The organism is Streptomyces sp. 4N124, from assembly GCF_052245395.1.
Taxonomy (GTDB): domain Bacteria; phylum Actinomycetota; class Actinomycetes; order Streptomycetales; family Streptomycetaceae; genus Streptomyces.
In genome coordinates this window covers 113,483-170,640 of the sequence record NZ_JBQQBS010000006.1, presented here as the reverse complement: position 1 = coordinate 170,640, position 57,158 = coordinate 113,483, and the positions used below count along the sequence as shown (strand labels likewise).

The following is a 57,158-nucleotide window of genomic DNA, read 5'->3' as shown; positions in this document are numbered from 1 at the left end:
ACTGCCGTCGTGCAGCAGGAGCAGATCGAGGTCGCTGCGCGGGGACAGCTCGCCGCGGCCATAGCCGCCGACCGCGATCAGGGAGGCGCCCTTGAGCCCGTCGGCGCCCGCGCCGAACAGCCCCGACAGCCAGTCGTCGGTCAGTTCGGCGAGGGCCGTACGGCGCGGCGGCCCGGACCGCGCCCCCTCCTGGAGGAGGCGCAGCCGGGCCGCCGCGTAGCCGCTGGGTCCCGAGTCCTCTGCATCTTCCCGTACGTCCGTACTCGTCACCCAGCGACTCCTGTTCCTTTTCTTTTAAAGCGCGTCCGGCCCGCGCTCGCCGGTCCGGACCCGTACGGCCGTCTCGACCGGGAGGGACCAGACCTTTCCGTCACCGATCTTGCCGGTACGGGCCGCCTTGACGATGACGTCGATCAGCTGCTCGGCGTCGTCGTCCTCGGCGAGGACCTCGATGCGGATCTTGGGGACGAGGTCGACCGTGTACTCGGCGCCCCGGTAGACCTCGGTGTGGCCCCGCTGACGACCGTAGCCGCTCGCCTCGGTGACCGTCAGTCCGTGGACCCCGAAGGCCTGGAGGGCTTCCTTGATCTCGTCGAGCCGGTGGGGCTTGACGACGGCGGTGATGAGCTTCATGCGTCCACCTTCTTGCTCGTGGCTGCGGGGGCCGGGGGTACCACGGTGGACTTGGCGGCACCGCCACCGGCGCCACTGAAGTCGTATGCGGTCTCGGCGTGCTCGGCCTGGTCGATGCCGGCCACCTCTTCGTCCTCGGAGACCCGCATGCCGATGGTCTTGTCGAGGACGAAGGCGATGAGCGCGGAGACGATCAGGGAGTAGGCGAGAACCGCACCGACACCGGCGAGCTGCTTCCACATCTGCGTCATGCCGCCGCCGTAGAAGAGGCCCTCGACCTCGGACTGGCCCTTGCCGCTGGCCAGGAGGCCGATGAGCAGCGAGCCGACGACACCGCCGACGAGGTGGACGCCGACGACGTCGAGCGAGTCGTCGTAACCGAGCTTGTACTTCAGGCCGACGGCCATGGCGCACAGCAGACCGGCGACGACACCGACGACGATCGCGCCGATCGGGGAGACCGCGCCACCGGACGGGGTGATCGCGACCAGACCGGCGACCGCACCGGAGGCGGCACCGAGCGTGGTGAACGCGCCGTGGCGGATCTTCTCGTAGATCAGCCAGGACAGCATGGCGGCGGCGGTGGCGACCTGCGTGTTGACGAACATCAGGGAGCCGACGCCGTCGTCGTTGCCGAGCCACGAGCCGGCGTTGAAGCCGAACCAGCCGAACCACAGCAGACCGGCGCCGAGCATGACCAGCGGGAGGCTGTGCGGGCGCATCGGGTCCTTCTTGAAGCCGACGCGCTTGCCGATGACCAGGATCACGCCGAGCGCGGCTGCACCGGCGTTGATGTGGACCGCCGTACCACCGGCGAAGTCGATGACGCCCAGGTCGAACGCCCAGCCGCCGGTGCCCCAGACCCAGTGGGCGACCGGGAAGTACACGATCGTGGCCCACAGGGCGACGAACAGCGCCCAGGCGGTGAACTTCACGCGGTCCGCGAGAGCACCGCTTATCAGGGCGGGCGTGATGATCGCGAACATCAGCTGGAAGACCATGAAGGCGAGGACCGGGATGGTGTAGCCGGACCACAGGTCACCGGTCTCGATGCCGCTGAGTCCGACGTAGTCCGACGTCCAGCCGATGATGCTGCCCTTGTCCGTGCCGAAGGCGAGGGAGAATCCGTACAGCACCCACAGGATGGTCACGATGCCGATGCTGATGAAACTCATCATCAGCATGTTCAGGGTGCTCTTGACCCGGACCATGCCTCCGTAGAAGAAGGCGAGACCGGGGGTCATGAGCAACACCAGCGCCGAACAGATCAGCATGAACCCGGTGTTTGCGGCAGACAGCGTGGGAGCGTCTGCGGCTAGCGTGATGGCGGCTGATGCCATCGGCGTCTCCTCGTCGTTGGTACGGCCCCGTGCGGGCGAAGCCTTGAGCGGATTTGAGGGGTGGGCCGGTTTATGCGCCATGAGATTGGCGCAGCGCCGTTTCGATGGAAGCCCCTCGTTGTTTCGCCGCCGTGACGAAGACGCCCTGTGTGTTACGCGTCGATGAACTGCCGGATTGTGGCCGGGTCGATCGTTATCGTGGCGCAACCTTCAGGGTCCGGCCGCGGGCGGCCTTCCGAATGACCTGGCATGGGGGAGCCGAGTCGGGCAGTCGGGAGGGCCGGCCGCGGCCGGGGTTCTGGGGTGTCAGACCGCTTCGGCGGTCTCGGGCAGCTCGATGGCGAGCCGGTCGGTGAGGTCCACGACCTCGGCGAGATCACCGAAGTCGCGTACGGCCGTGTCGACCGTCTTTCGGATACGAGTGTTCACGCGCTCGGAGCGGACCTTCTTGGCGATCTGCATGGCCTCGGCGGCGAGGACAGAGGCCTGCTCGGGCTCCCGTCGCAGCAGATGCACGGTGGCCATTCCGATCGCGTTCAGCGCATACGACCGCTGGTGCTCGGTGTCCTTGGCGAAGAGGTCGACGGCCCGCTGCATCAGGGGCTCGGCGAGGGACGCGTAGGCGGGGCTGCGGCCCGCCACATAGGCGAGGTCGCGGAAGGAGTGGGAGTTCTCGCCGTACAGCTCGGCCTCGGAGAAGAAGCGGATCCAGTCGGGGTCCGGCTCGTCCCACTCGCCGGCCTCGCCGAAGGTGTCCTCGGCCATCCGCACCGCCCGCTTGCACTTGCCGGGCTGGCCCATATTGGCGTAGGCCCGGGCCTCCATCGCATACAGCATCGACTGGGTGCGGGGGCTCGCGCAGTCCCGGCTGCCGTACTGCGCGAGGTGGATCAGCTCCAGCGCATCATCGGGCCGCCCGAGGTGGATCATCTGGCGGCTCATGCTGGACAGGATGTACGAGCCGAGCGGCTTGTCGCCCGCTTCCTTCGCGGCGTGCAGGGCGAGGACGAAGTACTTCTGCGCGGTGGGCTGGAGTCCGATGTCGTACGACATCCAGCCGGCCAGCTCGGCCAGCTCGGCGGCGACCTTGAACAGCTTGCGGGTGGTGGACTCGGGCTGCGGCTCCTGAAGGAGGTCGGTCACCTCGTGCAGCTGGCCGACGACGGCTTTGCGGCGCAGGCCGCCGCCGCACTGGGCGTCCCACTGGCGGAACATCACGGTGGTGGACTCGAGGAGGTCCAGCTCGGGCTTGGACAGCCGGCCACGCGCGCGTGAGGACGGGACGGCACCGGCCTCCTGCTGCGGGGCCTGCGGCGCCGGCACCAGCCAGCGCTGCATCGGCTCGATGAGGGACGGGCCCGCGGAGAGGGCCAGCGAGGTCCCGAGGAAGCCGCGCCGCGCCAGCATCAGGTCGCTGCGCGAGAACTCGCTGAGCAGGGCCACGGTCTGCGGGCCCGTCCAGGGCAGGTCGACTCCGGACACGGACGGTGACTGGCGGGCGGCGCGCAGCCCCAGGTCCTCGACGGAGACGACACATCCGAACCGCTCGGAGAACAGCTCGGACAGGATCCGGGGGATCGGCTCGCGCGGATTCTCGCCGTCCAGCCAGCGACGTACCCGCGAGGTGTCGGTGGAGATGTGGTTGGCCCCCAACTGGCGAGCCCTGCGGTTCACTTGCCGCGCGAGCTCGCCCTTGGACCAGCCGCTGCGCACGAACCACGAGCCGAGCAGCTCATTGGGGCGCTTGTCAGCGTTCGTACCGCTTCCGCCGTTGCCGCCCACTGGAACGCCCCCATCCCTGAGACCACTTGTCGCCGAGTGCGCCAAGCCCTATCAGAATGCCGGTAAATACGGCCGTCCGTCCGGCAGTTGTCACCCATCGAACGGAAAACCGAGTTGCCTCCGGCATACCCACAAGTGCATGTGCCCCCAGGACTCGTGCACTCAAAGTAATCCTACGATCACGCCTCCAGCCATGGCGATCCCGGAAACGCCACCATTCGCCACCCCTTCGAATGAACTCACGGTCGGTCGTACGCGATTCACTTGACATAGGACGGCCAGGAGTGGGCGGAACGGTGCACTCAGGGGCGCACACAGCCGGGCGCACCACCCGAGCCGCTCGAAGGCGCCGCTTGGCATCGAGGCGAGGACACGGTCAGTCACATTCCGGGTGGTCTCGTAACCACCGGTGCGTCGGACCCGTTGGAGGGGGCATGGGCTTCACGATCGGCAGCAGTCGGGGCATCCGCGACATCCGGTCCGGCTCGCGCCGCCGCGGCCGCACGTCGGAGTGCACCGCCGTGGCCGAGTTCACCGGGCTCTGGGGCTGGGACGTGGTGCCGGGCGCGCGGGCCGCGGCGGGCGCCTGTTCCTGCGGCCACGCCGACTGTCGCACGCCGGGCGCACATCCGCTGGACTTCGCGCCGGAAGTACCCGCCGGCGCCACCCTCGACCAAGTGACCGAGTCCTGGGGCGAGTTCCCCGGCGCCTCGGCGATGCTGCCGGTCGGCCGGACGTTCGACGTCATCGAGGTCGCCGAACCCGCCGGACGCCATGCGCTGGCCCGGCTGGAGCGCATGGGCCTGCCCGTCGGCCCGGTCACGGCGACCCCCGAGGGCCGCGCGCACTTCTTCGTCGCCCCGGGCGCCGCCACCGACCTCCCCGAGCTGCTCTACCGCATGGGCTGGGACGACCCGACCTCCCTCGACCTGCACGGCCTCGGCCCGGGTACGTACATCACCGCCCCGCCGTCCGACCGGGCCGGCCTGGGTCCGGTGCGCTGGCTGCGCTCCCCCGAGCTGGACTCGGCGACCCGGCCGCCGGAGGCACGGCTGCTGCTGGGCACGCTGGCGTACGTGGCACATCGATCACGGGCGTAGGCGTACACAGCGAAGCGCCCGCCTCCAGCTGTGGGGGCGGGCGCTCTCGTACGGCCGACGCAGGACTCACTCTCCGATAAGGGCGTCGACGAACGCCTCCGGCTCGAACGGCGCCAGGTCGTCGGCACCCTCGCCGAGGCCGACCAGCTTGACCGGCACGCCCAGCTCGCGCTGCACGGCGATCACGATGCCGCCCTTCGCCGTACCGTCCAGCTTGGTCAGGACGATGCCGGTGATGTCGACGACCTCGGCGAAGACGCGGGCCTGCACCAGACCGTTCTGGCCGGTGGTGGCGTCCAGCACGAGCAGCACCTCGTCCAGCGGAGCGTGCTTCTCCACGACCCGCTTGACCTTGCCCAGCTCGTCCATGAGGCCGGTCTTGGTGTGCAGGCGCCCGGCGGTGTCGATGAGGACGACGTCGGAGCCCATCTCCTTGCCCTCCTTGACCGCGTCGAAGGCGACGGAGGCGGGGTCGCCGCCCTCGGGCCCGCGCACGGTGTACGCGCCGACCCGCTCGCCCCACGTCTGCAGCTGGTCGGCGGCGGCGGCACGGAAGGTGTCGGCGGCGCCCAGGACGACGCTGTTGCCGTCGGCGACGAGCACCCGGGCGAGCTTGCCGGTGGTGGTGGTCTTGCCGGTGCCGTTGACGCCGACGACCATCACGATGCCGGGCTTGCGGTCCTCCGGCTCGGTCTTAACGACGCGGTCCATGTCGGTGCCGACCAGCTTGAGCAGCTCCTCGCGCAGCAGGCCGCGCAGTTCGTCGGGCGTCCGGGTACCGAGCACCTTGACGCGCTCACGCAGCCCGTCGACCAGCTCCTGGGTGGGCAGCACACCGACGTCGGCGGTGAGCAGGATGTCCTCGATCTCCTCCCAGGTGTCCTCGTCGAGGTGCTCGCGCGAGAGCAGCGTGAGCAGCCCCTTGCCGAGGGCGTTCTGGGAGCGGGAGAGACGGGCGCGCAGGCGCACCAGGCGCCCCGCGGTGGGTTCCGGGACCTCGATCTCGGTCGGCGGAAGCTCTTCGACGACGGGCGGTTCCTCGACGGCGGCCGGGGCCGAGCCGTCGGGAAGGTCCACCTCCTCTATCGTGCGGCGCGGTTCCTCGCGCGGCGTTTCGGCCTCGTCGCCGACGTGCGGCTCGGCCGGAGGGGCGGTGATGTCGGGCGCGGTGGGCGGCGGCGGGGGCAGCGGCTTCTTGCGCCGGGTGCCGACGATGAGCCCGCCGAGCGCACCGAGCACGACCACGGCGATGACTACAGCAAGGATGACGGTTTCCATAACGCGTCCAGTATCAGCCATCGGGCTCCGCGGGACCCAGCTTGTAGCTTCCTCCAAGGGGCTGGGTCGCCCTCCTGCCACTGCTCGCGGACCGAGGAACCGCACCCCTGGATGTCTGACGCCCCGTCAGCTACCGTCCCCCTTCGCATCCACCGGTGAAGGGGGACTCTTCCCATGCCCGTCACGGTCGTACGTTTCAACCTCGTCGAGCCCGGCGCGACCCCCGCCTCGCTCAGCGCCCGCTACAAGGCGGCGCTGGAGATGGCCGGGTACGCCGACGATCACGGCATCACCACCGTCCAGACCGAAGAGCACCACGGCGCCACGAACAACTGGCTGCCGTCGCCCTTCACCTTCGCGGGAGCCGTCTTCGGCGCCACCCGGAACATCGCGGTCACGGTCTCGGCGATCATCGGACCGCTGCACGACCCGCTGCGGCTGGCCGAGGACATCGCCGTACTGGATCTGCTGAGCGGCGGACGGCTGGTGACCGTCGCCGGGATCGGCTACCGGCCGGAGGAGTACGCCCTGTTCGACGTGGAGTGGAAGCGGCGCGGGCGGCTCCAGGACGAACTCCTCGAAACCCTCCTCAAGGCCTGGACCGGCGAGGAGTTCGAGTACCGGGGCCGTACGGTCCGGGTCACCCCGCGCCCGTTCACCGAACCGCACCCGCTCCTCCTCGTCGGCGGCTCCTCGCAGGCCGCCGCCCGCCGGGCCGCCCGGCTCGGCCTGCCGTTCTTCCCCAGCGCGCATCTGCCGGAGCTGGAGACGTACTACAAGGAACGGCTCGTCGAGTACGGCACCGAGGGCTGGACCATGATGCCCGCGACCGAGCAGCCGCTGCTGCACATCGCCGAGGACCCGGACCGGGCGTGGAGCGAGTACGGCGGCCACTTCCTGCATGAGGCGCGGACGTACGCCTCCTGGCAGTCCGGCGGTATACGGTCCGCGGTGAAGTCGGCGGCCACGACCGTGGACGAGCTGCGCGCCGAGGGCGTCTACCGGATCCTCACGCCGAACGAGTGTGTGACACAGGGGCTCGACAACTATGTGCTGCATCCGCTGTCGGGCGGGATGCCGGTGGAGGAGGGGTGGCGCAGCCTGCGGCTGTTCTGCGAAAACGTACTGCCCCGGCTCAATGACCTCGAAGGCTGAGCCGGGCGGTACGTCTACGAGGCTCAGCCCATCTCCTCCAGTGCCTTGCCCTTCGTCTCCTTCACGTACTTGAGGACGAACGGGATGGAGAGCGCCGCGAAGGCCGTGTAGATCACGTAGGTCACGGAGAGGTTCCAGTCGGCCAGCGACGGGAAACTCGCGGTGATGGCCCAGTTGGCGATCCACTGTGCGGCGGCGGCCACGCCCAGGGCGGCGGCGCGGATCTTGTTCGGGAACATCTCGCCGAGGAAGACCCAGACGACCACACCCCAGGACAGGGCGAAGAAGAGGACGAAGATGTGGGCGGCGATCAGGGCGATCCAGCCCTGCGTGGCCGGCAGCTTGCCGTCGACGAGGTGGAAGGAGAACGCCCAGGCCTCCAGCGCCAGGCCGATCACCATGCCTACGGAGCCGATGAGGGCCAGCGGCTTACGGCCGATGCGGTCCACCAGGAGCATCGCGATCACGGTGCCGACGATGTTGATGATCGACGTCGTGAAGGAGTAGAAGAACGAGTCCGTCGGGTCGACGCCGACGGACTGCCACAGGGTCGACGAGTAGTAGAACGCGACGTTGATGCCGACGAACTGCTGGAAGACCGACAGGCCGATACCGACCCAGACGATCGGCTTGAAGAAGAAGGAGCCGCCGAGCAGGTCCTTGAAGCTCGACTTGTGCTCGCTGTTCATGCCGTGCTCGATCTCGGCGATCCGGGCGTCGAAGTCGATGTTCTTGCCCTCGACCTCGGCGAGGATCTCGCGGGCCTGCTCATGCTTGCCGACGGAGATCAGGTAGCGCGGGGACTCGGGGATGGCGAAGGACAGCAGGCCGTAGATGACGGCCGGGATCACCATGACGCCGAGCATGACCTGCCAGGCCTCCAGGCCCAGGATCTGACCGCGCTGGTCGCCGTCGGCGGCGTTGAGCAGACCCCAGTTGACCAGCTGCGAGACGGCGATGCCGATGACGATCGCGGCCTGCTGGAAGGAGCCGAGCCGTCCGCGGTACGCGGCCGGGGCGACCTCGGCGATGTAGGCGGGGCCGATCACGGAGGCCATGCCGATGGCGAAGCCGCCGACGACGCGCCAGAAGGCGAGGTCGTACAGGGAGAACGGCAGCGCCGAGCCGACGGCGCTGACGGTGAACAGCACGGCGGAGATCTGCATGCACCGGATACGGCCGATGCGGTCGGCGATCCGGCCGGCGGTGGCGGCGCCGATGGCACAGCCGATCAGGGCGATGGCGATGACCTGCGCCAGCGCCGCGGAGCCGATGTCGTAGCGGTCGCGGATGGCCTCGACGGCGCCGTTGATCACGGAGCTGTCGTAGCCGAAGAGGAAGCCGCCCATCGCGGCCGCCGCGGCGATGAAGATGACGCGCCCGAGATGTTCGGGATGAGCCGTAGCGGCTCCTGACTTGGGTGCCTGCGCTGTGCTGGTCACGTGTACTCCTCGGGCTACCGGCAACGCTGCCGGTTGGGGTCAGCCCTTCGAGGTCCACCAGAAGGTACCTGAAGGTAAAAACAACGTTGCTCAGGCTATGTCTTCAAGTTTCGAAGTCAATATGACGTTGTTAAGAAAACGCACCGCACACGTGAGGGCCTTGCGTTCAAGACTTGAAGGAATGATCCCCAAACCGCTGGTCAGAACCGGTGTAGGCAGCACGCATCTAGCGCAGACGCTGGGAGATGACCTTCGACACACCGTCGCCCTGCATGGAGACGCCGTACAACGCGTCGGCGACCTCCATCGTCCGCTTCTGGTGGGTGATCACGATCAGCTGCGAGGCTTCCTGCAGCTCCTGCATGATGCGGATCAGCCGCTGCAGGTTGGTGTCGTCGAGCGCGGCCTCGACCTCGTCCATCACGTAGAACGGGCTGGGCCGGGCCTTGAAGATCGACACGAGCATCGCGACGGCGGTCAGTGAGCGCTCGCCACCGGAGAGCAGGCTGAGCCGCTTGACCTTCTTACCCGGAGGACGTGCCTCGACGTCGACGCCCGTGGTGAGCATGTTGTCGGGATCGGTAAGGATCAGCCGCCCCTCACCACCCGGGAACAGCCGGCTGAAGACGCCCTCGAACTCACGGGCCGTGTCCCTGAAGGCCTCGGTGAAGACCTGCTCGACGCGCTCGTCGACCTCCTTGACGACCTGGAGCAGGTCGGCGCGGGTCTTCTTCAGGTCTTCCAGCTGCTCGCTGAGGAACTGGTGCCGCTCCTCCAGCGCCGCGAACTCCTCCAGCGCCAGCGGGTTGACCTTGCCGAGCTGCTGATAGGCCCGCTCGGCGGACTTGAGCCGCTTCTCCTGCTCGGCCCGGACGAACGGCTTGGGCTGGTTGCGGGGATGCTCGGGGTCCTCCGGCAGCTGCTCCCCCTCCGCCGGGAGCGAGGGCGGGACGAGCTGATGCGGGCCGAACTCGTCGACGAGCCCGGCCGGCTCGACACCCAGCTCCTCCAGCGCCTTGGTCTCCAGCTGCTCGATCCGCATCCGCTTCTCGGCGCCGAGCACTTCGCCGCGGTGGACGGAGTCGGTCAGCTTGTCCAGCTCGGACTTGAGATCGCGCCCCGTGTTACGCGCGACGGTCAGCTCCTGCTCACGCCGGGCCTTGGCGGCCTCGGCGGCGGTGCGTTCCTCGTCGGCGCGGGCGAGGGAGACCTCGACGTGCGCGAGCAGCTGCCGCGCACCGGAGGCGACGGCTTCCGCGACGGCCGCCTCGTGCCGCATCCGCGCCCGCCGCTGCTCGGCACGCGCGCGTGCGTCGCGCTCCGCTCGGGCGGCGCGGTCGAGGGAGTCGGCGCGGCCGGCGAGCCCCTTGACCCGCTCCTCGTGCGTACGGACCTGGAGGCGGGCCTCCATCTCGGTCTGGCGTGCGTTGGCGCCGTCGGCGGCGAGCCGATCCCGTACGGAGGTGTCCGGCTCCTCCTCGACCGGCATCTCCTCGGCGACGGCGAGCCGTTCGGCCAGCTCCTCGGCTTCTTGTACGGCCTTGTCGAGCGCCTCCTGCGCCCGCGCCGCCGCCGCGGTGGACCGCTCGGCCTCGCCGGCGGCACCGCGCGCCTGACCGGCGAGCCGTCCGAGCTGCTGCGCCACGGCCGACTTCTCCCGGTCGGCGGCCCTGCGCCGCTCCCCCACGGCTTCGACGAGAGCGGTGCACTCCTTACGTCGCTCGGTCGCGGCGTGCTGCGCCTCGGTGAGTGCCTCGCACCGCACGGCCAGCTCTTCCAGCTCGGCGGCGGCCTCGTCCACGGAGGCCTGCACTTCGAGGAGGCTGGGTGCTCCGGCGGAGCCGCCGTGCGCGAAGTGGGCGCCCAGGAGGTCGCCTTCGGCGGTTACGGCGGTGAGGTCGGGGTGGGCGTAGACGAGGTCTTCGGCGTCTTCGAGGGTGCTTACGACGACGATGCGGTGGAGTAGCCGTCGTACGGCTGGCATGAGTTCGGCTGGGCCGCGGACGAAGTCAGCAGCGGAGGGTGCGGGTTGTCTTTCGACTGCGGGTTCGTCGTGGCTGGTCGCGCAGTTCCCCGCGCCCCTTTGGGGCGCGTCTGCGTCACCTGCGAGCAGCAGGGCCGCCCGGCCGCCGTCCTGTTTGCGCAGGAGGCGGATTGCGTCCGCCGCGGCTGACGGGGACGTCACCGCGATCGCGTCGGCCGCGGCACCGAACGCGGCTGCCAGCGGGACCTCGTAGCCCGGGGTCACCGTGAGCAGCTCCGCGGCCGGACCGAGCAGGCCCGTGAGCCGGTCCTTCGCACCGAGCAGTGCGCCGGTTCCGTCCTTGCGCCGCAGGCCCATCGCCAGCGCCTCGTGGCGGGCCTGGGTGGCGGCGCGTTTGCGTTCCGCTGCTGTGGCCGCTTCGCGGGCCGCCGTCAGGGCGGCTTCCGCGTCGGTCAGTGCCGTCTTGGCCGCTTCGTGCTGCTCGCCGAGTTCCGCGTCGTCCGCGTCGAGACCGTCGACCTCGGCCTTGAGGGTCTCGTACTCCTCCTGGGCGGTGACGGCGCGTTCCTGGGCCTCGTCGCGGGCGGCGGCGAGGCGGTCGATCTCGGCCTGGGCGGAGGCGGCACGCGAACGGGCCGCGTTGACCTGGCCGTTCAGCCGGGCGAGGCTCTCGCGGCGGTCGGCGATGGAGCGGGCGACGTCCTTCAGGCGCCGTTCCTCCATGGCCAGCTCGCGCTCCAGGTCGGCGCGGTGCGCGACCGTGTCGTCCAGCGCGCGCTCGGCCGCCTCCAGGGCCGCTTCGAGCTCGGCCTCCTGCTCACGGATCCGGTTGGCCTCGCGCTCCATGTCCTCGGGGTCACGGCCCCGGCGCTCGTCGGGCGGCGCGGAAGTGGCGCTCTTCACCCGGGCGTCGGCCAGCGAGATCGTGCCGCGGACGCGTTCGGCGAGCTGAGAGAGTTCGTACCAGGTCTGCTGGGCGCGCTGGAGTCGCGGTGTGAGCTGCCGTACCTCGTCCTCCAGGAGCGCCTCCCGCTGAAGCGCCTTCTTCAGCTCCAGCTCGGCGGCTTCTTTACGTTCCTTCAGCGCGGCCTCGTCGGCGACCTCGGCGTTGAGCGCCTCTCGGAGTCGTACGAGATCGTCGGCGAGCAGGCGGAGGCGGGCGTCGCGGAGGTCGGCCTGGATGACGGCGGCCCTGCGCGCCACTGCCGCCTGACGGCCCAGGGGCTTCAACTGCCTGCGCAACTCGTCCGTCAGGTCCTGCACGCGAGCGAGGTTGGCCTGCATCGCGTCCAGCTTCCGGAGCGCCTTCTCCTTGCGCTTGCGGTGTTTCAGCACACCCGCGGCCTCTTCGATGAAAGCCCTGCGGCCCATCGGATCCGCGTGCAGTACGGAGTCGAGCTGGCCCTGGCCGACGATGACGTGCATCTCGCGGCCGATGCCGGAGTCGGAGAGGAGTTCCTGGATGTCGAGCAGGCGGCAGGTGTCGCCGTTGATCTGGTACTCGCTGCCGCCGTTGCGGAACATGATCCGCGTGATGGTGACCTCGGCGTACTCGATGGGCAGCGCCCCGTCGGAGTTGTCGATGGTCAGGGACACCTCGGCGCGGCCCAGCGGCGGGCGGCCAGTGGTGCCGGCGAAGATGACGTCCTCCATCTTGCCGCCGCGCAGCGACTTGGCGCCCTGCTCACCCATGACCCAGCTGAGCGCGTCCACCACATTGGACTTGCCCGAGCCGTTCGGTCCGACGACACACGTGATCCCCGGCTCGAACCGGAGCGTGGTCGCCGAGGCGAACGACTTGAACCCACGGAGGGTCAGGGCCTTGAGGTGCACGCCGCTGGACTCTACCTCCCGCCGGTATCTCAGACGCCGAACCCTGGGGTACCCCGCGGTTTCACCCATGAACGTGCAGGGCACACCAGACGTTAAAGAGGGTGAAAGGATGCGCGGGGGCAAGAAAGAAGGGACGCCGAAGCGTCCCTTGCAAACTCTGACAACTTAGCGGTTGATACGGGCAGCCCAACCACTGCTGTCGTTGCGTGATGCAGTGATCAGGTGAGCGCAGGCTCCGCCTGGTGTGCGTCGATGCTCTCCATGACCCTGTCGTGAGAGTCGATGCTCTCCATGATCCTGTCGTGAGAAGCGGCAGCCGTCAGCGCGTCGTTCTCAGCCTGGATTCGTCCGAGCTCGGATTCCAGGTCCTGGACACGCTGCTGGAGCCGTCGCATCTCGGCGAGGAGTCGAGGGTCGGAGCCGCCGACGTAACCGAGAAGCGCCTTTGCCATGATGGATGGTCCTCCACACTGAGTGACCGACCGATGCGGTGTGGGTCGTGAGGGATTCGCACCCGCGGTGCTTGGCACTGTTGAGTTGTGCTGCCGTTCTCCATGCCAAACAGCTAAGGTGCGCGGGGCTTTCAGCGTCTCACCAAAAAGTTTGACGGTCAACACGATCACGCCCTGCATTGGCGGGCATCCCGGGGGCGCGCGGCCGTAAAAGCGGCGGCGCTGCTGCTCCTGCGGGCCTCTCAGGGCGTGACGATCATCCTTGCCTGCGGAGCCTGCCACGGCAACCGGTTCTTGGCAACCACCAGGCCCTTTCTGCTCGGGGCAACTGCCGGTGGCACGTCCCTCCGCTTCCGCCAGGGCCGCTTTACAGAAATCGCTCAGCGGATCGAGAAGCCGTCGTAGCCGCCGCGGGGTGTGTCCCAGATCTCGGTGACTCCGTCGACGCGGCCGGGCGTGTCGGCGCCCCCGAGCCAGTCGAGGAGCCCTTGGCACGCTCCGCGCGGGCCCTCCGCGACCACCTGGACCCGTCCGTCCTCCAAATTGAGAGCAAAACCACTCAGGCCGCCGATCTCGAGCGCCTTGGCCCGTGTGAACCAGCGAAAACCCACACCTTGGACGCGTCCACGCACCCAGGCGACCAACCGCACATCCTCGCTCATGAGTGCAACCTAACGGGCCAATGTCTCTCTGGGCACTTCCTCACCGAGCGCCATGCGGTACCGTCCAGCCCCAATGAATCTCATATGAAACTCACTCGATCGAGTGAGTTGCGTTGACCGCATGGGCGAGTCGACCGCACAGGACGAGGAAGGCAAGGACATGGGACGCCACCGACGCTCAGCCGCCGGCCGCGCCGCCACGGGCCGCGCCACGGGGGTCACAGATACGTACGGTTCCCGCACAGGGAGCCACGACCCGCAGGACTCGTACGACGCATACGACGCGTACGCGGCAGACCACCCCACGGTGGGCATGGCGCCCTACCTGGGCACCCCGGCATACGCCGAGACCACCGCCCGCAGCGAGCGCTACCTCTTCGCCTCGGACGAGGACTACCGCGTCGTCTTCCCTGAAGCGGCACCCGACGGGGGTGGCCGGCGGGCGGCTGGGCACCGCCGTAAGAAGAAGGCGGCGCGCCCGGTGCGCGCCGGACTGCTCGGCGTCTCCGCCGCGGTCGCTATCGGCACCGTCGCGGTCGCCACGGGTGTGGTGCCCGGCGTGGAGAACTACAAGCTCGGCGGCGGCAGCGACAGCGGCGACAACGTGCAGGCCGTGGACACGCCCTCGAACAGCGCGACCGAGCAGGGCGGCACGTCCGGCGCCACCGACAGCCGCGAGACCGACGAGTCGACGAGCCGGGGCGACGAGCGTTCGGCCTCACCGGCGCCGTCCGCCTCGGCGTCCACGGCGCCGAGCGAGACTCCGTCGAAGGAGCCGAAGGCCCCGCCGGCCAAGACCAAGAAGCCGAAGCCCACTCCCACCCCGTCGCGCCCGGCCACCAAGGCGCCGGAGAAGGACACCAAGGCCCCGGTGACGGTGTCCGCCGAGGCCAGGGCCGAGGCCGAGGTGCTCAAGCTCGTCAACCAGGAACGGGCGAAGGTGGGCTGCAGCCCGGTCTCCGCGAACAGCGCGCTGGCCGACCTGGCCCGGGACTTCAGCGACGCCATGGCCGCACTGGGCTTCTTCGACCACACCGACCCCAACGGAGCCACTCCGTGGGACCGGGCCGAAGCAGCCGGGATAGCCGACCTCGGCGGCGAGAACATAGCCCGCGGCCAGGCCGACGCGGCCGCCGTCATGGAGGCCTGGATGAACAGCCCCGGGCACAAGGCCAACATCCTGAACTGCGACTTCAAGACGCTGGGCGTGGGTGTCCACCTCGGGTCCGGTGGACCGTGGTGGACGCAGGACTTCGGGTACTGAGACGTAGCGCTAACTTCTGGTTAGCGCTGCACCCGAGTACGCTTGAGGCATGGACATCATGCAGGAGCGCACGGCGGAGCAGGAGCTGCCGTTCAACGTGTTCGCGAAGGCATGCCCCTCGCGCGGCACGCTGGAGCATGTCACGGGCCGCTGGGGCGGACTGACGCTCGGCGCGCTGTACGAGGGGTCGCTGCGCTTCAACGAGTTGCGCCGCCGCGTGGACGGCGTGAGCGAGAAGATGCTGTCCCAGACGCTGCACGCACTGGAGCGCGACGGCCTGGTGCACCGTGAGGCCCAGCCGACCAATCCGCCCCGCGTGGACTACGAACTGACCCCGCTCGGCCGCGAGATCGCCGAGCGCCTGCTGGCCCTCATCCATTTCGTGGAAGGCCGCATGGACGACGTGCTCACCGCACGGGCGCGCTACGACGAGACGCGCGGCGCCCGCTGACACTTCGGGCAGAAGTAGCTCGACCGGTTCATCCAGGCGCGGCGGCGCATCGGCGTACCGCACCTCTTGCAGGGCAGTCCCTCACGGCCGTACGCATCGAGCGATCGGTCGAAGTAGCCCGACTCCCCGTTGACGTTGACGTAGAGGCTGTCGAAGCTGGTGCCGCCCACCTCAAGGGCCGCGTTCATCACGTCCCGGACGTGGCCCAGGAGTTCGGCGGTGCGCGGGCGGGTGAAGGTCGAGGTGGGGCGCTCGTAGTGAAGGCGGGCGCGCCAAAGGGCCTCGTCCGCATAGATGTTGCCGACGCCGCTGATCAACGACTGGTCGAGCAGGGCCCGTTTGATGGTGGTGCGCTTGCGGCGCAGCGCCTGGTGGAAGGCCTCGTCGTCGAAGAGGGGGTCGAGCGGGTCGCGGGCGATGTGCGCGATGACGTCGGGCAGGCCGTCGGGGGTGTTGTCGTGCAACGACAGGCCGCCGAAGGTGCGTTGGTCGACGAAGCGGAGTTCCGTGGCAAGGTCGTCGGCGAATCTCACCCGGATCCTGAGGTGCTTCTCGTCGACTGCCGCCTGCGGCTGGACCAGCAGCTGGCCGCTCATGCCGAGGTGGGCCAGGATCGACTGGTGCGTGTCCTCCAGGGGCAGCCACAGGTACTTGCCGCGGCGGCTGGGGGTGCCGATGCGGTGGCCCTTGAGGCGGTGTACGAAGTCGTCGGCGCCGGCGAGATGGCGGCGCACCGCGCGCGGGTGGAGGACCTCGGCCTCGGCGACGATGCGATGGGCGACCCACCGCGCAAGGCCCCGCCGTACGACCTCGACCTCGGGCAACTCGGGCATGGGATCCCCCGTAACGAGCCGGTGTACGAGCCGAGCGCCCGCCCCACAAGGCGGGGCGGGCGCTCGTCCTGCGCTGTTCGTCAGGCGGAGGCCTGCGCCTCGTCGGCGCCTCCGGCGGCTTCCGCCACCTCGGCCTTGGCCGCTTCGGCTTCCACCGCCTCGGCCCTGGCCGCTTCGGCTTCCGCCGCTGCGGCCTTGGCAGCCTTGGCACGCTCGTCCGCGGAGGCCTTGATGGACCGCCACGCGGACTCAGCTGCCTGCTGCTCCGCCTCCTTCTTGCTGCGGCCGGTGCCGGTGCCGTACGAGACGCCTCCGACGCGGGCGGCAGCAGTGAAGGTCTTCTCGTGATCGGGGCCGGTCTCCGTGACCAGGTACTCGGGTACGCCGAGCCCCTCGGTCGCGGTGAGCTCCTGGAGACTGGTCTTCCAGTCCAGGCCGGCTCCGAGGTTCGAGGACTTTTCGATCAGTGGGTCGAACAGACGGTGGACCAGCTCTGAGGCCGAGTCCAGACCCTGATCGAGATAGACCGCGCCGATCACCGCTTCCAGGGTGTCGGCGAGGATGGACGCCTTGTCCCGCCCGCCCGTGCCCTCTTCACCGCGGCCGAGCCGGATGAAGGAGCCCAGGTCGAGCCCGCGGCCGACCTCCGCCAGCGCACGCGAGTTGACCACCGCGGCCCGCAACTTGGCCAGCTGGCCTTCGGGCAGGTCGGGGTGGGTGCGATACAGCGTGTCCGTGACGACGAGGCCGAGCACGGAGTCCCCCAGGAACTCCAGCCGCTCGTTCGTCGGCAGACCGCCGTTCTCGTATGCGTAGGACCGGTGGGTCAGCGCACGCACCAGAAGGGCGGACTCGAGCTTGTACCCGAGCCGCCCTTCCAACAGCGTGTGGGACGAGGCCGTGGTCTCCGCAGAGTTCTTCTTCGGCGTGGACACAGTGCCTCTCACCAGCCGCTCAGACCTCGAGGACCTGGCGCTTGTTGTAAGTGCCGCAAGACGGGCACGCGATGTGCTGCAGCTTGGGCTCGTGGCAGCGCTCACACGCAACCAGGGTGGGGACCGCAGCCTTCCACTGCGACCGGCGGTGGCGCGTGTTGCTGCGCGACATCTTCCGCTTCGGAACAGCCACGGCTACTTCTCCTGCTTCTCGTCGGCGCGTGCTGACTGAGGCGCGCCGCCGCTCATCTCGTCCTTCTCGCCGTCTCCGAGTGAACCGGCGAGTCCCTGCAGTGCCGCCCAACGGATGTCGACGGCGTCATGGTGGTGGTCCGGGTCGTCCGCAAGGCGTACGCCGCACTCGGCGCACAGACCTGGGCAGTCTTCCTGGCACACCGGCTGCATCGGCAGTGCGAGCACCACCGCATCGCGCAGCACGGGTTCGAGGTCGAACAGGCCGTCCTCGATGAAGAGCCTGTCCTCGTCTTCCTCGGCGTCGTCGACCGGCTCCGCTTTGACACGGCCCCGGTCATCGGCGTCAGGGTACGAGAACATCTCCTGGAAATCCGCTTCGAGCGCCAGCTCAAGCGGCTCCAGACACCTTACGCACTCCCCCTCGGCCTGTGCACGGGCGGTGCCTGTGACAAGCACCCCTTCCATGACCGACTCGAGCCGGAGTTCGAGCTCCACCGGTGCGCCTTCCGGCACTCCGATGACTCCCTGGATCCCGAGATCCTTGGGAGCGCCGATCTCGCGGGTCAGGCGCTGCAGCGCACCAGGCCGCCGACCCAGCTCGTGCGTGTCGAACACGAGAGGGTTGCGGTGGTCGAGGCGGGCTGTCACGCCGTTCCTGCTTTCGATCTTCGAGCTCAGAGGGACGCCGCCCTTGATGTTTCCCGGGCAGCATGGATCGCGGACGTACACACGACCGAAGAGCCAGGATACTGGACCTTTCGCTCTCGGCCCAATCCGCTGGGCACCGGGGCCTCAGCCGTTGCCGCGTCCCTGCTCGTAGGCCCGCAGTTGCTCGGCACTGATCATGCCGGTGTCGAAGAGGCTGGTCTCGTCGAGGGCGTAGCCCTGCTGGGCCTGCTGGGGCTGCTGTGGCACCTGGTTCGGGTCGTACGCCTGCTGCTGGGCGTCGTAGCCCTGGTAGGCGTACGGGTCGGCCTGCTGGTAGCCGTAGGCGTCCTGCTGCGCGTAGGCCTGCTGGTAGCCGCCGTACGGGTCCTGCTGCGCGGTCTGCTGGTAGCCGTACGCCGGCTGCGGCTGGCCGTAGTCGGGCTGCTGGGGCTGTTCGGGCTGCTGCGGGGCCGGGGCGTCCTGCTCCGCCTGCGCCACGAGGTCGGCGAGGTAGTCGGCGTCGCTGGAGTGCTGGACGGTGCTGATGTCGTCGGCGAGGGCGCCGAGGTCGTCCGAGGCGATACGGCCGTGCAGCTTCTGCCGGCCGCGGCCGACGGCTTCCAGGGTCTTGGCCAGGACCGCCTCGAAGGCGCCCAGCTTGACGTCCACGTACTCGTCGGCGGTGCGGCGCAGGGTCTCGGGGTCGTGGCTGCGCTCGGGGGCGTCCTCGTCCTCGTAGCCCTGCTCGTCGAGGCCGGGTCCGGTGCCGAGGAGCTTCTCGCGGCCGCGGCCGACCGAGCCGAGGGTCTTGGTGAGGACGACCTCGAAGTTGGCGAGCTTGGAGTCGACGTAGTCGTCGGCCTCGGCGCGGATCTCCTCGGCCTCCTTGCGGGCCTCGGCGAGGATGCGGTCGGCCTCGTTCTGGGAGCGGCGGGCGACCTCGGTGTCGGAGATCAGCGAGCCGCGCTCGGCGTGCGCGGACTGGATGATCCGCTCGGCCTCCTGGCGGGCCTGCTCGACCATCTGCTCACGGCCGCCGATCAGCTCCTGGGCCTGCGCGAGGGAGCCGGGCAGCGCCTCGCGCACCTCTTCGAGCAGCGCGAGCAGGTCGGCGCGGTTGACCACGCACGAGGCCGACATGGGCATCGACCGGGCACTGGAGACCGCGGCGACGATCTCGTCGAGCTTCTTCTGCACGTCCACCGTGTGCTCGCCACTCTCTACAGCTGTGATGGAGACGGACGGGTCGACTGTACGGCCATGGGGTGCCCGCCGGACAGCGGGTGACGGATTGTCAGCTTCCGGGGGATTTTCCGGGGGTTTCCGGAGTGGCTTTCCGGGCGCCCGTGATACGGCCCGCTCAGTCCTTCTTCAGGCGCTCGGCAAGGGCCTCGAAGACCACCGGCGGGACCAGGTGGGAGACGTCTCCGCCCCAGGTCGCGACCTCCTTGACCAGGGAGGACGACAGGAAGCTGTAGGTGGGGTTGGTCGGCACGAAGAGCGTCTCGACACCCGTCAGGCCGTTGTTCATCTGGGCCATCTGCAGCTCGTAGTCGAAGTCGCTGACGGCGCGCAGGCCCTTCACGATGGCCGGGATGTCGCGTTCCTTGCAGAAGTCGACGAGCAGGCCGTGGAAGGCCTCGACCCGGACGTTCTCGAATTCGGCGGTGACCTGGCGGATCAGGTCGATCCGCTCCTCGATCTCGAACAGGCCCTTCTTGGACTTGTTGATCATCACCGCGACGTAGACCTCGTCATACAGCCTGGAGGCGCGGCCAATGATGTCGAGGTGTCCGTTGGTGATCGGGTCGAACGACCCGGGACAGACGGCGCGGCGCACTTGAGATCCCTCGCTCTCCGGTCCGGTCATCGTGCGTCTTCGCACGTAGAGGCGGCGCGACCGTACCAAAACGTCCCCTCGCCGTAACGACGGGCCCGGATCGCGTCGAAGCCGGGCGGCCAGCCGAATTCGCCGCCTCTAGTGCTGCGCTCCACGGTGACGAGGGCCTCCGGCGCTAGCCAGCCCTCGGTGCGGAGTGTGAGCAGGATCTCCCGAAGATCGTGATCTGAGACTCGGTACGGCGGATCGAGGAAGACGATGTCGTACGGCTGTTCAGGCGGGGTTGTGCGGATGATCTGTTCCGCTTTACCTGCCCGGACTTCGGCGCCGGGGAGGCCGAGGTTCTTCACGTTCTCCCGGACGACGCGGGCGGCGCGGGCGTCGGCCTCGACGAGGAGGACATGGCCCGCGCCTCGGGACAGGGCTTCCAGGCCCACGGCGCCGGATCCCGCGTACAGGTCGAGGACCCGTTCGCCGGCCAGGGGGCCGCCGAGGAGGGACTGCCAGGTGGAGAAGAGACCTTCGCGTGCGCGGTCGGAGGTGGGGCGCGTACCGGTTCCCGGTGGAACGGCCAGGCGACGTCCGCCGGCTGCGCCGGCGATCACGCGGGTCATCTTGGGTCCTTGGTTGTGGGCGGCTTCAGGTATCAGTGTGGCTGGTCGCGCAGTTCCCCGCGCCCCTCAGGTGGGTCTCCTTCACCCCTTTTCCAAGTACTGCTCTCTCTCCTCGTCCAAGAGGGCGTCCAGGGCCGTTCGTAGGGCTGGGAGCTGCTTCAGGTCCGGGTCGGCTGCCACTACCGCCGCCGCTTCATCCCTCGCCTCCGCGATGATTTCCTCGTCCTCTATGACGGCGAGCATGCGCAGGCTGGTGCGGGCGCCGGACTGGGCCTGGCCGAGGACGTCGCCCTCGCGGCGTTGTTCCAGGTCGATGCGGGAGAGTTCGAAGCCGTCGAGGGTGGCGGCTACGGCGTTCAGGCGCTGGCGGGCGGCGCTGGCTTCCGGCATCTCGGTGACCAGGAGGCAGAGCCCTGGCGCGGAGCCTCGGCCGACTCGGCCGCGCAGCTGGTGGAGCTGGGAGACGCCGAAGCGGTCGGCGTCCATGATCACCATGGCGGTGGCGTTGGGGACGTTCACGCCGACCTCGATGACCGTGGTGGCGACCAGGACATGGGTCTCGCCGGCGGCGAAGCGGCGCATGACCGCGTCCTTGTCGTCGGGGTGCATTCGGCCGTGCAGGACCTCGACCCCGAGGCCTCGCAGGGGGCCCTTGGCGAGTTGGGCGGCCACGTCCAGGACGGCGAGCGGTGGGCGCTTCTCGGCCTCGTCCTCGGGGGACTTCTTCTTTTTCGGGTCCTCCTCCTCGTCGCCGATCCGTGGGCACACGACGTACGCCTGATGTCCCTTGCCGACCTCCTCGCGCACCCGCTCCCAGGTCCTGGCGAGGAAGTGCGGCTTGTCGGCGGCCGGGACGACATGGCTGGCGATCGGTGAGCGCCCGGCGGGGAGCTGGTCGAGGACGGAGGTCTCCAGGTCGCCGAAGACGGTCATGGCGACGGTGCGCGGGATAGGCGTGGCGGTCATCACGAGCAGGTGGGGCGGCTGCTTGCCCTTGCCGCGCAGGGCGTCGCGCTGCTCGACGCCGAAGCGGTGCTGTTCGTCGACGACGACCAGGCCGAGGTCGTGGAACTGCACCTTGTCCTCGATCAGCGCATGTGTGCCGATCACGATCCCGGCCTCGCCGGTGACCAGGTCGAGCAGCGCCTGGCGGCGGGCGGCGGCGCCCATCGAGCCGGTGAGCAGTACGACCTTGGTCCCCTGGTCGGCACCGCCCAGCATCCCGCCCTCGGCCAGCTCGCCCATCATCTCGACGATCGAGCGGTGGTGCTGCTGGGCGAGCACTTCGGTGGGGGCGAGCATCGCGGCCTGACCGCCCGCGTCGACGACGGCGAGCATGGCGCGGAGCGCCACCATCGTGTTGTGGGTCACTGTGAAGTTGTCTGTGACGTAGGCATGGCCCGGGTGGGCGACGCTGATGCACTGGACGGGCTTTCGTCCCACGTACTCCACCGCGCGAATTCCGCGTCGGAACGTGTTGTATTTCGGCCTGGACCGTACACGCTCGGCCTTGCGACTCAGCCTGAAGGGGGCGTATTCGTCAGGCAGGGCCACCGAGACGTTGAAGGCGGCCTTCTTCGGGAGAACCCGCGCCTGGCCACCGAGCGAGCGCACGAGCCAGGCAACGTCGTCCGCAAGCCGGCGCGAAGCTGAGCAGAGCGAGATGCTCAGCCCATCCGCTTGGACCGTGCCATCCGTGTCCAGAAGTCCCTGGAGAAGAGCCAGGCGGTTCTTGATCGAAGTGTTCTTGAACTCGTCAGGAACGAACTTTCCGTGTGACGTCACGCCCCACAGGTTCAAGTCACGCAGGGTTTGGACGACGGGGTTACGGACACCTCCAGCGCGGCGCGTCAGCTGAATCGTGAAGTCACAACGCGAACCCTTCACCGGAACCAGTCGGCATTCAGGAGCCACACTCGCCGCCACGGCATCACGGACCTCGTCGTCGATCGTGGACATTCGCAGGTTGTGCCGGAATGAGCCGTCTCCCAGCAGCAGACCAAACAGGTACGGATCGAGAGGCAGCCCGGAATCACCTCCGAGATCGACCGGGGCAGCAGCCGGGAGGTACCACTTCGAAGATCCGTTTGCTTTGAAGGTGTCCATGCGAATCTCGCGAGTCGTCATGACCTTGGGAGTCTGTCCCCGGTGCCACCCGCTACTGGTGCCAACGATCCATAGATGCTCGTCATCGCACTCGACGTAGGTCCCATCAGAAAGGATCAGGCGCCAGACATCGCGCTCGCCCTGTGGGAAGACCCCGTCGACAAGTGCGACCTCACCGTCGGGAACGACAATTTCGTCCCCCACCTCCATATCGCCCATGCGGCGGAAACCGGCAGGTGTCAGCACGAGCGAGTCGAGAGGCTGGGCCTTGCCCGAACCTACCTCCCCTTGCAACAGCCGGTGCATCGGGTGCTCGGTCGCCAGGTCGTCGAAGATCTCCTTGGAGACCTTCTGCTGGCCCTCGGTGAGGGTGAAGGGGAGGCGGTCGTCGAAGGCCGTGAGGAGGCCGTCCGGCTTGGGTTTGCGGGCGACTGCCGGGAGTTGGGCGTCGGCGTGGCGGCGGCGGGCGAGGGCGACCTGGAGGACGAAGGCCTCGTCCCACTTGAGTCGGGAGCGGGCGTCGGCGATGTCCGCCTTGGTGTGGGGGCGGTGGATCTTGAGCAGGGCCTCGGGGAGGGGGACCAGGCCGCGGCCTTCGCGGAGGGTGTCCGGGAGGGGGTCGAGGGCCTCCTGGGCGCTGGGCAGGACGGTCTGGATCGCCTTGCCGATCTTCCAGGACTCCAGTTTGGCGGTGGCGGGGTAGAGGGGGATGAGGGCGCCGGCCCACGTCTCGACGGTTTCCCCCGCGTCGCCGCGAAGCAACTCGTACGCCGGATGCGCCAGTTGGAGGCGGCGGTTGAAGACGGAGACCTTGCCCGCGAACATCGCGCGGGTGCCCGGCAGCAGTTCCTTGTGGGGCTTGTGAACGCCGTGGCCGAAGAAGACCAGTTGGAGTCGGCCGCTGCCGTCCGTGATGGTGACCTCGAGGCGCTGGCCCTTGCCTCGGGGAGCCTTGGACGAGGCGAAGGTGTGCAGACGGGCGTCGGCGACCATGGCGACCACCGTCACGTGCTCGTCCATGGGGAGGTCGGCCAGGTGCGTGAGCTGGCCCCGCTCCTCATATCTGCGCGGGTAGTGGTGCAGAAGGTCGCCGACGGTGTGCAGGCCGAGATGCTCGGCCATCACCTTCGCGGTGGCGGGGCCGAGCACCTTCTTCAGTGGTTCTTCCAGTGCGGGCACGAGATCCATTGCACACCACGCCACTGACAATCCCGTATACGTCTCGGGAAACCCCTGGTCAGACGGCTCGTTCGAGCCATAGGATGACGCGCTCCGGCCATCCTTTCCGCGGTCACCGGCTCAACCGGGACCGCCCGACCCCGCGCCGTCGCCCGTCCCCCCACCGGCGCCGTGACGATGGACTCCCAGACCTCACAGTCATCCCAGGCACCCCAGTCACCTCATACGTTCCAGGTCGACCTGCGCGGTCTGGTGGACCTGCTCTCTCATCACCTCTACTCCAGTCCCAAGGTCTATCTGCGGGAACTGCTGCAGAACGCCGTCGACGCCATCACGGCGAGACGTGCCGAGCAGCCCGATGCCCCTGCCCGCGTGCGGCTGTACGCGGAGGGCGGGACCCTGCGCGTGGAGGACTCCGGGATCGGGCTCACCGAAGCGGATGTGCACAACCTCCTTGCGACGATCGGCCGCAGCTCGAAGCGTGCGGAGGGGTTGCAGGAGGCCCGGTCCGAGTTCCTCGGCCAGTTCGGCATCGGCCTGCTGGCCTGTTTCGTCGTCGCCGAGCGGATCCGGGTCGTCAGTCTGAGCGCCCGTACGCCCGGCGCGGCGCCCGTGGAGTGGACCGCGGCGGACGACGGCTCGTACACCGTACGGAGCCTGCCGCCGGACGCCCGCACCGAACCGGGCACCACCGTGCATCTGGTGGCGCGGCCCGGCGCCGGGGAGTGGCTCACCGAGGAGCGGGTGCTCGCGCTGGCCCGCGACTTCGGGTCCCTGCTGCCGTACGACGTCCGGGTCGGCGACGAGGCGATCACGGACCTGCCCGCGCCCTGGGACCGTACGTACCCCTCCCCCGCCACCCGAAGGGTGGCCCTGGCCCGGCACTGCCACGATCTGTTCGGCTTCACCCCGCTGGACGCGATCGAGCTGAACGTGCCGCTCGCCGGTGTCCGGGGGGTGGCGTACGTGCTGCCGTCAGCGGTCAGCCCGGCCCAGCGGGCGAGTCATCGCGTCCACCTCAAGGGCATGCTGCTGACCGAGCGGGCCGAACAACTGCTGCCCGACTGGGCGTTCTTCGTGCGCTGCGTGCTCGACACCGACAGTCTGCGGCCCACGGCCTCGCGCGAGTCGCTGTACGAGGACGAGACGCTCGCCGCCGTACGGGACGCTCTCGGGGAAAGGATTCGCGCGTGGCTCACCGGGCTGGCTGCCGGTGATCCGGAGCGGCTGGCCGCTTTCCTGTCGGTGCACTACCTGGGCGTGAAGTCCCTTGCGCGGCACGACAAGGAGATGCTGCGCACGATGCTGCCGTGGCTGCCCTTCGAGACGACCGACGGGCGGCTGTCCCTGGAGGAGTTCGCGCAGCGGCACCCGGTGGTGCACTTCACCCGGACCGTCGAGGAGTACCGGCAGGTCGCGCCGATCGCGTCCGCGCAGGGCGTCGGGGTGATCAACGGCGGTTACACGTACGACAGTGAGCTGGTCGAGGCGCTGCCGTCGGTGCGGCCGGGGACGGTGGTCGCCGAGCTGGACGCCGACACGGTGACCGCCCATCTGGACGCGGTCGATCCGGCGGAGGAGCTGGCGTTGGCGGGGTTCTTGGCGGCGGCGCGGGCGACGCTGGACCCACTGGGATGTGACATAGTACTGCGCGCTTTCCATCCACTGTCCGTGCCCGCACTGCACCTGGACGACCGTGCGGCCCGGCACGAGCAGGCCCGGGCCGAGGCCGAGGAGCAGGCCGACGACCTCTGGGCGGGCATCCTCGGCTCGCTGCGCGGCAGCGCCCCCCGCGCGCGGCTGGTACTCAACCATCTCAGCCCGCTGATCCGCAGGATCAGTTCCCTGCGGGACCCCGAGCTGATCGGCACCGCCACGGAGTCGCTGTACGGGCAGGCCCTGCTGATGGCGCAGCGGCCGCTCAGGCCCGCCGACTCGGCGTTGCTGAACCGGGCGTTCATCGGCCTCCTGGAGTGGGCCACGCACAGCGAGGACGGTCAGCGATGACTGAGATCACGGACTTCGACTCCCTGCGCCGGGCGATGGCGGAGAACGGCGAGCAGCCTGAGGGCCCGGCCCGCAACGCGCGCGCGGAACAGCTGCTGGCGGAGGCCGAGAAGCTGAACATCCCCCTTGCGGTGATCGAGGCGCTCGGGCACCAGCTGAAGGTCTACAACTACAGCTCCGAGAAGGACAAGATGTTCGTCCCCTTCGCGCGCCTGCTGCGCATGTGGGACGAACACCCCGAGGACTTCGACGAGTACGAGACCCATTCGCTGCACTGGGTCTTCAAGTGGATGTCGTCCGGCATGCTCGACCAGCCGCACATCCCGCTCGCGTCCGTCGAGAAGTGGCTCGGCGCGATGGAACACCGCTACCGGCTCGCCGGTCACTCCGAACGGGCCGTGCGCAGCGCCGAGTTCAGTGTGGCCGCGCACATCGGGGACGACGACCGGGCCGAGCGGGCGTACGCCGCCTGGCTGGCCGCCGACCGGGACACCATGGCCGACTGCCACGCGTGCGAGCTGCACGGGCAGGGGTGGTGGCAGGCGGAGCGGGAGCGGGACGCGGCGGCGCTGGAGCTGTGGGCGCCCGTCCTGGAGGGCGAGTTCACCTGCGCCCACGAGCCGCACACGGTCCTGGCGTCGTCCCTGGTGCCCCTGCTGCGGCTGGGCCGCCTCGACGAGGCGCGGGCCAACCATCTGCGGGGTTTCCGGCTCGTACGGTCCATGGAGAGCATGCGCGGCGCGTACGCGGACCATGTGGAGTTCTGTGCGCTGACCGGCAACGAGGCGCGCGGCCTGGAGCTGCTCGCGGAGCGGCCGGCCTACTTCACCGACACCGGACATCCGCGCAGCAGGCTGGACTTCATGAGCGTCGTGGCCCTGCTCATGGACCGGCTGACCGCGCTGGGGCTGGGCGGCCAGCGGGTGCCGGGGCCGGCCGGGCGGGAGTGGACGGCGGGCGAACTCGCCGCTCACGCGCGCGTGGAGGCCATGGCGCTGGCCGGGCGGTTCGACCAGCGCAACGGCACGGCACACGTGAGCGAGCGGGCACGCGCGCGTATGGAGCAGCGGCCACTGGTGGAGCGACTGCCGCTGGGGGTGCGCTCGGCACGTCCCGCGACGGTTCCCGTCCCGCCGGTTCCGGCGCACGATGAGGCCGTGGAGCCCGATCTGCCCGCGCTGCTGGCCGAGGCCCGGCGGCTGTCGGACACCCTGCAGCCGAACGCGATCGAGGCATGGGCGGCGGTCGCCCGAGCCGCCGAGGGGGTTGAACTGTCCCCCCGGGACCGCGCCGAGATCGCCGACCACCGTGCGATGGACCTCGGCCCGGAAGGCATCGACCTGTTCGAGCGCGCCGCTCAGTTGTACGCGGAGGCGGGCGACCCCGGTGAGGCCCTGGCGGCACGCACGCGTGCGGCGTACATGCGCGCGCTCGCGGACGACACGGCCGGCGCGCTCGCCGCCGTGGCAGGCCCCTACGACGAGGTCCTGGCGCTCTACGCCGAGGGCGGCACCGGCCTACCCCAGACGGCGTCGGTACTGATGGGCAAGGCCCGGATCCTGATGCGGCGGGTGCACGAGGCGGAGCATTCGGCGGGTGCCGCTGCCCCGGACGGCGAACCAATGGGCTACGACTCCCCGCAGGACGCGGGCTTCGTGCCGGACGCGGCAGGCGGCGCCTCCCCGAACAGCGAACCCCCGGCCCACGGCTCCCCACACGACCCAGACCCCCTACCGGACGCCACCGGGGACGACCCCTTCCCGGACGGCGAGATCCCGGCCCACCACTCGACGCGGGATGCGGCCGTCGGCCGCTCCTCGTCGGACGGGCTCGGCGGCTCACCGGCCGACCGGGTCTTCGTCGACGCCGAAGCCGCCGCGCGGGAGGTGCTCGCGCTGGTCGAGGGGCGTGCCGGGGACGATGTGCGGCTGGCCTCGCGGGCCGCGGAGGCGCAGGCGATGCTCGCGGAGCTGGCCGCGCATGCCGGGGACGTGGAGGGGGCGGCGGAGCTGTTCGCGCGGGCCGCGGCGGCGTTCGTCGGGGCGGGGCTGCCGTGGTTCGCGGTGGAGTACGAGGCCCGCCTGGCGGGGCTCGCCCACCACCTGGGCGACACGGCGGAGGCCGAACGGGCGCTGCGGGCGGCGCTGGAGCACGGCGGACCGCACCTGGAGCCGGTCGGCCGCGCCCAGCTGCACCTTCAGCTCGCCGAGGTGCTGGGCGGCCGGGGCCGGTCCGCGGAGGCCGCCGAACACGCCCTGGACGCGGCGCACTGGGCCGACGAGGCGGGCGAGGGTCCGACGCTCGGCGCCTGGGCCCGGCACCAGCTCGGCGGGTTCCTGCTGCGCCAGGGACGGTGGGCGGAGGCCGCGGAGGTGCTGGAGTCGGCGCTGCCCGACCTGACCGCCGAAACGCACGGCGACGGCGCGGTCGTACAGACGCAGTGGTGGCTCGGCGACTGTCTGAGCGAGCTCGGCGAGCACCGCGCGGCGGCCGAACGGCGGTTGCAGGCCGCCGAGATCGCCCGGCACTGGCCCGAGCAGCACGACCACGCCACGCTCGCCCATCTCGCCGCCGAGTCGTTGGGGCACGCGGGGCTGCACGACGAGGCCGACCAGGCCTACGCGCGCGCGGGCGACCTGTGGCGCGAACTCGGCAACGTGCACGGCCTGGTGCGTTCCCTGCGCGCCCGCTCCTGGCTCGCGCTGCGCACGCAGGACGGGCCGGACGGGGCACGGGAGCTGATGGCGGGCGCGGTCCGCGACTGCGCGACGGCACGGGACGCGACCGCCGACGAGGAGGCACGGCAGCGCCTCACCGCCGAACTCGGCCACACCCACCGTCAGTTCGGCGACCTGCTCGCCCGGTCCGCCACCGAGGACGCCGAGGACGACTCGATCCGGGCCACCCTCGAAGAAGCCCTGTGCCAGATGCTGGACGCGGTCCCGGTGTTCGCCGCCGCAGGTGACGACGCCCTGCACGCCCGCACCGGCGCCGAACTCGCCGCCGGCTGGCTGGAGGCAGACCTGAGCCGCCCCGCACAGGCCGCCGCACGCGCGCGTGCCGTGCTGGTCGCGTACGACGGTGCCGACGACGGCGACGAGACGGTACAGGCCCGGCGGACGGAGGCGGAGCAGATGCTCCAGCTGATGCAGGAACAGCAGGATCAGCAGGAACAGACGGAGGAATAGGGCCCCTGGAGGAACACGGCCTACTCGACGCCGATGAGCAGCAGCGAACCCTGCCGCCCGCCCCGGTACACCACCGTGTCGACAGCGAGGTACACCTCACGCACGCGTGCTTCGACGCGCTCGGCGATGGAGTCGGGTGCCTCGTCGCCGAGGACGAGGGTGACCATCTCGCCGCCGGCCTGGAGCATGCGGTCGATGACGGTCTCGGCGGTGTCGGTGACGTCCGAGCCGATCACGGCGACGTCGCCGTCGATGAGGCCGAGGACGTCACCGGCCTGGCAGATCCCGGCCGTGGTCCAGGACTGGCGTTCGGCGACGGTCACCTCGGCGTAGCGGGTCGCGCCGGCCGCCGAGGTCATCTGGACGACGTCCTCGTCGAACCGGCGGTCCGGCTCGTGCACGGCCAGCGCCGCGATCCCCTGCACCGCGGAACGCGTCGGGATCAGCGCCACCCGGATGCCCTCCGTGCGCGCCTGCTCGGCCGCCGCGGCGGCGGTGTGGCGCAGGTCGGCGTCGTTGGGCAGCAGGACGACCTCGCGCGCGTGGGCCCGTCGTACGGCGTCGACGAGTTCCCCGCTCGCGGGCGGCTCCCCGGGGCGCGCGAGCACCGTGGTCGCGCCCGCTTCGGTGTACAGCCCGGCCAGCCCCTCGCCGGGCACCACGGCCACGACCGCACGCTGGACGCGCTCGCGGGGCGGGCGTCCGCCGCCGGTGGTGTGCACGTCGCCGACGGCGAAGTGCGTGATCCTGATCCGGTACGGCCGCCCGGCCTCCACGCCCGCCTCCACGGCGGCGCCCGCGTCGTCCACGTGCACATGGACGTTCCACAGCCCGTCGCCGCCGACCACGACGAGCGAATCCCCGAGCGCGTCGAGCCGCTCCCGCAGCCGGGTCACGGCGGCGTCCTCGGCCTCCAGCAGGTAGATCACCTCGAAGGCGGGCCCGCCCTCCTCCAGGACGGCTGTCCCGTCCAGACAGTCAGCGAGGTTTTCGGCGGGCACGCGCGCGTGCCCGTCCGCCGTGCCGAGGTCATCCACGCGCGCGTGCCCCACGTCCACCGGCGACGCCACGGCCACCGCCGCCGGCCGCTCCCCCGTGAACGTCTCCACGAGCGCCCCCAGCACCGCCACCAGCCCCCGCCCGCCCGCGTCCACGACACCCGCGCGCTCCAGGACGGCCAGCTGGCCCGGTGTCGCGGCGAGCGCCGCTCGTGCCCCTTCGTAGGCCGCCCGCGCGACCGTCCCGCAGTCCCCCTCGGCTCCGGTGACGGCGTCCGCGGCGGCCGAGGCGACCGTGAGGACCGTGCCCTCCACGGGGTGGGCCACGGCCTGCCGGGCGGAGTCGGCCGCATGCCGGAGCGCGAGCCGCAGCCCCCGGGCGTCACTGTGAGAGGTCTCACCAAGGGAGGAGGCACCACCGTCTCCGTCGGCAGCGAGCACCTGCGCCATCCCCCGCAGCAGCTGCGCCAGAATCGTTCCGGAGTTCCCGCGCGCCCCGATCAGCGCGCCGTGCGCCATGGCCTGCACGGTGTCGGCCAGCGGCGGCGCCCCCGCACCGCCCCCGACCTCGTGGCCGGTGAAGACCGCATCGACCGCGGCGAGCGCCGACTCCACCGTCAGATACAGGTTCGTGCCGGTGTCACCGTCGGCCACCGGGTAGACGTTGATCGCGTCGATCTCCTCACGCGACCGCCCCAGCGCCTCCAGCGCGAGACCGCACCAGGTGCGCACCGCGAGAGCATCGAAGAATGTCTGCGGCACCTGCGCCACCTGCGCCTCCTTAGGGCCTGGACGTGGGACGCAGCGTAGACCCCGGGCCGGTGTCCACCGGAAGTGGGCCGGAGCGGGGCCCTGAGCAGCCATGGTAGTTTCGTTGTACTGGCGCAGTCGTTGTATGCTGCTCCGGTTGCCCGATCCACATCGGGCCATTTCCCTGGCAACGCCACTCAGATCTCTATCCTGCGATCTTGATCCCGGCCTGCCGGGTTCAACCGTAAGTGCATCTGAAGTCTTTGGAGTGACCCGTGGCTGCCAACTGCGACGTCTGCGGCAAGGGGCCGGGCTTCGGCAACAACATCTCGCACTCGCACCGCCGTACGTCCCGTCGCTGGAACCCGAACATCCAGCGCGTCCGTACCGTGGTCGGCGGGACGCCGAAGCGCGTGAACGCCTGCACCTCGTGCATCAAGGCCGGCAAGGTCTCGCGCTGACGCTACGCGGTAGCGCGGCCACTGCCGGTTCGCTGCAGAAGCCGGTCCACCTCTGGTGGACCGGCTTTTTGCTGCCTCCGGGGCCTGGACGGCACCTAGACGTCCCTGAACCGCCACCCATGATCCACCGGCCCGATCCCCCCACCGAGCGCGAACCCCGCCTCGATCGCCCCGGTGACGTACTCCTTCGCCGCCGCCACCGCCTCCGGCACAGGCAGCCCCTTCGCAAGCCCTGAAGCGATCGCGGAGGCGAGCGTGCAGCCCGTACCGTGCGTGTGCCGGTTGTCGTGCCGGGGCGCCCGCAGCCAGTGCTCCTCCGCCCCGTCGGTGAGCAGATCCACGGCGTCCCCGGGCAGATGTCCACCCTTGATCAGCGCCCAGCGCGGCCCGTACGCCAGAACAGCCGCCGCGGCCCCCCGCATCTGCTCCTCCGACTCGACGTGCACGCCCGTGAGTTGGGCCACCTCGTCGAGGTTCGGCGTCGCCACGGTCGCGACCGGCAGCAGCTTCGTCCGTACGGAATCCAGCGCGGACGCAGCCAGCAGCGAGTCCCCGTGCTTGGAGACACCCACGGGGTCGATCACGGCCGGAGCATCCGTACCGGCGATCAACTCGGCCACCGCCTCGACGAGTTCGGCGGACGCGAGCATCCCGGTCTTCACGGCCTGTACGCCGATGTCGTCGACGACGCTCCGGTACTGGGTCCGCACCGCCTCCACGGGCAGCGGCCAAGCCCCCTGCACGCCAAGGGAGTTCTGCGCGGTCACCGCGGTGACGACGCTCATGCCGTGCACGCCCAGCGCCAGCATCGTCTTCAAGTCGGCCTGGATTCCGGCGCCTCCACCGGAGTCGGAGCCCGCGACCGTCAGCACTCTCGGCGGCGCGCTCACGACTCGATGTCCCCGAAGTGGTCCCAGCCGCCCTTGCTCGTCCACGGCGCCCCGTCGACCGTCACCTGGGGCAGCGCCGACGGGTTGAGCACCTCGCCGATGACCTTCCAGCGGGCGGGCAGCTTCACGTCCGGCGGGAAGGTCGCCACGATCGCGTGGTCCTCTCCCCCGGTGAGCACCCACTGCATGGGGTCGACGCCGACGGCCTGCCCAATGTCGTTCATCTGGGAGGGGATGTCGATCGCGCCGGAGCGGATGTCGATACGGACCTTGCTGGCCTCCGCGATATGCCCGAGGTCGGCGATCAGCCCGTCGCTCACGTCGCACATGGCGGTCGCGCCGAGCCCGGCCGCGGCCGGCCCCGCGTGATACGGCGGCTCCGGGCGCCGGTGCGCCTCCACGAAGGCCCGGGGTGAACGGAACCCGCGCGACAGCACCGCGTACCCGGCCGCCGACCAGCCCAGCCAGCCCGTCACCGCGACGATGTCCCCGGGCTGCGCACCGCCCCGCGTCACGGGCTCCTGATTGCGCAGATCGCCAAGCGCGGTGATCGACACCACGATCGTGTCGCCCCGTACGACATCCCCGCCGACCACCGACGCCCCCGCGACCTGGCACTCGTCGCGCAGTCCGTCCATCATCTCGGTCGCCCAGGCCACCGGGAGTTCGGCCGGGACGACCAGGCCGAGCAGTAGTGCGGTCGGTACGGCGCCCATGGCCGCGATGTCCGCGAGGTTCTGTGCGGCGGCCTTGCGGCCCACGTCGTAGGCCGTGGACCAGTCGCGGCGGAAGTGCCGCCCCTCGACGAGGATGTCGGTGCTCGCCACGACCCTGCGGTCGGGTGCGGCGACCACCGCGGCGTCGTCGCCGGGGCCGACCCGGACCGCCGGGGTGGTGGTGAGACGGGAGGTGAGCTCCCTGATGAGCCCGAACTCCCCCAGCTCACCAACAGTGCCCTTCATTGTCCTTTCGCCCCTTCTGTGCCTGTCCGTGCCCGGTCGCGCGTCACCAGTGTCCTCGATACGGTCGAGTTGACCGTCAACTTCTGTCGTGCCTGCACCCCGGCGCGCAAGCCCCGGTCCCCGCAGGTCTCCCCGCGGCGAGCGGCGACGCGATACCGTGGCGTTCCTTTTCCCCACATGATCCTCGTGGCCGCCCTGGAGGTTCCGTGGTACAGGCGTACATCCTGATCCAGACGGAGGTCGGCAAAGCGTCGACCGTCGCCGAGACGATCAGCAAGATTCCTGGGGTGATCCAGGCCGAGGATGTGACAGGACCTTATGACGTGATCGTGCGTGCGCAAGCAGACACCGTCGACGACCTCGGCCGCATGGTGGTCGCCAAGGTCCAGCAAGTGGACGGCATCACACGAACCCTGACCTGCCCCGTCGTTCATCTGTAGCCCCCGTCTACCCTTGGCCGGTGACCTTCTTTCCCCACCGGCTCATCGGTCTGCCCACCGTCGCTCTGTTGATCACCGTCGCGGGCTGCTCCTCAGCAGACGACAGCGCCCGGGCCGCGGTTCCCGGTCCGGGCACCAAGGTCACGAAGCTGTGCCGAAACCTGGACACGGTGTTGCCGTCCAAGGTCGACGGTCAGGATCGCCGGGATCCCGAACCTGCCTCCGCGTTGACCGCGGGGTGGGGGGACCCGGCGATCATACTGCGGTGCGGTGTTGAGCGGCCTGAGGAGATGAACGACTCCCAGTCCGACGGGGTCGATGTGAACGGCGTCGGCTGGTTGCTGCAGGAGCAGGACAGCGGGGACTTCCGGTTCATCACGACGTTGCGCAAGGCATACGTGGAGGTGATCATCCCCAAGGACCGCACGGGTGACGGCATGGCGCCGCTGGTTGATCTGGCGCCCGCCGTCAAGAAGGCGGTGCCGGAGGGGATCGCCGACTGAGCGCCTGGGGGACCTCAGTCACCGCAAGCCCGTTGACCTGCGCAGTGCCGCCTGGATCAGCCTGTCCACCAGCTCGGGGTAGCTGACTCCGCTCGCCTGCCACATCTGGGGATACATCGAGATCGGGGTCATGCCGGGCATGGTGTTGATCTCGTTGATGACGAAGCCCTGGTCCGTGAGGAAGAAGTCGGCGCGGACCAGGCCTTCGCAGGAGGCTGCCTCGAAGGCGTCGACGGCGAGCTGCTGGACCTCCGCCGTCTCTTCCGGCGTGAGCGGCGCGGGGACGATGCCCGGTGTGGAGTCGATGTACTTGGCCTCGAAGTCGTAGTAGGCGTGGGTCTCGGGCGAGGGGATCTCGGAGGGCACCGAGGCCCGCGGGCCGTCCTCGAAGTCCAGCACCCCGCACTCGATCTCCCGGCCGCGCAGCGCGGCCTCGACGAGGATCTTGGGGTCGTGGCGCTGGGCCTCGGCGATCGCGTCGTCGAGCCCGGCCAGGTCGTCGACCTTGGTGATGCCGATCGACGAACCCGCGCGCGCGGGCTTCACGAAGAGCGGCCAGCCGTGCTCGCCGGCGAAGTCGACGATCTTCTTGCGGGCGGCGGACTCGTCCTGCTCCCACTCGCGGGGCCGGATCACCACGTACGGGCCGACCGCGAGCCCGAACGACGTGAACACCCGCTTCATGTACTCCTTGTCCTGGCCGACGGCCGAGGCGAGCACACCCGAGCCCACGTACGGCACCCCGGACAGCTCCAGAAGGCCCTGGAGGGTGCCGTCCTCGCCGTACGGGCCGTGCAGGACGGGGAAGACGACGTCGACCTCACCGAGCGCCTTGGGCACCGATCCGGGCTCGCTGTAGACGACTTCGCGGTTTCCCGGGTCGACGGGGAGCACCACACCGCCCTCACTCGACTCGGCGAGCTCCGCGACGTTGGGCGTACGGCGCTCGGTGATCGCCATGCGCTCCGGTTCGTCGGCGGTGAGCGCCCAGCGGCCGTCCTGGGTGATGCCGATCGGCAGGACGTCGTACTTGGTCCGGTCGATGGCCTTGAGGACGGCGCCGGCGGTGACCACGGAGATCCCGTGCTCGGAGCTGCGTCCGCCGAACACGACGGCCACGCGCGGCTTGCGAGGCGGCTGCTGGGGGCTCTGGGGGAGGTTCTCGGTGCTCATATCGCGTTGAGGGTACCCGTTGGTAGCGCCCGGACACAGCGTCCGCATCCCGGTGTTGCCCGGGCGTCGCTCAGCGTCGTTCGGGCTTCGCGCTGCGCGACATCAGCTCCTTGAGGGCGACCACCGGAGGCTTGCCCTCGTGCACGATGCCGACGACCGTCTCCGTGATCGGCATGTCGACGCCGTGCCTGCGGGCCAGATCCAGCACGGACTCACAGGACTTGACGCCCTCGGCGGTCTGCTTGGTGACCGCGATGGTCTCCTGAAGGGTCATGCCCTTGCCGAGGTTGGTGCCGAAGGTGTGGTTGCGGGACAGCGGCGAGGAACAGGTCGCCACCAGGTCGCCCAGGCCCGCGAGTCCGGAGAACGTCAGCGGGTCGGCACCCATCGCCAGACCGAGCCGGGTGGTCTCGGCGAGACCACGTGTGATCAAGGACCCCTTCGCGTTGTCGCCGAGCCCCATGCCGTCCGCGATGCCGACGGCGAGGCCGATGACGTTCTTCACGGCACCGCCCAACTCGCAGCCCACCACGTCGGTGTTCGTGTACGGGCGGAAGTACGGCGTGTGGCAGGCGGCCTGGAGCCGCTGGGCCACGGCCTCGTCGGTGCAGGCGACCACGGAGGCCGCCGGCATCCGCGCGGCGATCTCACGGGCGAGGTTGGGTCCGGTCACGACGGCGACACGGTCCTGACCCACCTTGGCGACGTCCTCGATGACCTCGCTCATCCGCATGGCGGTGCCGAGTTCGACCCCCTTCATGAGGGAGACGAGGATCGTGCCGGGCGCGAGCAGCGGCACCCACTCGGCGAGATTGCCGCGCAGGGTCTGCGAGGGGACGGACAGGACCGTGAAGTCGGCGCCGGCCGCGGCCTCGGCGGGGTCGGTGGTGGCCCGCAGGTTCTCCGGGAGCTCGATGCCGGGGAAGTACTCGGGGTTCATCCGGCTGGAGTTGATGGCGTCGGCGACCTCCGGCCGACGCGCCCAGATGGTGACCTCGCAGCCCGCGTCGGCGAGCACCATGCCGAAGGCGGTACCCCACGAACCGGCGCTGAAGACAGCCGCCTTGACCCGCTTGCTCACGTGCCCTGCCCCTCTTCCTGTACGGCCTTGCCCTCCGCCTGGACCCTGCTCCTGCGCCGCTGCTCGATCCGCTCCTGGCGCGGGTCGTACGGCGTCTCGGGCGCCTTCTCACCGCGGATGTCCTCCAGCTGGCGAGTGATGGCGGCCATGATGACCTCGGTCGCCTCCTTCAGGAGTTCCGGGGTCATCTCCTCGTCGTAGAAGCGCGTCAGGTCGACGGGCGGGCCCGCGAGCACGTGGTGGGTCTTGCGTGGAAGGACGTTGAGCTTCTTGGCGTACGGCGGCAGCAGTTCGTTGGCGCCCCACTGGGCGACGGGAATCACCGGGCACTTGGTCTGCAGGGCGACGCGCGCGGCGCCGGTCTTGGCGGTCATGGGCCACTGGTCCGGGTCGCGAGTGATCGTTCCCTCCGGGTAGAACACCACGCACTCGCCGCGCTCCACGGCGGCGATCGCGGCCCGGAAGGCACTGAGCGCGTCCGTGGTTTCCCGGTAGACGGGGATCTGCCCGGTGCCGCGCATCGCGGCGCCGACGAACCCCTTCCTGAAAAGGCTGCTCTTCGCGAGGAATCGCGGAACACGGCCGGTGTTGTACTGAAAGTGCCCGTAGCCGAAGGGGTCGATGTGCGAATTGTGGTTCACCGCGGTGATAAATCCGCCCTCAGCCGGAATGTGCTCCATTCCACGCCAGTCCCGCTTGATCAGAACCACCAGCGGCGGTTTGCAGAGGACCGCTGCGAAGCGGTACCAGAAGCCGATTCTGCGGCGGGGCACGCGGACACCTTCCTCTAGGGCCTGGGGGGCCGCACAAGTGTCGCCCCAGGCCGCCGGTCTGTCGAGAACACCGTACGCCCCGAGCACCCGCCCGCCAGATGGCAGGTGACAATGGCCGCGACAAGAGAGGGACGAACGCTCGTGCAGTGGACCTTGGTGATACCCCTGAAGCCTTTGGCGCACGCCAAGAGCAGGCTCTCGGACACCGCCGCCGACGGGCTGCGCCCGGGCCTCGCCCTCGCCTTCGCCCAGGACACCGTGGCGGCCGCGCTGGCCTGCCAGGCGGTCCGTGATGTGGCGGTTGTCACGGGAGACGCCCTGGCCGGCCGTGAGCTGGCCGCCCTGGGCGCCCGTATCGTCCCCGACGAACCCGCAGGCGGCCTGAACGCGGCCCTGACGCACGCCGCGACGGTCGTACGGGCATCCCGCCCCCGAACCGCGCTTGCCGCACTCAACGCCGATCTTCCCGCCCTGCGCCCAGCGGAATTGGCCCGAGTCCTGGACGCGGCCGCGGAATTCCCCCGCGCTTTTCTCCCGGATGCGGCCGCAATCGGCACAACTCTGCTGGCCGCCACCCCCGACCGTGAATTGCACCCACAATTCGGCACCGATTCCCGAGCCCGCCACCGCTCCTCCGGCGCGGTGGAACTCACCCTGGACGCGGTGGATTCCGTACGCCAGGACGTGGACACCGGCGAGGACCTGCGCGCGGCACTGGCACTGGGGGTCGGCCCAAGAACAGCAAAGGCAACGGCACGCCTCTTGATCACGGGGTTGTGAGAGCGCCCCGTAGGGGCGCGGGGAACTGCGCGACCAGCCCCAACGGCGCCGCACCCAACGAACAACCCAAGGCAGCCCATACTCTGTCAGCATGCAGGCCACCGCATACACCTACGACGCAACCACCCGCACCGGCAGCGTGCTGCTCGACGACGGCACCCCCCTCCCCTTCGACGCCCCAGCCTTCGACGCCGGCGGCCTCCGCCTGCTCCGCCCCGGGCAGCGCGTACGGATCGAGGTCGAGGGCCCCAAAGACGGCCCGCGCATCACGCTGGTGACGCTACAGACCCTGTGAACGCGGCGAAAAACACCGCGGGCCGGACTCCATGAGGGAGTCCGGCCCGGCACGTGAGTACCCCTGTGCCCCGCTTACTAGCGAGCGGTGGCCCTCTTGGCGGTGGTCTTGCGCGCGGACGACTTCTTGGCGGGGGCCTTCTTGGCCGTCGCCTTCTTCGCCGGGGCCTTCTTGGCCGTCGCCTTCTTGGCGGTGGTCTTCTTCGCCGCGGTCTTCTTGGCCGTCGCGGTGGTCTTCTTCGCGGTCGTCTTCTTGGCCGTGGTCTTCTTGGCGGCCGCGGTGGTCTTCTTCGTCGCCGCCTTCCTCGCCGTGGTCTTCTTCGCGGCGGCCGCCTTGGTGGTCTTCTTGGCCGCGGCCTTCTTGACCGTGGCCGCGGCACCGCCGGTCAGGCTGCCCTTGGGCGCCTTCTTGACGGCGACCTCGCCACCGCGCGGGAGCTTCTTCGAGCCGCTCACCAGGTCCTTGAAGCCCTGGCCCGCGCGGAAGCGCGGCACGGAGGTCTTCTTGACCCGAACCCGCTCGCCGGTCTGAGGGTTGCGGGCGTAACGGGCGGGACGGTCGACCTTTTCGAACGAACCGAAGCCGGTGACCGAGACCCGGTCGCCTCCGACCACCGCGCGGACGATGGCGTCCAGTACCGCGTCGACAGCATCGGCGGCCTGCTGACGGCCGCCCATCTTGTCGGCAATCGCTTCTACGAGCTGCGCCTTGTTCACGTCTTCCCCTTCGGAGACATCGCCAGAACGAAAGTGTTCAAGCTTTTTCGCACGTTAGGCAGATATATACCGCAAATCAAACACGAAACGGGCTTATCACCCTTGTGCCGCAGCGGACTCGGCGGTCTTAAGGGCTGTTCAGCCTTCCTCTTCGGGGAATCGACCCTCGTCGAGGTCGGCAGTGAACCGCTCCAGACGCCTTGTCGCATCGGCGAGATCGTGCTTGGCCGCGGCCGTAATGACCAGCAGCTTCCGGGTCAGCGCCATCCGTACGCCCTCCGGGACTTGCAGTGCGCGCACCCTTGCGTGCGCTTCCTTCAGTTGGCCCGCGACTGCCGCATAGAGCTCGAGTTGGCCGTCGTGTTCCATGCACAGATTGTGCCATCTGGGGCGAGTTGTCGCCTGCCCAGGGTGCAACTGCCGCCTCAAACGGCCTTCCGAGCACGCGCGAAAGCCGCGGCTACAAGGCTCGCGTACCCCGGCAACAACCGCTCTAACGTGGGAAGTTGAAGACGCCCGCCGAACCACGCAGGGCCGTTCGGGTGCAGACAAGGCTGTACCCCCGATCGGGCTGATCGGGGGTACAGCGGGGGTGTTGTGGTGGCCGAAACTCGACTTGCGCCGGGCCTTCGGCTCAGCCCTCCGGGCGCGCTCGGCTCAGACCTTCAGCGTCCACGGCTTGTACGACGGCCGCTTGGCTTCGTACGCCGCGATGTCGGCCTCGTTCTGGAGGGTGATGGAGATGTCGTCCAGTCCGTTCAGCAGCCGCCAGCGGGAGTTCTCGTCCAGCTCGAAGGAGGCGGTGATGCCCTCGGCGCGCACCTCACGGGCCTCAAGGTCAACAGTGACCTCAGCAGTCGCGTCCTTCTCGGTGAGTTCCCACAGCGCGTCCACGACCTTCTGCTCCAGAACCACCGTGAGCAGGCCGTTCTTGAGCGAGTTGCCGCGGAAGATGTCGGCGAAGCGGGACGAGATCACCGTCTTGAAGCCGTAGTTCTGCAGCGCCCAGACGGCGTGCTCGCGCGAGGAGCCGGTGCCGAAGTCGGGGCCGGCGACCAGGACGGTGGCGCCCTGCCGCTCGGGCCGGTTGAGGATGAAGTTCTCGTCCTTGCGCCAGGCCTCGAACAGCCCGTCCTCAAAACCGTCCCGCGTGACCTTCTTGAGCCAGTGAGCAGGGATGATCTGGTCGGTGTCGACGTTGCTGCGACGCAGCGGGACGGCCCGTCCGGTGTGGATGGTGAATGCTTCCATGGCCATGGTTCTCAGACTCCAGCGGGCGTACGGACGGCAGACTGGTCGTTCAGGTCGGCGGGGGACGCCAGGTGGCCCAGCACGGCGGTCGCGGCGGCGACCTGCGGCGACACCAGGTGCGTACGACCGCCCTTGCCCTGCCTGCCCTCGAAGTTGCGGTTGGAGGTGGACGCGGAGCGCTCACCGGGCGCCAGCTGGTCGGGGTTCATGCCGAGGCACATCGAACAGCCCGCGTGCCGCCATTCGGCGCCGGCCTCCTTGAAGACGAGGTCCAGGCCCTCGGAGACGGCCTGCAGACCGACCCGGGCGGAGCCGGGTACGACCAGCATCCGTACGCCGTCGGCGACTTTGCGGTCTTTCATGATCTCGGCGGCCGCGCGCAGGTCCTCGATACGGCCGTTGGTGCACGAGCCTACGAAGACGGTGTCCACCTTGATGGAGTTCAGCGGCTGCCCCGCCTCCAACCCCATGTATTCCAGGGCCTTTTCGGCGGCGTGGCGCTCCGAAGCGTCTTCGTACGAAGCAGGGTCGGGGACCGCGCTCGAAAGCGGCGCGCCCTGGCCGGGGTTCGTGCCCCAGGTGACGAACGGGGACAGCTCGTCGGCGTTGATCAGGACCTCGGCGTCGAAGACGGCGTCCTCGTCGGTGCGCAGCGTCTTCCAGTACTCCACCGCCGCGTCCCAGTCGGCGCCCTCGGGCGCGTGCGCGCGGCCCTTGAGGTAGGCGAAGGTGGTCTCGTCCGGGGCGATCATGCCCGCGCGGGCGCCGGCCTCGATCGACATGTTGCAGATGGTCATCCGGGCCTCCATCGAGAGCTTCTCGATGGCGGGGCCGCGGTACTCCAGGATGTAGCCCTGGCCGCCGCCCGTACCGATCTTGGCGATGATCGCCAGAATCAGGTCCTTGGCGGTGACGCCGTCGGGCAGTTCGCCCTCGACGGTGATGGCCATGGTCTTGGGGCGGGCCAGCGGCAGCGTCTGGGTGGCCAGTACGTGCTCGACCTGGGAGGTGCCGATGCCGAACGCCAACGCGCCGAAGGCACCGTGCGTGGAGGTGTGGGAGTCGCCGCACACGACGGTCGTGCCGGGCTGGGTGAGACCCAGCTGCGGTCCGACGACATGGACGACGCCCTGCTCGACGTCGCCCAGCGGGTGCAGACGTACCCCGAACTCGGCGCAGTTCTTGCGCAGCGTCTCCAGCTGGATTCGGGAGACCGGGTCGGCGATGGGCTTGTCGATGTCGAGGGTCGGGGTGTTGTGGTCCTCGGTGGCGATGGTCAGGTCGAGCCGGCGCACCTGGCGACCGCTCTTGCGCAGACCGTCGAAGGCCTGCGGGCTGGTCACTTCGTGCAGCAGGTGCAGATCGATGAAGAGGAGGTCGGGCTCGCCCTCGGCGCGCCGGACGACATGGTCGTCCCAGACCTTCTCCGCGAGTGTCCTACCCATCGCTTTCCCTCCGGCCGGCCAGATGTGCGCCGACCCAACTAGAGATCTTGAGGAGGCAGCGGCGCCCCATATGAGGCAGCTCACCTTGACGCCCCTGTTCGCGGACGCCCACCGCCGGGCCCGTTGGTCCGCGGGCCGCTGTGCCTTCGTGTCTTCCAGAGTGGCGCGTTCCACGGAAAATTGAACTTGCGTTTCACAGAGTGAGACGCGAGTATCGTTTCATGGACAACAGTAGCGGCGTCGGCGTCCTGGACAAGGCAGCCCTTGTCCTGAGCGCCCTGGAGTCCGGTCCGGCCACCCTCGCGGGTCTGGTCGCGGCGACCGGGCTGGCACGACCCACGGCGCACCGCCTGGCCGTGGCTCTGGAACACCACCGTATGGTGGCGCGCGACATGCAGGGCCGTTTCATTCTCGGCCCGCGCCTGGCAGAACTGGCCGCGGCCGCGGGCGAGGACCGTCTCCTCGCCACCGCGGGCCCGGTGCTCACCCACCTCCGGGACATCACGGGCGAGAGCGCGCAGCTCTACCGCCGCCAGGGCGACATGCGCATCTGCGTCGCCGCGGCGGAGCGTCTGTCCGGCCTTCGGGACACGGTCCCGGTCGGCTCGACGCTCACGATGAAGGCGGGCTCCTCCGCCCAGATCCTCATGGCCTGGGAGGAGCCGGAGCGCCTGCACCGCGGCCTCCAGGGCGCCCGCTTCACCGCCACCGCGCTCTCGGGCGTACGACGCCGGGGCTGGGCTCAGTCCATCGGCGAGCGCGAGCCGGGCGTCGCGTCCGTCTCCGCGCCCGTACGCGGCCCCTCGAACCGCGTGGTGGCCGCCGTCTCGGTCTCCGGCCCCATCGAGCGCCTCACCCGCCACCCGGGCCGTATGCACGCCCAGGCGGTCATCGACGCCGCGGCCCGCCTCTCCGAGGCCCTGCGCCGCACCGGCTGACATTCGGGGACATCCTCGGGGAGGGCCCGCCTCAACGCCGCGGCAGGCCCTCCCCGATCCCCCCGGTCAGGCAGTCTCCTGCTCCACCTGCGAGTTCTGCACCTGCGCCCGCGACGAGCGGTGCGCGAAGCGGTCCTTCGCGAACCGCCCCCGCTGCTCGACCGGCACCTGACCGTGCGCCCGCGCGAGCCCGAAGGCCGGCATGTCGACGTAGATCGACTCGTGCGCCCCCTCGGGCACCACGTAGGCCTCGTGCCAAATCCCCACATGCCCGCGCACCTTCCCCGCCCGCTCCTTGCGGTTGATGATCGACCACACCTTGTGATGGAACATGTCGGGCGAGTTCGCGTACGCGTAGAGCTTCTCCTTCGACTCCCAGTACTGGACGACGTAGTACGTCCGCGGCGAGCCGGTCAGCAGGATGTGCCCCAGCAGCCCCCGGCTCCTGTCGCGAGCAAGCTCCCCAAGCATGCGATACATCGACAGGAAGACCGGCAGCCACTGGTGCACCGCCCAGAAGTGGTTGACGCGCATCCCGATCAGGAGGACCACGGCGTCGCCTTCGACGGCCGCGGTCGTACGACCTGAAACCGGCTTTGCGAACATGGCAACCCCCGCAGTCCCCGATTGGATACCGGCGCTATCCTTCTGGGCAATGGTTGGATAGTGGCAGTTTCCAAGGAGAGGCGCAAGAGGTGCGGCTGGCGGAGTTGAGCAAGCGCAGCGGTGTACCCATCGCGACCATCAAGTACTACCTGCGCGAAGGGCTGTTGGCGCCGGGTCGCCAGATCAACGCGAGGACCGCCGAGTACGACGAGGATCACCTTCGCCGGCTGCGTGTGGTGCGGGCGCTGATCCAGATCGGCCGGCTCCCGGTGGCGACGGCCCGGGAGGTGCTGACGCACATCGACGACGACTCTCTCGGCCGGACCATCCGCATGGGCGCGGCGCTGTGGGCGCTGCCGCAGGTTCCCGAGCCGGACGAGGACGACGAGTTCGTGCAGTCGGCTCGCGGCGAGGTGGAGCAACTGCTGGAGCGCCTCGGCTGGTCGAACGCCCAGGCGCTGAGCACCATTTCTCCCGCCTACCGCTCTCTGGTGGTGGGGCTGGCGGCATTCCGGCGTCTCGGCTACACCTGGGACATCGAACTGACGCTGCCGTACGCCCGGTTGATGCATGAGGTGGCCGTGCTCGACCTGGACTTCGTGGAGACCCACTCGTCGGAGGAGGAGAAGGTCGAGATCGCGGTCCTGGGGACGGTCCTGCTCGAACCGGTGCTGCACGCCCTGCGCCGGGTCGCCCAGGAGGAGGAGACGGCACGGCGCTACGGCTTCGAGTGAGCCGGGGACGACGAAGGCCCCCCACCGAAGTGGAGGGCCTTCACTGTGTGTACCCCCGACCGGATTCGAACCGGCGCTACCGCCTTGAGAGGGCGGCGTGCTAGGCCGCTACACAACGGGGGCGAGGATCTTGCAAGCGTTTGATTTACACCGCCGCAGATCCGAGCTGGTCTACCAGGACTCGAACCTAGACTAACTGAACCAGAATCAGTCGTGCTGCCAATTACACCATAGACCAATGTGGTTTAGACCAGTTTGTACCCCCGACCGGATTCGAACCGGCGCTACCGCCTTGAGAGGGCGGCGTGCTAGGCCGCTACACAACGGGGGCCCTAACGATCAACTCGAAGGAGATCGTCGTACCCCCGACCGGATTCGAACCGGCGCTACTGCCTTGAGAGGGCAGCGTGCTAGGCCGCTACACAACGGGGGCTTTGCAGATGAGCTCTGCGAGCTGGCCTACCTGGACTCGAACCAAGACTAACTGAACCAGAATCAGTCGTGCTGCCAATTACACCATAGGCCACTGGAACGCAAGCCCCTCAGGGGATCTTGTTCTAGTTTGCGCCTCCGGTTCCCGGCCTTTCGGCCCGCTCTCCGGCGGCGCAGGAAGAACATTACCCGAAGGTGGACGGGGCTCCAAAACGGGTATCCGCGCCGAGCAGCGCGGGGAGTTCGGCGAGCGAGGCGATCCGGTGCGGGCCGGTGGGGGCGTCAGCGCTGGTGTACACGCCGTCACGGTCGATCCACACCGACAGCAGTCCTGCGTCGGCGGCGCCCTGCCCGTCGATCTCCGGGTGGTCGCCCACGTACGCCACTTGTTGGGGGGCGAGGCCCAGGGCTTCGCAGGCCGCGTGGAAGGCGCCGGCCTCCGGCTTGGAGACACCGAGTTCCGCGGCGCACAGGATGGTCTCGAAGCGGTCGTGTACGCCGAGCACACGCAGCTTGTGATCCTGGACGTGGATGCTGGAGTTGGACAGCACCGCGTGCCGGTGGCTGGTGGCGAGGGCGTCCAGGGCCGGCAGGACGTCCGGGAAGAGGGCCCAGACGGTCTCGTAGTGCGCGATGTACCGCCGGAACCAGGCGTCGGCCTCGGCGTCGCTCAGTTCCTCGCCCAGGAACACCCGCACCCGGTCCCGCCGCTGCCCCTCGAACGACGCCTCCCCCGCGGCGAACCGCGCCCACTGCCGGTCCGTGACCTCCCGCCAACGCACCAGGGCCCGCTCCACGGACTCGTCTCCGCCGAGCAGGCCCTCAGCCACAAGGTGCGCGCGCATTCCGGCACGGTCGGCCGTGGTGTAGTCGAAGAGGGTGTCGTCGACGTCCCAGACCACGGCGCGAATGTTCATGGTCACGCCGTGAGCTTCGCCAGGGCCGCGTCGATGCGGGCGAGGGTCTTCTCCTTGCCCAGGATTTCCAGGGATTCGAAGAGCGGGAGGCCGACCGTGCGGCCGGTGACGGCGACGCGGACGGGGGCCTGGGCCTTGCCGAGCTTGAGGCCATGGGTCTCGCCGGCGGCCAGGACGGCCTCCTTCAACGACTCCGCCGAGGTCCAGTCCGCCGACTCCAGCTTCTCGCGGGCCGTACGCAGCAGGGCGTCGCTGCCCTCCTTCATCGCCTTGGTCCACGAGGCCTCGTCCGCGACCGGCTCCGCCAGGAACAGGAAGTCGACGTTGTCCGTGATCTCCGACAGCACCTTCAGGCGGGTCTGCGCGTGGGGCGCGATCGCCAGCCACTTCGCCTCGTCGAAGGCCTCCGGGGCCCACGGCGCGAAGGGGGCCTGGAGCCATGGCGCGCAGCGCTCCGTGAAGTCCTTCACATCCAGCAGGCGGATGTGGTCGCCGTTGATCGCCTCGCACTTCTTGAGGTCGAAGCGGGCCGGGTTGGGGTTCACGTCCGCGATGTCGAAGGCCGCGACCATCTCGCCCATCGTGAAGATGTCCTGGTCGGCGGAGAGTGACCAGCCAAGCAGGGAGAGGTAGTTGAGCAGGCCCTCGGGGAGGAAGCCGCGCTCGCGGTAGAGGTTGAGCGAGGACTGCGGGTCACGCTTGGAGAGCTTCTTGTTGCCCTCGCCCATCACATACGGCAGGTGGCCGAAGGACGGGATCTCCTTCGCGATGCCGAGCTCGATCAGCGCCTTGTACAGGGCGATCTGCCGCGGGGTGGAGGAGAGCAGGTCCTCGCCGCGCAGGACGTGGGTGATCTCCATCAGGGCGTCGTCGACCGGGTTCACCAGCGTGTACAGGGGCGCGCCGTTGGCTCGTACGATCCCGTAGTCCGGGACGTTCTCCGGGGTGAACGTCAGCTCGCCGCGGACCAGGTCCGTGAAGGTGATCGTCTCGTCGGGCATGCGGAAGCGGACGATGGGCGTGCGGCCCTGGGCCTGGTACTCGGCGACCTGCTGTGCGGTCAGCTCACGGCAGTGGCCGTCGTAGCCGGACGGCTTGCCGGCGGCGCGGGCGGCCTCGCGGCGGGTGTCCAGCTCCTCCTGGGAGCAGTAGCAGTAGTAGGCGTGGCCGGCGTCGATGAGCTTCCGCGCGACGTCCTTGTAGAGGTCCATGCGCTGCGACTGACGGTACGGCGCGTGCGGGCCGCCGACCTCGGGGCCCTCGTCCCAGTCGAACCCGAGCCAGCGCATCGAGTCGAGCAGCTGGGTGTACGACTCCTCGGAGTCGCGGGCCGCGTCGGTGTCCTCGATACGGAAGACCAGAGTGCCGCCGTGGTGGCGGGCGAACGCCCAGTTGAACAGGGCGGTGCGGACCAGGCCCACGTGCGGGTTACCGGTGGGCGAGGGGCAGAAACGGACGCGTACGGGGGAGCCGGGTGCGCTAGCCACGCTTGACAACCTTGTTGGTGAGAGTGCCGATGCCTTCGATGGTGACGGCGACCTCGTCGCCGACGCTGAGGGGGCCGACCCCTGCCGGGGTGCCCGTGAGGATCACGTCGCCGGGGAGCAGCGTCATGGCCTCGGAGATGTTGACGATCAGATCCTCGATCGGGTGGATCATCTCGGTGGTGCGGCCCAGCTGGCGCTGCTGGCCGTTGACCGTGAGCTGGATGGTGAGATCGCTGGGGTCGAGGTCGGTCTCCACCCAGGGGCCGAGCGGGCAGGCGGTGTCGAAGCCCTTGGCCCGGGCCCACTGCTTCTCGCGTTTCTGCACGTCGCGGGCGGTGATGTCGTTGGCGCAGGTGTAGCCGAGGATGACGTCCTTGACGCGCTCGCGGGGGACCTCGCGGCACATGCGGCCGATGACGACGGCCAGTTCGGCCTCGTGGTGGAGGTCCTCGGAGAAGGACGGGTACTGGATCTCGTCGCCGGGGCCGATCACCGAGGTGGACGGCTTGAAGAAGGCGAACGGGGCGTCGGGCACCTCGTTGCCCAGCTCGCGCGCGTGCTCGGCGTAGTTGCGGCCGAAGGCCACGACCTTGTTGGGGAGCACCGGCGGCAGCAGCCTCACCTTGCTCAGCGGCACCTTCGTACCGGAGAGCTCGAAGTCCGTGAACGGGATGCCCTTGATGATGTCCAGGACGAGCTCGTCCGGCTTGTCACCCTCGATCACGCCGAAGGCGACGTTCCCGTCGATGGAGAATCTGGCGATGCGCACGGGATGCTTGGCCCCTTGACTGAGCTGACTGAAGTCTGACGCTCCAGGCTAGCGCGGCAAAGGGCGGGCGCCTCGCGCATGGTCGCGGGCGCCCTGGGCGTCGTACGGAGTGGCTACTGCGCGGCGGCGGCCTGGGCCGGGACGTCCATGAGGACGGTGCGGCGGGGGTTGGCCGTGTGGGCGGGGAGGTCGACGGAGTGCTCCGGGTGGTCCGGGGTGTGCAGGTCGTCGGCGTCGTCGAGGTGCGCCAGCGTCGTGCGCCGCGGGTTGGCTATCGTGCGGAACAACATCGTCGTCTTCACGGGTGTCAGGTGCCTTCACAGTTGGGCTGCTGTTGTAAAGCCACAGGCTAAACATGCGATTCCCTTCCGAAGACCTCCAGACTCATTGATCGCCGTGTGAGTTTGCTCACGAATCCATGGGCAAACCGGTCAATTCAGGCCTACAACCGACCCATACGAAACGGACATTGACCGCCTGAAGCCCGCATTCCGCTCCTGATCATGGCGACTGGGACTCCCCCGCTGACCGGTGACTCATTGCGGTAAGTCCGTTTTATGACAGATCACTTTCTACGCCTGGTAACGCAGCCCTCACGTGGTGTCACGGAGGTCACAGCCTGACCCATGGGCCTTGTTGGAGATCCTGCACTGTGCTGGAATTCCACGGACCGCCGCAGGATCTAGCCGGCGCACAGGGGGCGCGACGAGCGCCGAGTGGCGGCAAGAAGGGGGAGCCAGCGCCGGTCACTCACGACCATCGGGGGGCGCAAATTCAGGGCGCCCCCTACACGCCGACACCGTCCTTCCGTTCACGCGGAGGGGCGCCTGGTCCAGAGGTTGCGACGCTAGTGCAGGGACGTTTCAAGAGGGATGGCAGTGCTTCGGCGGAGCCGGAGCCGCACGGCGGGACTGGCCCCAATGCCGGCAGTTCCTCGCCCCAGCACGCCCAGAACCCGGGCCCGGCCGCGTCGGGCGACGGCGGGCGCGCCGGCACGTCCGCAGCTTCCGGCGCCACGGCGTCCACCGGAGCCACGGGCGCCCCGGGTACTCCGGGCTCCGCGGCGCCGACCGTGAAGCCGCCGAAGGGCGCCTCCGGCCCCGGATCGCGAATAGCCCTGCGCAACTGGCGCATCTCCACGCGTCTGGTGTCGCTGCTCGCGCTCCCGGTGGTCGCGGCCACCTCGCTGGGCGCGCTGCGCATCAGCGACAACATGAACGACATCCAGCAGCTCGACAACATGAAGCTGCTGACGGACATGACCAAGCAGGCCACCGAACTGGCCGCCGCGCTCCAGGAGGAGCGCGACCAGTCGGCGGGCCCGCTCGCGCACGGCGCGAACGCGTCCACCGACGTCGGGGTCAAGGGCTGGCGGGTCAAGACCGACCGCTCCCTGGAGAACTTCCTCGACGCCTCGGAACAGATCGACGCCTCCAGCAAGGACGGTGACCTCCAGGGCGTCCGCGACAGCCTCGTCGGTCTGGTCGGCGATCTGAGCAACCTGGCGAAGATCCGCGACAACGCCTACGAGGCCGAGCGCAACTCCACCCAGACGGTCGAGGCCTACCACCGTCTGATCACCCACCTGCTCGACCTCTCGCAGGACATGGCGGAGGCCACCAGCAACCCCGAGATGATCCAGCGCACCCGTGCGCTGGCCTCGTTCTCCTCCGCCAAGGAGTACGCCTCCGTCCAGCGCGCGGTCATCGCCGCGGCGCTGCCCGCGGACCCCAAGAGCTCGAGCGGCAACCTCTCGGAGAACGACCGGCTGTACGCCGAGTCGGCGCTGGAGAGCGAGAAGTCCGAGCTGCTGAGCTTCCGGAGCATCTACGGAGCGGACAGCGCCGCCGAGCTGCTCCAGCCGATCGAAGACGGCAACCCGACGATCGAGGCCTCCGACACCTACGCCGACCGTGCGCTCAGCCAGGCGAACGGCCTGGCCGACCTGGAGAAGCGGTCGTACCTGGACTGGGTCGACGGCAGCTCGTCCAAGATCGACCAGATGGAACTGATCGAGACCACGCTGCTCGGGCAGATGGAGCAGAAGGCACGCGAGCTGCGCAACGAGTCGGAGCGCGAAGCGATCATCTCCGGTGCGCTGATCCTGCTCGTGCTCGGTGTCTCACTGGTCGGCGCGTTCGTCGTGGCCCGGTCCATGATCCGCTCGCTGCGCCGGCTGCAGGAGACCGCGACCAAGGTCGCCCAGGACCGCCTGCCCGAGCTGGTCAAGCAGCTGTCCGAGTCCGACCCGCAGGACGTCGACACCTCCGTCGAGTCGGTCGGTGTGCACTCCCGGGACGAGATCGGCAAGGTGGCCGCGGCCTTCGACGACGTGCACCGCGAGGCGGTCCGCCTCGCCGCCGAGCAGGCCCTGCTGCGGGGCAACGTCAACGCGATGTTCACCAACCTCTCGCGCCGCTCCCAGGGTCTGATCCAGCGCCAGCTGTCGCTGATCTCCGAGCTGGAGTCCCGCGAGGCCGACCCGGACCAGCTGTCCTCGCTGTTCAAGCTCGACCACCTCGCGACCCGCATGCGCCGTAACGGTGAGAACCTCCTCGTTCTCGCCGGTGAAGAGCCCGGCCGCCGCTGGACCCGCCCGGTCCCGCTGGTCGACGTGCTCCGCGCCGCCGCCTCCGAGGTGGAGCAGTACGAGCGCATCGAGCTGGCCGCCGTGCCGACCACCGAAGTGGCCGGACGCGTGGTCAACGACCTCGTGCACCTGCTCGCCGAGCTGCTGGAGAACGCCACCTCGTTCTCCTCGCCGCAGACCAAGGTCAAGGTCACCGGTCACGCGCTGCCCGACGGCCGCGTGCTGATCGAGATCCACGACACCGGTATCGGCCTCTCCCCCGAGGACCTCGCCGCGATCAACGAGCGGCTCGCCTCGCCGCCCACCGTGGACGTGTCGGTCTCCCGCCGCATGGGTCTGTTCGTGGTCGGTCGTCTGTCGCAGCGGCACGGCATCCGCATCCAGCTGCGCCCGTCCGACTCCGGTGGTACGACCGCGCTGGTCATGCTCCCCGTCGATGTCGCCCAGGGCGGCAAGAAGCCGCAGCCCAAGCCCGGCCAGGGTGGCCCCGGTTCCTCCGGCGGTCCTGCCGCGGCGCAGGCCGCCGCCGGTGTCGCGGCCGCTCGTCGCGGAGGCGCGGGCCAGGGCGGCGGTGCTCTCGGTGCCGGTGCGGGTGCTCCCGGTGGGCGGCTCGGTGCCGCTCCGGGGCCACGGGCCGCGCTGCCGGGCAGCGGTGGCGGTGCGGGTGGCCGTCCCGAGCCGGGTGCGCGCGGGCCGCAGGGTCCGTCGGCGCCTCAGCAGGGCGGTCGGCCGGCTCCGGCCGGTGCGGGTGCCGGCTTCGGTGGCCAGGCGCCGGGTGCCCCGCAGGGCCTGACGGCCGCGGGCACGGGCGGGCCGTCGCAGGGTCAGGACGCGCAGGACGCCGTATCGAACAAGGAATCCGGACGTGGTGGGCGGCGTGGCCGTCGGCCGCAGCTGCCGCCGCGGGGCGGAGCACGGGCCGAGCTGCCCGGCGGCAACGCGCAGCAGCCGCGCACGCCGAGCTGGAGCGACGAGAACGCGCAGCCGTCGGTGTCGCGCGCCTCGCTCGACACCCCGCGCGGGCACGACGAGCAGCGCGACCCGTCGCAGACCGCGCCGATGCCACGGATCGACGACCGGCAGGGCCCCCCGGACTTCGGCGCCCCGCAGCAGCCGGGCGCGAACGGGCCGCAGCACACCGGGCAGTTCTCGCGTCCGGGCGCCGGCGCCCCGCACCAGACCGGTGAGTTCGCCCGGCCGGACCAGAACTCCGGTGAGTTCCCTCGCCCCGGCGCGGTTCCGCAGAACCCGGGCTCCGGCCAGGACACGGGCCAGTTCGTCCGCCCGGACGTCTTCGGCCAGACCGGCAACCAGCCGGCCCCGCAGGCGTACGACAACGGCTCCACGGGCGGTTACGGCTACCCGCCGCAGCCCGGTCGGCAGAACCCGGCGAGCGCCAACGGCACCAACGGCTACGGTGCCGGGCGTCCGCCCGTACCGCCGCGTCCGCCGCAGCGGCCCACCCGCCAGGAGCCCGAGGCGCTGCCGCCGGCCGGCCCGGGTGACGGACGTACGCCGCTGTACGACACTCTCGAGACCAACTGGTTCCACGGTCAGGGCAGCCAGGGCGGACCGCAGCAGGGCAACGGCTCGGCTCCCCCGCCGGCCGCCCCGCCGCAGCCGCAGCACGCTCCCGCACCCCAGCGTCCCGCAACCGGCAACTGGCGCAGCTCGCCGAATGACGATCTCATTCGGCAGGCAGAGCGCGTACGGCAGCCGGCCGCGGGCGGAGTCACCACCTCCGGCCTGCCGCGCCGGGTACCCAGGGCGAACCTCGTCCCGGGTACGGCTCAGCAGCAACAGCACAACAGCGGTCCGCAGGTCTCCCGTGCGCCTGATGACGTACGCGGCCGGCTGACCAATCTCCGTCGGGGTATTTCGCAGGGTCGCCAGGCCGGTAGCGGTCAGACCGGCAGCTTCCCGAACCCCACTCACCAGCAGGAGCGTTAGTTGAGGCAGATGAGCCAGGCGGCACAGAACCTGAACTGGTTGATCACCAACTTCGTGGACAACACCCCTGGGGTGTCCCACACCGTCGTCGTGTCCGCCGACGGTCTCCTTCTGGCGCTGTCGGAAGGCTTCCCGCGCGATCGAGCCGATCAGCTCGCGGCCGTCGCGTCGGGTCTCACTTCGCTGACGGCCGGGGCCTCCCGGATCTTCGAGGGGGGCGACGTGGCACAGACGGTCGTCGAGATGGAACGCGGCTTCTTGTTCCTGATGTCCGTCTCGGACGGCTCGTCCCTGGCCGTCCTGGCCCACCCCGAGTGCGACATCGGCCTGGTCGGCTACGAGATGGCGCTGCTGGTCGACCGCGCGGGCGCAGTGCTCACGCCCGACCTGCGCGCCGAACTGCAAGGAAGTCTGCTCCACTGACCCGCCCCGGATCTACCCGTCTCACCAAATCACCGTCCGGCCGCCACAATCCCCCCACCGGCCACCGTCTGACGGCACGACTGACCGACTTGCTGTCCCGCCCGGAGGATTCATGACCCCGCCCACCGCCTCTCATGATCCGTACGCGGAGCCGTACGGGGACGAAGGCGACGAGCCGCTGGTACGTCCTTATGCGATGACCGGCGGCCGTACCAGGCCGCGCTACCAGCTCGCCATCGAGGCCCTGATCAGCACCACGGCCGACCCGGCGGCGCTCATGGGACTCCTCCCGGAGCACCAGCGCATCTGCCATCTGTGCCGTGAGGTGAAGTCGGTCGCCGAGGTGTCGGCTCTCCTCGCCATGCCGCTGGGCGTGGCGAGGATCCTCGTCGCCGACCTCGCCGAGGCCGGCCTTGTCGCCATCCATCAGCCGGGCGGCGACGAGAGCACCGGCGCGCCCGATGTGACACTGCTCGAAAGGGTGCTCAGTGGACTTCGCAAGCTCTGACGGAGGTCGGGCCACCACCTCCGCGAAGATCGTGGTGGCCGGCGGCTTCGGCGTCGGCAAGACGACGTTCGTCGGCGCCGTCTCCGAGATCAACCCGCTGCGCACCGAGGCCGTGATGACGTCCGCGAGCGCGGGCATCGACGACCTCACCCACACCGGGGACAAGACCACCACCACGGTGGCCATGGACTTCGGCCGCATCACGCTGGACCGCGACCTGATCCTGTACCTGTTCGGTACGCCGGGTCAGGACCGGTTCTGGTTCATGTGGGACGACCTGGTGCGCGGCGCCATCGGGGCCGTGGTCCTGGTGGACACCCGGCGCCTGGCGGACTGCTTCCCGGCGGTGGACTACTTCGAGAACAGCGGGCTGCCGTTCGTCGTCGCGCTCAACGGCTTCGACGGACACCAGCCGTACGCTCCCGAAGAGGTGCGCGAGGCGCTGCAGATCGGTCCGGACGCTCCGATCATCACGACGGATGCCCGACACCGGTCGGATGCGAAGAGTGCCCTGATCACGCTGGTCGAGCACGCTCTCATGGCTCGTCTGAGGTAGCGCTCGGCTCACACTCAAGTTGGAAGCGCCATACGGCAGTTGTCGTAGATGTCCCGGAGCCGACTGTGTCCTTTGACACGGTCGGCCACGGTGTTCATAACGTTTCGGCAGAGGAATCGGGTGGTACCGCCACGCGTCGCGGTCGACTCGTGTCGCTGCGCACACAAAGGCCCCGTCATTTGACGGGGCTCGCTCTTTATGACCGTTTTATCTGGGGCTTACATCGCTTGTAATGATCGCTTTCCACTGTTTGGAAGAGCGCACGGCCACGTGCTGGAATGCCTGAACTGCCCAATAGTCAAAGACGTACTCAGTCGATGACACAGGGCTCTGAGACACTGCGGCACAACGAAGGTGCCGACCGCCGAGAGGTTGTTGGTCGAGTGAGGCGAAGCAAGAACGGTCCCGAGCCGTCGTCGGCGCGGGGCAACTTCACCCCGCCGCCGCGCGGAGCGGCGCCCGCCCATGTGCCCGGATCGGAGCCAACGGCCGCGCCGGCTCCGAGCGGCGGCCGTTTCTCCCCACGCAACTGGCGCGTGCCGACCCGGCTGAACGCGATCCTGCTCATACCCGTGGTGGTCGGCCTGGTCATGGGCGGCTTCCAGGTGAAGAGCTCGATCGACACCTGGCAGGAGGCCGAGGACGCGGAGAACACCGCGCGCCTGGTCCGGGCATCCCTGAACTACGCCGACGCGCTCTACATCGAGCGTGACACCACCGCTGCGCCCCTGCTGAAGGGCAGCGCACAGAACGCCGAGGACAAGGCGACCGTCACCAAGGCGCGCGGGGCCACGGACGAGGCCGCCGACGCCTTCGACGAAGCGGCCCAGAACATGCCGCAGAAGGCGGGCCTGGAGCGCCGCCTGAAGCTGTTCCGTGACGAGGAGCCCAAGCTCGCCAAGCTGCGAGCGGCCGCGTACACGAGCAAGCTCACGGGTGTGCAGACCGAAGAGGGCTACGTCGAGGTCGCGCACCCCCTCACCGAGTTCGCCAACGAGCTCGGTCTGGGCACCGGCAACATCACCAGCTACGGCCGGACCGTCTACGCCATCGAGCTCACCAAGGCGGCCCTGTCGCTGCAGCGCGCCATCGGCATGCACCTGCTGATCAAGCCCGGCCCGGACGCCGAGGGCTTCGGCAAGCAGCGCGTCGCCCTCTCCTCGTATGCGTACCTGGAAGGCATCGCCGTCGAGGAGTACATCGGCGGTGGTACCGCGGCGGACGAGCAGAAGCTCAAGGACGCCGAGGAGCAGATCAAGACCGACGGTGCGGCGATGGCCAAGCAGGCCGCCGCGGACGCCGCCGCGCAGGGCGAGAAGTACGTGCCGCCGCCTTCGAACCCGACCGCCATGGTCTCGGCGGTCGCGACGATGCAGGGCATGGACCCCTCCGTCCGTGAGGCCCTCGGTGAGAAGGGCGTCACCGCCCAGAACTGGTGGGCGGTCAACACCCTCAAGTACAACGCCTACCGCCAGATCGAGACGGACCTGGCCGACACCGCGGTGAACGAGGCCGCGTCGATCGCCGACGACGCCAAGCGGGACGCCTTCATCGTGGGTGCCGCCGTCGTGGTCGCCCTGCTCGCCGCGTTCATCCTGGCCGGCATGGTGGCCCGCCAGATGTCCCGCTCGATGCGCCAGCTGCGCAACGCCGCCTTCGGCATCGCCGAGCAGCGGCTGCCGATGCTGGTCGACCAGCTCTCGCGCACCGACCCCGGCCGTGTCGACACCCGGGTCGCGCCGATCCCGATCAACTCGACCGACGAGATCGGCGAGGTCGCCCGGGCCTTCGACCAGGTCCACCGCGAGGCGGTCCGACTGGCCGCCGAGCAGGCCCTGCTGCGGGGCAACATCAACGCGATCTTCACCAACCTGTCGCGCCGCAACCAGTCGCTGATCGAGGGCCAGCTGACCCTGATCACCGACCTGGAGAACAACGAGGCCGACCCGGACCAGCTGGAGAACCTCTTCAAGCTGGACCACCTGGCGACCCGTATGCGCCGCAACGGCGAGAACCTCCTGGTCCTCGCCGGCGAGGAGCCCGGCCGCCGCTGGGACCAGCCGGTCCCGCTGGTCGACGTGTTGCGCGCCGCCTCCTCCGAGGTGGAGCAGTACGAGCGCATCGAGCTCTCCGGCGTCCCCGAGGCCGAGATCCACGGCCGCGCGGTCACCGACCTCGTGCACCTGCTGGCTGAGCTGCTGGAGAACGCCACCACGTTCTCCTCCCCGCAGACCAAGGTCCGCGTCACCGCGACCCGTCTCCCCGACGGCCGCGTGATGATCGAGATCCACGACAAGGGCATCGGCCTCACCGCCGAGGACTTCGCGGACATCAACCACAAGCTGGCCAACCCGCCGACCGTGGACGCCGCGATCTCCCAGCGCATGGGCCTGTTCGTGGTCGGCCGGCTGTCCGACCGGCACGGCATCCGGGTCCAGCTGCGCCCCTCCGGCGAGCAGGCCGGTACGACCTCCCTGGTCATGCTGCCCGACGCGATCACCCACGGTGGTGGCGGCGACTACCAGTCGGCCCCGGACGAGTTCACCGTTTCCCAGATCATCCCGGAGCGCAGCTTCCAGGGTGAGGACTTCAACCGCCAGCCGCTGCGCACGGCCGCGGAGCTCGGCTTCGACGACAGCCGCTACGCCGAGGTCCCGGACGACATACGCGAGCTGGACCCCGTAGGCCGCTCCCTGATGCGCGAGGAGCGCCGGGCGGCCCTGGAGTCCCAGAGCCCGCAGAACCCGGGCCAGCAGCCCGCCCAGGACGCTTCCGCCCCCTCGTACGCCGACGCGTTCGACGACCTGCAGCAGCCCTACGAGGGCGGCCAGGGCGGCTACCCCGAGCAGCCCGGCGCGTACGACCAGCAGACGGCGTACGACGAGCGGCAGCAGACGCCGTACGAGGAGCAGCAGCGTCCGGCGTACGACGAGCCGTACTACGCGCCGAACGGGGGCCTGCCGCAGAACGACACGTTCTCGTCGAACGGCGGCTACCCCGAGCCCTCCTATCCGGAGCCGGTCCAGGAGGACCACTCGGCACCCCGCGGCTCCGCGCCGGAGACGTTCTCGGCCTTCGAGGAGCGGCGCTACCAGGACGACTGGCCGCAGCAGAACGACTACCAGAACGGCTACGGCTCCGAGTACGCTCCGGAACCGGAGTCCGCGCAGGCCGCTGACGTGAGGGAAAGCGACAGCGTAGGCTTCGAGCGTCCGGGACCGGCCCCCTCCGCGTCTCACGAGCTGACCGACGCCGGACTGCCCCGCCGCGGAGCAACCCCCGCGAACGGCAACGGCTCGCGGCCCGTGAACCAGGAGCAGCCGGCCTCCGCACCGGACAGCAACGGAAGCGGCAACGGCGACTGGCGCTCGGCGAACGACGCGCGCTGGCAGCAGGCCGCACAGCTCCGCAAGCCCAAGGCGGGCGGAGTGACCGCCTCCGGCCTGCCGCGGCGGGTACCCAAGGCCAACCTGGTCGAAGGCACCGCCGAAGCGACCCCTCAGGGTGGCCCACAGGTCTCCCGCGCTCCCGAGGACGTCCGGGGCAGGCTGAGCAACCTGCGCCGCGGTGTCCAGCGGGGACGCAGCGCGGGAAGTGAAACGAACGGCCAGGCCACTAGAAATCAACACAGTGGTCCTGACAGCACCTACAACCAGGAGCGTTAGTGTGAGCCCGATGAGCCAGGCGGCGCAGAACCTGAACTGGTTGATCACCAACTTCGTGGACAACACCCCCGGGGTGTCCCACACGGTGGTGGTCTCCGCCGACGGACTCCTTCTGGCGATGTCCGAAGGCTTTCCGCGCGACCG

General features: G+C 69.6%; 51 protein-coding genes and 5 tRNA genes (2 of these 56 running past the window's edge). 19 read left to right on the top strand and 37 right to left on the bottom strand.

The window, feature by feature from the left end:
• From ACTWQO_RS08475 to nsdA, 4 genes are all read right to left on the bottom strand, one after another.
• Positions 1–270: the beginning of a [protein-PII] uridylyltransferase gene (locus tag ACTWQO_RS08475; protein WP_443236579.1), read on the bottom strand. It extends 2,181 nt beyond the left edge of the window; the window shows 270 of its 2,451 coding nt (coding positions 1–270); it begins with the start codon at positions 268–270; the stop codon falls past the left edge of the window.
• 24 nt (positions 271–294) lie between these two features.
• Complete coding sequence (locus ACTWQO_RS08470) at positions 295–633, bottom strand: P-II family nitrogen regulator (RefSeq protein ID WP_003997576.1); 339 nt, start codon at positions 631–633, stop codon at positions 295–297.
• On the bottom strand, positions 630–1,973 hold the full coding sequence (locus ACTWQO_RS08465) for an ammonium transporter (RefSeq protein WP_443236578.1): 1,344 nt from the start codon (positions 1,971–1,973) through the stop codon (positions 630–632). Before ACTWQO_RS08465 ends, ACTWQO_RS08470 begins: the two co-directional genes overlap by 4 nt.
• Before the next feature lie 306 nt (positions 1,974–2,279).
• Complete coding sequence (nsdA, locus tag ACTWQO_RS08460) at positions 2,280–3,755, bottom strand: transcriptional repressor NsdA (RefSeq protein ID WP_443236577.1); 1,476 nt, start codon at positions 3,753–3,755, stop codon at positions 2,280–2,282.
• A gap of 434 nt (positions 3,756–4,189) precedes the next feature.
• Between nsdA and ACTWQO_RS08455 the strand changes: the two genes are divergently transcribed.
• A complete protein-coding gene (locus ACTWQO_RS08455; protein WP_443236576.1) occupies positions 4,190–4,855 on the top strand; it encodes a bifunctional DNA primase/polymerase in 666 nt (221 codons plus the stop codon).
• A gap of 66 nt (positions 4,856–4,921) precedes the next feature.
• Here ACTWQO_RS08455 and ftsY read toward each other — a convergent pair whose 3' ends face one another.
• Positions 4,922–6,133: a signal recognition particle-docking protein FtsY gene (ftsY, locus tag ACTWQO_RS08450; protein WP_443236575.1), complete on the bottom strand. Its 1,212-nt coding sequence runs from the start codon at positions 6,131–6,133 to the stop codon at positions 4,922–4,924.
• A gap of 174 nt (positions 6,134–6,307) precedes the next feature.
• On the opposite strand from ftsY, the gene ACTWQO_RS08445 reads away from it, so the two are divergent.
• The gene (locus ACTWQO_RS08445) at positions 6,308–7,288 is read left to right on the top strand and encodes an LLM class flavin-dependent oxidoreductase (RefSeq protein ID WP_443236574.1); all 981 of its coding nucleotides are present in this window, start codon (positions 6,308–6,310) and stop codon (positions 7,286–7,288) included.
• Positions 7,289–7,311: 23 nt separating this feature from the next.
• Here the strand turns inward: ACTWQO_RS08445 and ACTWQO_RS08440 are convergent, their stop codons facing one another.
• The 4 genes from ACTWQO_RS08440 to ACTWQO_RS08425 form a co-directional block, all read right to left on the bottom strand.
• On the bottom strand, positions 7,312–8,730 hold the full coding sequence (locus tag ACTWQO_RS08440) for a sugar porter family MFS transporter (RefSeq protein WP_443236573.1): 1,419 nt from the start codon (positions 8,728–8,730) through the stop codon (positions 7,312–7,314).
• A 226-nt stretch (positions 8,731–8,956) separates the two neighbouring features.
• The gene (smc, locus tag ACTWQO_RS08435; protein WP_443236572.1) at positions 8,957–12,547 is read right to left on the bottom strand and encodes a chromosome segregation protein SMC; all 3,591 of its coding nucleotides are present in this window, start codon (positions 12,545–12,547) and stop codon (positions 8,957–8,959) included.
• A gap of 218 nt (positions 12,548–12,765) precedes the next feature.
• A complete protein-coding gene (locus ACTWQO_RS08430) occupies positions 12,766–12,999 on the bottom strand; it encodes a hypothetical protein (RefSeq protein WP_443236571.1) in 234 nt (77 codons plus the stop codon).
• Positions 13,000–13,379: 380 nt separating this feature from the next.
• Positions 13,380–13,661, bottom strand: a complete 282-nt coding sequence (locus ACTWQO_RS08425) for an acylphosphatase (protein ID WP_301984547.1) — start codon at positions 13,659–13,661, stop codon at positions 13,380–13,382.
• A gap of 160 nt (positions 13,662–13,821) precedes the next feature.
• Between ACTWQO_RS08425 and ACTWQO_RS08420 the strand changes: the two genes are divergently transcribed.
• Together ACTWQO_RS08420 and ACTWQO_RS08415 are read left to right on the top strand one after the other, a co-directional pair.
• Entirely contained in the window at positions 13,822–14,925 is a 1,104-nt protein-coding gene (locus ACTWQO_RS08420; RefSeq protein ID WP_443236661.1) for a CAP domain-containing protein, read from the top strand.
• Between the two features lie 49 nt (positions 14,926–14,974).
• Positions 14,975–15,376 carry a winged helix-turn-helix transcriptional regulator gene (locus ACTWQO_RS08415; RefSeq protein ID WP_443236570.1) on the top strand — a complete coding sequence of 134 codons (402 nt, stop codon included), beginning with the start codon at positions 14,975–14,977 and terminating at the stop codon, positions 15,374–15,376.
• On the opposite strand, the gene mutM is transcribed toward ACTWQO_RS08415, so the two are convergent.
• From mutM to ACTWQO_RS08375, 8 genes are all read right to left on the bottom strand, one after another.
• The gene (mutM, locus tag ACTWQO_RS08410) at positions 15,349–16,209 is read right to left on the bottom strand and encodes a bifunctional DNA-formamidopyrimidine glycosylase/DNA-(apurinic or apyrimidinic site) lyase (RefSeq protein ID WP_443236569.1); all 861 of its coding nucleotides are present in this window, start codon (positions 16,207–16,209) and stop codon (positions 15,349–15,351) included. The genes ACTWQO_RS08415 and mutM overlap by 28 nt on opposite strands.
• Positions 16,210–16,289: 80 nt before the next feature.
• Positions 16,290–17,144 carry a ribonuclease III gene (gene rnc, locus ACTWQO_RS08405; RefSeq protein ID WP_443236660.1) on the bottom strand — a complete coding sequence of 285 codons (855 nt, stop codon included), beginning with the start codon at positions 17,142–17,144 and terminating at the stop codon, positions 16,290–16,292.
• 19 nt (positions 17,145–17,163) lie between these two features.
• On the bottom strand, positions 17,164–17,337 hold the full coding sequence (gene rpmF, locus ACTWQO_RS08400) for a 50S ribosomal protein L32 (RefSeq protein ID WP_007493396.1): 174 nt from the start codon (positions 17,335–17,337) through the stop codon (positions 17,164–17,166).
• 2 nt (positions 17,338–17,339) lie between these two features.
• On the bottom strand, positions 17,340–17,987 hold the full coding sequence (locus ACTWQO_RS08395; protein WP_443236568.1) for a YceD family protein: 648 nt from the start codon (positions 17,985–17,987) through the stop codon (positions 17,340–17,342).
• A 144-nt stretch (positions 17,988–18,131) separates the two neighbouring features.
• Entirely contained in the window at positions 18,132–19,190 is a 1,059-nt protein-coding gene (locus tag ACTWQO_RS08390; RefSeq protein WP_443236567.1) for an ATP synthase F0 subunit B, read from the bottom strand.
• 157 nt (positions 19,191–19,347) lie between these two features.
• Positions 19,348–19,827, bottom strand: a complete 480-nt coding sequence (gene coaD / locus ACTWQO_RS08385) for a pantetheine-phosphate adenylyltransferase (RefSeq protein WP_443236659.1) — start codon at positions 19,825–19,827, stop codon at positions 19,348–19,350.
• Positions 19,828–19,853: 26 nt separating this feature from the next.
• On the bottom strand, positions 19,854–20,441 hold the full coding sequence (gene rsmD / locus ACTWQO_RS08380) for a 16S rRNA (guanine(966)-N(2))-methyltransferase RsmD (RefSeq protein ID WP_210577402.1): 588 nt from the start codon (positions 20,439–20,441) through the stop codon (positions 19,854–19,856).
• Positions 20,442–20,522: 81 nt separating this feature from the next.
• Complete coding sequence (locus tag ACTWQO_RS08375; RefSeq protein WP_443236566.1) at positions 20,523–23,735, bottom strand: helicase-related protein; 3,213 nt, start codon at positions 23,733–23,735, stop codon at positions 20,523–20,525.
• Positions 23,736–23,903: 168 nt separating this feature from the next.
• Between ACTWQO_RS08375 and ACTWQO_RS08370 the strand changes: the two genes are divergently transcribed.
• Positions 23,904–25,733 (top strand): HSP90 family protein, encoded by a 1,830-nt coding sequence (locus tag ACTWQO_RS08370; RefSeq protein ID WP_443236658.1) that lies wholly within the window; start codon positions 23,904–23,906, stop codon positions 25,731–25,733.
• Positions 25,730–28,921, top strand: coding sequence for a tetratricopeptide repeat protein (locus ACTWQO_RS08365; protein WP_443236565.1), 3,192 nt, complete (start codon positions 25,730–25,732; stop codon positions 28,919–28,921). Before ACTWQO_RS08370 ends, ACTWQO_RS08365 begins: the two co-directional genes overlap by 4 nt.
• A gap of 20 nt (positions 28,922–28,941) precedes the next feature.
• Here ACTWQO_RS08365 and ACTWQO_RS08360 read toward each other — a convergent pair whose 3' ends face one another.
• Positions 28,942–30,690, bottom strand: a complete 1,749-nt coding sequence (locus ACTWQO_RS08360) for a DAK2 domain-containing protein (protein ID WP_443236564.1) — start codon at positions 30,688–30,690, stop codon at positions 28,942–28,944.
• A 254-nt stretch (positions 30,691–30,944) separates the two neighbouring features.
• Between ACTWQO_RS08360 and rpmB the strand changes: the two genes are divergently transcribed.
• A complete protein-coding gene (rpmB, locus tag ACTWQO_RS08355) occupies positions 30,945–31,130 on the top strand; it encodes a 50S ribosomal protein L28 (protein WP_003993230.1) in 186 nt (61 codons plus the stop codon).
• A 95-nt stretch (positions 31,131–31,225) separates the two neighbouring features.
• Here rpmB and thiD read toward each other — a convergent pair whose 3' ends face one another.
• Both thiD and ACTWQO_RS08345 read right to left on the bottom strand, forming a co-directional pair.
• Positions 31,226–32,020: a bifunctional hydroxymethylpyrimidine kinase/phosphomethylpyrimidine kinase gene (gene thiD, locus ACTWQO_RS08350; protein ID WP_443236563.1), complete on the bottom strand. Its 795-nt coding sequence runs from the start codon at positions 32,018–32,020 to the stop codon at positions 31,226–31,228.
• A complete protein-coding gene (locus ACTWQO_RS08345) occupies positions 32,017–32,982 on the bottom strand; it encodes a thiamine-phosphate kinase (protein ID WP_443236562.1) in 966 nt (321 codons plus the stop codon). Before ACTWQO_RS08345 ends, thiD begins: the two co-directional genes overlap by 4 nt.
• Before the next feature lie 206 nt (positions 32,983–33,188).
• Between ACTWQO_RS08345 and ACTWQO_RS08340 the strand changes: the two genes are divergently transcribed.
• Entirely contained in the window at positions 33,189–33,422 is a 234-nt protein-coding gene (locus ACTWQO_RS08340) for an Lrp/AsnC family transcriptional regulator (protein ID WP_003997603.1), read from the top strand.
• A gap of 20 nt (positions 33,423–33,442) precedes the next feature.
• Entirely contained in the window at positions 33,443–33,925 is a 483-nt protein-coding gene (locus ACTWQO_RS08335; protein ID WP_443236561.1) for a DUF3515 domain-containing protein, read from the top strand.
• Between the two features lie 18 nt (positions 33,926–33,943).
• Here the strand turns inward: ACTWQO_RS08335 and ACTWQO_RS08330 are convergent, their stop codons facing one another.
• The 3 genes from ACTWQO_RS08330 to ACTWQO_RS08320 form a co-directional block, all read right to left on the bottom strand.
• Positions 33,944–35,098, bottom strand: coding sequence for a D-alanine--D-alanine ligase family protein (locus ACTWQO_RS08330; RefSeq protein ID WP_443236560.1), 1,155 nt, complete (start codon positions 35,096–35,098; stop codon positions 33,944–33,946).
• A gap of 70 nt (positions 35,099–35,168) precedes the next feature.
• Positions 35,169–36,179 (bottom strand): NAD(P)H-dependent glycerol-3-phosphate dehydrogenase, encoded by a 1,011-nt coding sequence (locus ACTWQO_RS08325; RefSeq protein ID WP_443236559.1) that lies wholly within the window; start codon positions 36,177–36,179, stop codon positions 35,169–35,171.
• Positions 36,176–36,952: a lysophospholipid acyltransferase family protein gene (locus tag ACTWQO_RS08320; RefSeq protein ID WP_443236558.1), complete on the bottom strand. Its 777-nt coding sequence runs from the start codon at positions 36,950–36,952 to the stop codon at positions 36,176–36,178. The genes ACTWQO_RS08325 and ACTWQO_RS08320 overlap by 4 nt, the downstream gene beginning before the upstream one ends.
• 141 nt (positions 36,953–37,093) lie before the next feature.
• On the opposite strand from ACTWQO_RS08320, the gene cofC reads away from it, so the two are divergent.
• Together cofC and ACTWQO_RS08310 are read left to right on the top strand one after the other, a co-directional pair.
• The gene (gene cofC / locus ACTWQO_RS08315) at positions 37,094–37,732 is read left to right on the top strand and encodes a 2-phospho-L-lactate guanylyltransferase (RefSeq protein ID WP_443236557.1); all 639 of its coding nucleotides are present in this window, start codon (positions 37,094–37,096) and stop codon (positions 37,730–37,732) included.
• Between the two features lie 91 nt (positions 37,733–37,823).
• Positions 37,824–38,027 (top strand): hypothetical protein, encoded by a 204-nt coding sequence (locus ACTWQO_RS08310; RefSeq protein WP_328356325.1) that lies wholly within the window; start codon positions 37,824–37,826, stop codon positions 38,025–38,027.
• A 77-nt stretch (positions 38,028–38,104) separates the two neighbouring features.
• Here the strand turns inward: ACTWQO_RS08310 and ACTWQO_RS08305 are convergent, their stop codons facing one another.
• From ACTWQO_RS08305 to leuC, 4 genes are all read right to left on the bottom strand, one after another.
• Positions 38,105–38,743, bottom strand: coding sequence for an HU family DNA-binding protein (locus ACTWQO_RS08305; RefSeq protein ID WP_443236556.1), 639 nt, complete (start codon positions 38,741–38,743; stop codon positions 38,105–38,107).
• A 138-nt stretch (positions 38,744–38,881) separates the two neighbouring features.
• Positions 38,882–39,112 (bottom strand): hypothetical protein, encoded by a 231-nt coding sequence (locus tag ACTWQO_RS08300; RefSeq protein ID WP_362949399.1) that lies wholly within the window; start codon positions 39,110–39,112, stop codon positions 38,882–38,884.
• A 288-nt stretch (positions 39,113–39,400) separates the two neighbouring features.
• Positions 39,401–39,994, bottom strand: a complete 594-nt coding sequence (gene leuD, locus ACTWQO_RS08295) for a 3-isopropylmalate dehydratase small subunit (protein WP_443236657.1) — start codon at positions 39,992–39,994, stop codon at positions 39,401–39,403.
• An 11-nt stretch (positions 39,995–40,005) separates the two neighbouring features.
• The gene (gene leuC / locus ACTWQO_RS08290; RefSeq protein ID WP_443236555.1) at positions 40,006–41,439 is read right to left on the bottom strand and encodes a 3-isopropylmalate dehydratase large subunit; all 1,434 of its coding nucleotides are present in this window, start codon (positions 41,437–41,439) and stop codon (positions 40,006–40,008) included.
• 221 nt (positions 41,440–41,660) lie between these two features.
• On the opposite strand from leuC, the gene ndgR reads away from it, so the two are divergent.
• Complete coding sequence (ndgR, locus tag ACTWQO_RS08285) at positions 41,661–42,377, top strand: IclR family transcriptional regulator NdgR (protein WP_007384919.1); 717 nt, start codon at positions 41,661–41,663, stop codon at positions 42,375–42,377.
• Between the two features lie 66 nt (positions 42,378–42,443).
• Here ndgR and ACTWQO_RS08280 read toward each other — a convergent pair whose 3' ends face one another.
• Complete coding sequence (locus tag ACTWQO_RS08280) at positions 42,444–42,983, bottom strand: DUF4188 domain-containing protein (protein ID WP_443236554.1); 540 nt, start codon at positions 42,981–42,983, stop codon at positions 42,444–42,446.
• Positions 42,984–43,072: 89 nt separating this feature from the next.
• Between ACTWQO_RS08280 and ACTWQO_RS08275 the strand changes: the two genes are divergently transcribed.
• Positions 43,073–43,717 (top strand): MerR family transcriptional regulator, encoded by a 645-nt coding sequence (locus tag ACTWQO_RS08275; protein ID WP_443236553.1) that lies wholly within the window; start codon positions 43,073–43,075, stop codon positions 43,715–43,717.
• A gap of 50 nt (positions 43,718–43,767) precedes the next feature.
• Here ACTWQO_RS08275 and ACTWQO_RS08270 read toward each other — a convergent pair.
• The 9 genes from ACTWQO_RS08270 to ACTWQO_RS08230 form a co-directional block, all read right to left on the bottom strand.
• Positions 43,768–43,840: transfer RNA gene (locus tag ACTWQO_RS08270), tRNA-Glu, on the bottom strand.
• A gap of 43 nt (positions 43,841–43,883) precedes the next feature.
• Positions 43,884–43,955, bottom strand: a tRNA-Gln gene (locus ACTWQO_RS08265).
• Between the two features lie 20 nt (positions 43,956–43,975).
• Positions 43,976–44,048: transfer RNA gene (locus ACTWQO_RS08260), tRNA-Glu, on the bottom strand.
• A gap of 29 nt (positions 44,049–44,077) precedes the next feature.
• Positions 44,078–44,150: transfer RNA gene (locus ACTWQO_RS08255), tRNA-Glu, on the bottom strand.
• A 21-nt stretch (positions 44,151–44,171) separates the two neighbouring features.
• Positions 44,172–44,243 (bottom strand) — tRNA-Gln (locus ACTWQO_RS08250).
• A gap of 91 nt (positions 44,244–44,334) precedes the next feature.
• A complete protein-coding gene (locus ACTWQO_RS08245) occupies positions 44,335–45,066 on the bottom strand; it encodes an HAD family hydrolase (RefSeq protein WP_443236656.1) in 732 nt (243 codons plus the stop codon).
• A 2-nt stretch (positions 45,067–45,068) separates the two neighbouring features.
• A complete protein-coding gene (gene gltX, locus ACTWQO_RS08240) occupies positions 45,069–46,553 on the bottom strand; it encodes a glutamate--tRNA ligase (RefSeq protein WP_443236552.1) in 1,485 nt (494 codons plus the stop codon).
• The gene (locus ACTWQO_RS08235; protein WP_443236551.1) at positions 46,546–47,322 is read right to left on the bottom strand and encodes a fumarylacetoacetate hydrolase family protein; all 777 of its coding nucleotides are present in this window, start codon (positions 47,320–47,322) and stop codon (positions 46,546–46,548) included. Before ACTWQO_RS08235 ends, gltX begins: the two co-directional genes overlap by 8 nt.
• Positions 47,323–47,435: 113 nt before the next feature.
• A complete protein-coding gene (locus tag ACTWQO_RS08230; protein ID WP_443236550.1) occupies positions 47,436–47,624 on the bottom strand; it encodes a hypothetical protein in 189 nt (62 codons plus the stop codon).
• Between the two features lie 548 nt (positions 47,625–48,172).
• On the opposite strand from ACTWQO_RS08230, the gene ACTWQO_RS08225 reads away from it, so the two are divergent.
• The 6 genes from ACTWQO_RS08225 to ACTWQO_RS08200 all read left to right on the top strand — a co-directional run.
• Positions 48,173–51,862: a nitrate- and nitrite sensing domain-containing protein gene (locus ACTWQO_RS08225; protein ID WP_443236549.1), complete on the top strand. Its 3,690-nt coding sequence runs from the start codon at positions 48,173–48,175 to the stop codon at positions 51,860–51,862.
• 9 nt (positions 51,863–51,871) lie between these two features.
• Positions 51,872–52,285 carry a roadblock/LC7 domain-containing protein gene (locus ACTWQO_RS08220; protein ID WP_030231800.1) on the top strand — a complete coding sequence of 138 codons (414 nt, stop codon included), beginning with the start codon at positions 51,872–51,874 and terminating at the stop codon, positions 52,283–52,285.
• A 112-nt stretch (positions 52,286–52,397) separates the two neighbouring features.
• The gene (locus ACTWQO_RS08215; protein ID WP_210577342.1) at positions 52,398–52,793 is read left to right on the top strand and encodes a DUF742 domain-containing protein; all 396 of its coding nucleotides are present in this window, start codon (positions 52,398–52,400) and stop codon (positions 52,791–52,793) included.
• Positions 52,774–53,349 (top strand): GTP-binding protein, encoded by a 576-nt coding sequence (locus tag ACTWQO_RS08210; RefSeq protein WP_301984520.1) that lies wholly within the window; start codon positions 52,774–52,776, stop codon positions 53,347–53,349. The genes ACTWQO_RS08215 and ACTWQO_RS08210 overlap by 20 nt, the downstream gene beginning before the upstream one ends.
• 383 nt (positions 53,350–53,732) lie before the next feature.
• Positions 53,733–57,014, top strand: a complete 3,282-nt coding sequence (locus tag ACTWQO_RS08205) for a nitrate- and nitrite sensing domain-containing protein (RefSeq protein WP_443236548.1) — start codon at positions 53,733–53,735, stop codon at positions 57,012–57,014.
• A gap of 10 nt (positions 57,015–57,024) precedes the next feature.
• Positions 57,025–57,158, top strand: partial view of a roadblock/LC7 domain-containing protein gene (locus tag ACTWQO_RS08200; protein WP_033321188.1) — the 5' end (the start) only. The gene runs 280 nt beyond the window's last position; the window shows 134 of its 414 coding nt (coding positions 1–134); its start codon is at positions 57,025–57,027; the stop codon falls past the right edge of the window.

Bases quoted from the DNA above. Each gene is read 5' to 3' on its own strand.
- ACTWQO_RS08215 (WP_210577342.1), top strand. From the start codon at position 52,398: ATGACCCCGCCCACCGCCTCTCATGATCCGTACGCGGAGCCGTACGGG.
- ACTWQO_RS08345 (WP_443236562.1), bottom strand. From the start codon at position 32,982: ATGAAGGGCACTGTTGGTGAGCTGGGGGAGTTCGGGCTCATCAGGGAG.
- ACTWQO_RS08430 (WP_443236571.1), bottom strand. From the start codon at position 12,999: ATGGCAAAGGCGCTTCTCGGTTACGTCGGCGGCTCCGACCCTCGACTC.
- ACTWQO_RS08365 (WP_443236565.1), top strand. From the start codon at position 25,730: ATGACTGAGATCACGGACTTCGACTCCCTGCGCCGGGCGATGGCGGAG.
- ACTWQO_RS08245 (WP_443236656.1), bottom strand. From the start codon at position 45,066: ATGAACATTCGCGCCGTGGTCTGGGACGTCGACGACACCCTCTTCGAC.
- ACTWQO_RS08455 (WP_443236576.1), top strand. From the start codon at position 4,190: ATGGGCTTCACGATCGGCAGCAGTCGGGGCATCCGCGACATCCGGTCC.
- mutM (WP_443236569.1), bottom strand. From the start codon at position 16,209: ATGCCCGAGTTGCCCGAGGTCGAGGTCGTACGGCGGGGCCTTGCGCGG.
- ACTWQO_RS08280 (WP_443236554.1), bottom strand. From the start codon at position 42,983: ATGTTCGCAAAGCCGGTTTCAGGTCGTACGACCGCGGCCGTCGAAGGC.
- ndgR (WP_007384919.1), top strand. From the start codon at position 41,661: ATGGACAACAGTAGCGGCGTCGGCGTCCTGGACAAGGCAGCCCTTGTC.
- ACTWQO_RS08465 (WP_443236578.1), bottom strand. From the start codon at position 1,973: ATGGCATCAGCCGCCATCACGCTAGCCGCAGACGCTCCCACGCTGTCT.
- ftsY (WP_443236575.1), bottom strand. From the start codon at position 6,133: ATGGAAACCGTCATCCTTGCTGTAGTCATCGCCGTGGTCGTGCTCGGT.
- ACTWQO_RS08445 (WP_443236574.1), top strand. From the start codon at position 6,308: ATGCCCGTCACGGTCGTACGTTTCAACCTCGTCGAGCCCGGCGCGACC.
- ACTWQO_RS08425 (WP_301984547.1), bottom strand. From the start codon at position 13,661: ATGAGCGAGGATGTGCGGTTGGTCGCCTGGGTGCGTGGACGCGTCCAA.
- ACTWQO_RS08375 (WP_443236566.1), bottom strand. From the start codon at position 23,735: ATGGATCTCGTGCCCGCACTGGAAGAACCACTGAAGAAGGTGCTCGGC.
- ACTWQO_RS08310 (WP_328356325.1), top strand. From the start codon at position 37,824: ATGCAGGCCACCGCATACACCTACGACGCAACCACCCGCACCGGCAGC.
- ACTWQO_RS08330 (WP_443236560.1), bottom strand. From the start codon at position 35,098: ATGAGCACCGAGAACCTCCCCCAGAGCCCCCAGCAGCCGCCTCGCAAG.
- ACTWQO_RS08370 (WP_443236658.1), top strand. From the start codon at position 23,904: ATGGACTCCCAGACCTCACAGTCATCCCAGGCACCCCAGTCACCTCAT.
- leuD (WP_443236657.1), bottom strand. From the start codon at position 39,994: ATGGAAGCATTCACCATCCACACCGGACGGGCCGTCCCGCTGCGTCGC.
- rsmD (WP_210577402.1), bottom strand. From the start codon at position 20,441: ATGACCCGCGTGATCGCCGGCGCAGCCGGCGGACGTCGCCTGGCCGTT.
- ACTWQO_RS08220 (WP_030231800.1), top strand. From the start codon at position 51,872: ATGAGCCAGGCGGCACAGAACCTGAACTGGTTGATCACCAACTTCGTG.
- ACTWQO_RS08300 (WP_362949399.1), bottom strand. From the start codon at position 39,112: ATGGAACACGACGGCCAACTCGAGCTCTATGCGGCAGTCGCGGGCCAA.
- ACTWQO_RS08415 (WP_443236570.1), top strand. From the start codon at position 14,975: ATGGACATCATGCAGGAGCGCACGGCGGAGCAGGAGCTGCCGTTCAAC.
- ACTWQO_RS08470 (WP_003997576.1), bottom strand. From the start codon at position 633: ATGAAGCTCATCACCGCCGTCGTCAAGCCCCACCGGCTCGACGAGATC.
- ACTWQO_RS08420 (WP_443236661.1), top strand. From the start codon at position 13,822: ATGGGACGCCACCGACGCTCAGCCGCCGGCCGCGCCGCCACGGGCCGC.
- leuC (WP_443236555.1), bottom strand. From the start codon at position 41,439: ATGGGTAGGACACTCGCGGAGAAGGTCTGGGACGACCATGTCGTCCGG.